Origin of the sequence: Pseudomonas sp. S30, assembly GCF_016518545.1 — a bacterium.
Classification (GTDB): Bacteria; Pseudomonadota; Gammaproteobacteria; order Pseudomonadales; family Pseudomonadaceae; genus Aquipseudomonas.
Genome location: NZ_JACVTO010000003.1, coordinates 1 through 57,671 on the forward strand (window position 1 = coordinate 1; position 57,671 = coordinate 57,671).

Annotated in this window: 45 protein-coding genes and 4 pseudogenes (1 of these 49 running past the window's edge); 34 read left to right on the top strand and 15 right to left on the bottom strand. The window is 65.3% G+C overall.

Annotated features, from left to right (window positions below):
* Positions 1-65: 65 nt before the first annotated feature.
* Together IAE34_RS04535 and IAE34_RS04540 are read right to left on the bottom strand one after the other, a co-directional pair.
* Positions 66-1,559, bottom strand: coding sequence for a CoA-acylating methylmalonate-semialdehyde dehydrogenase (locus IAE34_RS04535; protein ID WP_200137670.1), 1,494 nt, complete (start codon positions 1,557-1,559; stop codon positions 66-68).
* Between the two features lie 64 nt (positions 1,560-1,623).
* A complete protein-coding gene (locus IAE34_RS04540; protein ID WP_200137671.1) occupies positions 1,624-2,970 on the bottom strand; it encodes an aspartate aminotransferase family protein in 1,347 nt (448 codons plus the stop codon).
* Between the two features lie 116 nt (positions 2,971-3,086).
* Between IAE34_RS04540 and IAE34_RS04545 the strand changes: the two genes are divergently transcribed.
* From IAE34_RS04545 to IAE34_RS04570, 6 genes are all read left to right on the top strand, one after another.
* A complete protein-coding gene (locus IAE34_RS04545) occupies positions 3,087-4,007 on the top strand; it encodes a LysR family transcriptional regulator (protein WP_325100970.1) in 921 nt (306 codons plus the stop codon).
* 72 nt (positions 4,008-4,079) lie between these two features.
* Positions 4,080-4,742: a TetR/AcrR family transcriptional regulator gene (locus IAE34_RS04550; protein ID WP_200137673.1), complete on the top strand. Its 663-nt coding sequence runs from the start codon at positions 4,080-4,082 to the stop codon at positions 4,740-4,742.
* A gap of 9 nt (positions 4,743-4,751) precedes the next feature.
* A complete protein-coding gene (locus tag IAE34_RS04555) occupies positions 4,752-5,339 on the top strand; it encodes an IMPACT family protein (RefSeq protein WP_200137674.1) in 588 nt (195 codons plus the stop codon).
* Between the two features lie 361 nt (positions 5,340-5,700).
* Positions 5,701-6,387 (top strand): SDR family oxidoreductase, encoded by a 687-nt coding sequence (locus tag IAE34_RS04560; protein ID WP_200137675.1) that lies wholly within the window; start codon positions 5,701-5,703, stop codon positions 6,385-6,387.
* A 121-nt stretch (positions 6,388-6,508) separates the two neighbouring features.
* Positions 6,509-7,864 carry an 8-oxoguanine deaminase gene (locus tag IAE34_RS04565; protein WP_200137676.1) on the top strand — a complete coding sequence of 452 codons (1,356 nt, stop codon included), beginning with the start codon at positions 6,509-6,511 and terminating at the stop codon, positions 7,862-7,864.
* A gap of 91 nt (positions 7,865-7,955) precedes the next feature.
* Positions 7,956-8,903, top strand: a complete 948-nt coding sequence (locus tag IAE34_RS04570) for an adenosine deaminase (protein ID WP_200137677.1) — start codon at positions 7,956-7,958, stop codon at positions 8,901-8,903.
* Between the two features lie 22 nt (positions 8,904-8,925).
* Here IAE34_RS04570 and IAE34_RS04575 read toward each other — a convergent pair whose 3' ends face one another.
* Together IAE34_RS04575 and IAE34_RS04580 are read right to left on the bottom strand one after the other, a co-directional pair.
* Positions 8,926-9,639: an ArsR/SmtB family transcription factor gene (locus IAE34_RS04575; protein ID WP_200137678.1), complete on the bottom strand. Its 714-nt coding sequence runs from the start codon at positions 9,637-9,639 to the stop codon at positions 8,926-8,928.
* A gap of 430 nt (positions 9,640-10,069) precedes the next feature.
* Positions 10,070-11,251, bottom strand: a complete 1,182-nt coding sequence (locus IAE34_RS04580) for a multidrug effflux MFS transporter (RefSeq protein WP_200137679.1) — start codon at positions 11,249-11,251, stop codon at positions 10,070-10,072.
* A gap of 270 nt (positions 11,252-11,521) precedes the next feature.
* On the opposite strand from IAE34_RS04580, the gene IAE34_RS04585 reads away from it, so the two are divergent.
* Positions 11,522-13,177 (top strand): hypothetical protein, encoded by a 1,656-nt coding sequence (locus IAE34_RS04585; protein WP_200137680.1) that lies wholly within the window; start codon positions 11,522-11,524, stop codon positions 13,175-13,177.
* A gap of 37 nt (positions 13,178-13,214) precedes the next feature.
* Here IAE34_RS04585 and IAE34_RS04590 read toward each other — a convergent pair.
* A pseudogene (locus IAE34_RS04590) lies at positions 13,215-13,412 on the bottom strand (heavy-metal-associated domain-containing protein).
* A gap of 145 nt (positions 13,413-13,557) precedes the next feature.
* On the opposite strand from IAE34_RS04590, the gene IAE34_RS04595 reads away from it, so the two are divergent.
* The 5 genes and pseudogenes from IAE34_RS04595 to IAE34_RS24660 all read left to right on the top strand — a co-directional run bounded on the left by IAE34_RS04595 (position 13,558) and on the right by IAE34_RS24660 (position 18,914).
* Positions 13,558-13,944 carry a hypothetical protein gene (locus IAE34_RS04595; RefSeq protein WP_200137681.1) on the top strand — a complete coding sequence of 129 codons (387 nt, stop codon included), beginning with the start codon at positions 13,558-13,560 and terminating at the stop codon, positions 13,942-13,944.
* A 52-nt stretch (positions 13,945-13,996) separates the two neighbouring features.
* A complete protein-coding gene (locus IAE34_RS04600; protein ID WP_200137682.1) occupies positions 13,997-16,399 on the top strand; it encodes a heavy metal translocating P-type ATPase in 2,403 nt (800 codons plus the stop codon).
* A pseudogene (cueR, locus tag IAE34_RS04605) lies at positions 16,396-16,800 on the top strand (Cu(I)-responsive transcriptional regulator). The gene IAE34_RS04600 and the pseudogene cueR overlap by 4 nt, the downstream one beginning before the upstream one ends.
* 326 nt (positions 16,801-17,126) lie before the next feature.
* Positions 17,127-18,056: pseudogene (locus tag IAE34_RS24655) on the top strand (HAMP domain-containing protein); the annotation flags it as partial.
* A 129-nt stretch (positions 18,057-18,185) separates the two neighbouring features.
* Complete coding sequence (locus IAE34_RS24660; RefSeq protein ID WP_442793255.1) at positions 18,186-18,914, top strand: methyl-accepting chemotaxis protein; 729 nt, start codon at positions 18,186-18,188, stop codon at positions 18,912-18,914.
* 18 nt (positions 18,915-18,932) lie between these two features.
* Here IAE34_RS24660 and IAE34_RS04615 read toward each other — a convergent pair whose 3' ends face one another.
* Together IAE34_RS04615 and IAE34_RS04620 are read right to left on the bottom strand one after the other, a co-directional pair.
* Entirely contained in the window at positions 18,933-19,721 is a 789-nt protein-coding gene (locus tag IAE34_RS04615; RefSeq protein WP_200137684.1) for an AraC family transcriptional regulator, read from the bottom strand.
* A 39-nt stretch (positions 19,722-19,760) separates the two neighbouring features.
* Positions 19,761-21,038 carry an acetyl-CoA C-acetyltransferase gene (locus IAE34_RS04620; protein WP_200137685.1) on the bottom strand — a complete coding sequence of 426 codons (1,278 nt, stop codon included), beginning with the start codon at positions 21,036-21,038 and terminating at the stop codon, positions 19,761-19,763.
* A gap of 156 nt (positions 21,039-21,194) precedes the next feature.
* Between IAE34_RS04620 and IAE34_RS04625 the strand changes: the two genes are divergently transcribed.
* The 8 genes from IAE34_RS04625 to IAE34_RS04660 all read left to right on the top strand — a co-directional run bounded on the left by IAE34_RS04625 (position 21,195) and on the right by IAE34_RS04660 (position 27,299).
* Positions 21,195-22,547 carry a 3-oxoacyl-ACP reductase gene (locus tag IAE34_RS04625; protein ID WP_200137686.1) on the top strand — a complete coding sequence of 451 codons (1,353 nt, stop codon included), beginning with the start codon at positions 21,195-21,197 and terminating at the stop codon, positions 22,545-22,547.
* A 2-nt stretch (positions 22,548-22,549) separates the two neighbouring features.
* The gene (locus tag IAE34_RS04630; protein ID WP_200137687.1) at positions 22,550-23,407 is read left to right on the top strand and encodes a MaoC family dehydratase; all 858 of its coding nucleotides are present in this window, start codon (positions 22,550-22,552) and stop codon (positions 23,405-23,407) included.
* A 67-nt stretch (positions 23,408-23,474) separates the two neighbouring features.
* Positions 23,475-23,780, top strand: coding sequence for a nucleotide pyrophosphohydrolase (locus IAE34_RS04635; RefSeq protein WP_200137688.1), 306 nt, complete (start codon positions 23,475-23,477; stop codon positions 23,778-23,780).
* Entirely contained in the window at positions 23,777-24,526 is a 750-nt protein-coding gene (locus IAE34_RS04640) for a methyltransferase domain-containing protein (protein ID WP_200137689.1), read from the top strand. The genes IAE34_RS04635 and IAE34_RS04640 overlap by 4 nt, the downstream gene beginning before the upstream one ends.
* A 22-nt stretch (positions 24,527-24,548) precedes the next feature.
* Positions 24,549-25,169 carry a DUF4136 domain-containing protein gene (locus IAE34_RS04645; protein WP_200137690.1) on the top strand — a complete coding sequence of 207 codons (621 nt, stop codon included), beginning with the start codon at positions 24,549-24,551 and terminating at the stop codon, positions 25,167-25,169.
* A 19-nt stretch (positions 25,170-25,188) separates the two neighbouring features.
* The gene (locus tag IAE34_RS04650; protein ID WP_200137691.1) at positions 25,189-25,749 is read left to right on the top strand and encodes a DUF4136 domain-containing protein; all 561 of its coding nucleotides are present in this window, start codon (positions 25,189-25,191) and stop codon (positions 25,747-25,749) included.
* A gap of 190 nt (positions 25,750-25,939) precedes the next feature.
* Positions 25,940-26,410 (top strand): A24 family peptidase, encoded by a 471-nt coding sequence (locus IAE34_RS04655; protein ID WP_200137948.1) that lies wholly within the window; start codon positions 25,940-25,942, stop codon positions 26,408-26,410.
* A gap of 112 nt (positions 26,411-26,522) precedes the next feature.
* Entirely contained in the window at positions 26,523-27,299 is a 777-nt protein-coding gene (locus IAE34_RS04660) for a response regulator (RefSeq protein ID WP_200137692.1), read from the top strand.
* A gap of 177 nt (positions 27,300-27,476) precedes the next feature.
* Here IAE34_RS04660 and pbpC read toward each other — a convergent pair whose 3' ends face one another.
* Positions 27,477-29,837, bottom strand: a complete 2,361-nt coding sequence (pbpC, locus tag IAE34_RS04665) for a peptidoglycan glycosyltransferase PbpC (RefSeq protein WP_200137693.1) — start codon at positions 29,835-29,837, stop codon at positions 27,477-27,479.
* Between the two features lie 59 nt (positions 29,838-29,896).
* Here pbpC and IAE34_RS04670 point away from each other — a divergent pair, with 59 nt between their 5' ends.
* On the top strand, positions 29,897-30,190 hold the full coding sequence (locus tag IAE34_RS04670; RefSeq protein ID WP_200137694.1) for a hypothetical protein: 294 nt from the start codon (positions 29,897-29,899) through the stop codon (positions 30,188-30,190).
* 117 nt (positions 30,191-30,307) lie between these two features.
* On the opposite strand, the gene IAE34_RS04675 is transcribed toward IAE34_RS04670, so the two are convergent.
* Positions 30,308-35,209 (bottom strand): alpha-2-macroglobulin family protein, encoded by a 4,902-nt coding sequence (locus tag IAE34_RS04675; protein WP_200137695.1) that lies wholly within the window; start codon positions 35,207-35,209, stop codon positions 30,308-30,310.
* Between the two features lie 189 nt (positions 35,210-35,398).
* Between IAE34_RS04675 and IAE34_RS04680 the strand changes: the two genes are divergently transcribed.
* Positions 35,399-36,736, top strand: coding sequence for an MATE family efflux transporter (locus IAE34_RS04680; RefSeq protein ID WP_200137696.1), 1,338 nt, complete (start codon positions 35,399-35,401; stop codon positions 36,734-36,736).
* 160 nt (positions 36,737-36,896) lie between these two features.
* Positions 36,897-37,484 carry a DUF4189 domain-containing protein gene (locus IAE34_RS04685; protein WP_200137697.1) on the top strand — a complete coding sequence of 196 codons (588 nt, stop codon included), beginning with the start codon at positions 36,897-36,899 and terminating at the stop codon, positions 37,482-37,484.
* Here IAE34_RS04685 and IAE34_RS24665 read toward each other — a convergent pair.
* The 6 genes and pseudogenes from IAE34_RS24665 to IAE34_RS04710 form a co-directional block, all read right to left on the bottom strand.
* Positions 37,448-37,699 (bottom strand): annotated as a pseudogene (locus IAE34_RS24665) (hypothetical protein); the annotation flags it as partial. The gene IAE34_RS04685 and the pseudogene IAE34_RS24665 overlap by 37 nt on opposite strands.
* A gap of 94 nt (positions 37,700-37,793) precedes the next feature.
* A complete protein-coding gene (locus IAE34_RS04690; RefSeq protein ID WP_200137698.1) occupies positions 37,794-39,413 on the bottom strand; it encodes a methyl-accepting chemotaxis protein in 1,620 nt (539 codons plus the stop codon).
* 654 nt (positions 39,414-40,067) lie between these two features.
* Entirely contained in the window at positions 40,068-41,981 is a 1,914-nt protein-coding gene (gene speA / locus IAE34_RS04695; protein ID WP_200137699.1) for an arginine decarboxylase, read from the bottom strand.
* A 158-nt stretch (positions 41,982-42,139) separates the two neighbouring features.
* Positions 42,140-42,511, bottom strand: coding sequence for a translation initiation factor Sui1 (locus IAE34_RS04700; RefSeq protein ID WP_200137700.1), 372 nt, complete (start codon positions 42,509-42,511; stop codon positions 42,140-42,142).
* 239 nt (positions 42,512-42,750) lie between these two features.
* Complete coding sequence (locus tag IAE34_RS04705) at positions 42,751-43,284, bottom strand: NUDIX hydrolase (RefSeq protein WP_200137701.1); 534 nt, start codon at positions 43,282-43,284, stop codon at positions 42,751-42,753.
* Positions 43,281-44,348, bottom strand: a complete 1,068-nt coding sequence (locus IAE34_RS04710) for a DUF2333 family protein (protein WP_200137702.1) — start codon at positions 44,346-44,348, stop codon at positions 43,281-43,283. Before IAE34_RS04710 ends, IAE34_RS04705 begins: the two co-directional genes overlap by 4 nt.
* 249 nt (positions 44,349-44,597) lie before the next feature.
* Here IAE34_RS04710 and IAE34_RS04715 point away from each other — a divergent pair, with 249 nt between their 5' ends.
* The 11 genes from IAE34_RS04715 to purH form a co-directional block, all read left to right on the top strand.
* The gene (locus IAE34_RS04715; protein ID WP_200137703.1) at positions 44,598-46,253 is read left to right on the top strand and encodes a GGDEF domain-containing response regulator; all 1,656 of its coding nucleotides are present in this window, start codon (positions 44,598-44,600) and stop codon (positions 46,251-46,253) included.
* Positions 46,254-47,555: 1,302 nt separating this feature from the next.
* On the top strand, positions 47,556-48,335 hold the full coding sequence (locus IAE34_RS24670; protein ID WP_442793256.1) for a methyl-accepting chemotaxis protein: 780 nt from the start codon (positions 47,556-47,558) through the stop codon (positions 48,333-48,335).
* 186 nt (positions 48,336-48,521) lie between these two features.
* The gene (locus IAE34_RS04725) at positions 48,522-50,285 is read left to right on the top strand and encodes a protein-disulfide reductase DsbD (RefSeq protein WP_200137705.1); all 1,764 of its coding nucleotides are present in this window, start codon (positions 48,522-48,524) and stop codon (positions 50,283-50,285) included.
* Positions 50,286-50,462: 177 nt separating this feature from the next.
* On the top strand, positions 50,463-50,918 hold the full coding sequence (gene aroQ / locus IAE34_RS04730) for a type II 3-dehydroquinate dehydratase (RefSeq protein ID WP_200137706.1): 456 nt from the start codon (positions 50,463-50,465) through the stop codon (positions 50,916-50,918).
* Between the two features lie 106 nt (positions 50,919-51,024).
* Positions 51,025-51,489 carry an acetyl-CoA carboxylase biotin carboxyl carrier protein gene (gene accB, locus IAE34_RS04735; protein ID WP_200137707.1) on the top strand — a complete coding sequence of 155 codons (465 nt, stop codon included), beginning with the start codon at positions 51,025-51,027 and terminating at the stop codon, positions 51,487-51,489.
* A 17-nt stretch (positions 51,490-51,506) separates the two neighbouring features.
* Positions 51,507-52,862: an acetyl-CoA carboxylase biotin carboxylase subunit gene (gene accC, locus IAE34_RS04740; RefSeq protein WP_200137708.1), complete on the top strand. Its 1,356-nt coding sequence runs from the start codon at positions 51,507-51,509 to the stop codon at positions 52,860-52,862.
* A 299-nt stretch (positions 52,863-53,161) separates the two neighbouring features.
* Complete coding sequence (prmA, locus tag IAE34_RS04745; protein ID WP_200137709.1) at positions 53,162-54,040, top strand: 50S ribosomal protein L11 methyltransferase; 879 nt, start codon at positions 53,162-53,164, stop codon at positions 54,038-54,040.
* A 42-nt stretch (positions 54,041-54,082) separates the two neighbouring features.
* A complete protein-coding gene (locus IAE34_RS04750) occupies positions 54,083-55,417 on the top strand; it encodes a DUF3426 domain-containing protein (RefSeq protein WP_200137710.1) in 1,335 nt (444 codons plus the stop codon).
* Between the two features lie 187 nt (positions 55,418-55,604).
* Entirely contained in the window at positions 55,605-56,618 is a 1,014-nt protein-coding gene (dusB, locus tag IAE34_RS04755; protein ID WP_200137711.1) for a tRNA dihydrouridine synthase DusB, read from the top strand.
* Positions 56,615-56,935, top strand: coding sequence for a DNA-binding transcriptional regulator Fis (gene fis / locus IAE34_RS04760; RefSeq protein ID WP_029614158.1), 321 nt, complete (start codon positions 56,615-56,617; stop codon positions 56,933-56,935). Before dusB ends, fis begins: the two co-directional genes overlap by 4 nt.
* 80 nt (positions 56,936-57,015) lie before the next feature.
* On the top strand, positions 57,016-57,671 hold the beginning of the coding sequence (gene purH / locus IAE34_RS04765) for a bifunctional phosphoribosylaminoimidazolecarboxamide formyltransferase/IMP cyclohydrolase (RefSeq protein ID WP_200137712.1). Its footprint extends 952 nt past the window's final position; only the first 656 of its 1,608 coding nucleotides appear in the window; it begins with the start codon at positions 57,016-57,018; the stop codon falls past the right edge of the window.

Below are 57,671 nucleotides of genomic sequence, written 5' to 3' on the forward strand. Positions count from 1 at the left end.
AATCTTTCAGATCGCGGAAAACGCAGCGGGGAGGCCTGTCGGCCTCCCCGCTCTACGCCAGCCGATCAGAGGCTGGGGAAGGCGAACTGCGAGGCCTCGTGGCTCTTGCGCTGCGGCCAGCGCTGGGTGATGGCCTTGCGGCGGGTGTAGAAGCGCACACCGTCCGGCCCGTATGCATGCAGGTCACCGAACAGCGAACGCTTCCAGCCGCCGAAGCTGTGGTAGCTCACCGGCACCGGCAGCGGTACGTTGACGCCGACCATGCCGACCTCGATCTCGTCGCAGAACAAGCGCGCCGCCTCACCGTCGCGGGTGAAGATACAGGTGCCGTTGCCGTACTCGTGATCGTTGATCAGTTGCATGGCCTCTTCCAGGCTCTTAACCCGCACCACGCACAGCACCGGGCCGAAGATTTCCTCTTTATAGATGCGCATGTCGGGCGTCACGCGGTCGAACAAGGTACCGCCGACGAAGTAGCCGTCTTCGTTGCCCGAGACACGCAATCCGCGACCGTCGACCACCAACTGCGCGCCGGCCGCCAGGCCGTCGTCGATGTAGCCGACCACTTTGTCACGCGCAGCCGCGGTGACCAACGGCCCCATGTCCAGGCCGCAGGAGGTGCCGGCGCCGATCTTCAGGGCCTTGATCTGCGGCTCGAGCTTGGCGATGAGCGCGTCGGCGACCTGATCGCCCACGCAGACAGCCACCGAAATGGCCATGCAGCGCTCGCCACAGGATCCGTAGGCTGCGCCCATCAGCGCGCTGACGGCGTTGTCCAGTTCCGCGTCAGGCATCAGTACCGCATGGTTCTTCGCCCCGCCCAGCGCCTGCACGCGCTTGCCGCGCTTGGTGCCTTCGGCATAAATGTACTCGGCGATCGGCGTGGAGCCCACGAAGCTCAACGCCTTGACCTCCGGCGCTTCGATCAGTGCATCCACCGCTTCCTTGTCGCCATGCACCACGTTGAGGATACCTTTTGGCAGACCTGCCTCGTGCAGCAGTTGGGCGATGTACAAGGTCGAGCTGGGATCGCGCTCGGACGGTTTCAGGATGAATGCGTTACCGCAGACGATCGCCAGCGGATACATCCACAAGGGGACCATGGCCGGGAAGTTGAACGGCGTGATGCCGGCGACCACGCCCAGAGGCTGGAAGTCCGACCAGGCATCGATGTTCGGACCGACGTTACGGCTGTACTCACCCTTGAGCAGTTCGGGGGCTGCACAGGCGAATTCGACGTTCTCGATGCCGCGCTTGAGCTCGCCGGCCGCATCCTCGAGGGTCTTGCCATGCTCTTCGCTGATCAGCTGGGCGATGCGGGCTTCGTTCTGCTCCAGCAACTGCTTGAAGCGGAACATCACCTGGGCGCGCTTGGCCGGTGGCGTGTTGCGCCAGGCCGGGAAAGCTGCCTTGGCCGAATCGATGGCGTCCTGGATGGTGGCGCGGCTGGCCAGTTCGACCTTGCGGGTCGACTGGCCGATGGAAGGGTTGAACACCTCGGCGGTGCGACCGCCCTTGGAAACCAGCTCACCGTTGATCAGGTGTTGAACGACGCTCATGGAAGACTCCGAATGAAGAGGGAGAAAACAGGCGCACATGGCGCCTGTCGCACTATCGGGATGATCAGTCGATCTGCTGCAAGGTCTCGCCGACCGCATCGAACAACCGATCCAGCTCCTGCGGCTGGGTATTGAAGGTGGGGCCGAACTGCAGGGTGTCGCCGCCGAAGCGCACATAGAAGCCTGCCTTCCACAGCTTCATTGCGGTTTCGTAGGGACGCACGATGGCGTCGCCGTCACGCGCGGCGATCTGGATCGCGCCGGCCAGGCCGTAGTTGCGAATGTCGACCACGTTCTTGCTGCCCTTCAGGCCGTGCAGCAGGGTCTCGAAGTAGGGAGCGAGCTCGGCGGACGCCTGCACCAGGTTCTCCCGTTGCAGCAGGTCCAACGCCGCGATGCCGGCCGCGCATGCCACCGGGTGCGCCGAGTAGGTGTAACCATGAGGGAATTCCACGGCGTACTCGGGCGTGGGCTGGTTCATGAAGGTCTGGTAGATCTCGCTGCTGGCCACCACTGCGCCCATGGGGATGGCGCCGTTGGTGACCTGCTTGGCGATGCACATCAGGTCCGGTGTCACACCGAAGGCTTCGGCGCCGGTCATCGCGCCCATGCGCCCGAAACCGGTGATCACTTCGTCGAAGATCAGCAGGATGTTGTGCTGGCTGCAGATCTCGCGCAGACGCTTGAGGTAGCCCTTGGGCGGTGGCAGGACCCCGGCCGAGCCCGCGAGGGGTTCGACGATCACCGCCGCAATGTTGGACGCGTCATGCAGCTCGATCAGCTTGAGCATCTCCTCGGCCAGCGCCACCCCGCCCTGCTCGGGCAGGCCCTTGGAGAAGGCGTTGACCGGTAGCACGGTATGGGGCAGGTGATCGACGTCCAGCAGCTGGCCGAACATCTTGCGGTTGCCGTTGACGCCGCCCAGGCTGGTGCCGGCGATGTTCACGCCGTGGTAGCCACGGGCGCGGCCGATGATCTTGGTCTTGGAGGCCTGGCCCTTGAGGCGCCAGTAGGCACGGACCATCTTCAGCGCGGTGTCGGCACATTCGGAGCCGGAGTTGGTATAGAAGGTGTGGTTGAGGTCGCCTGGCGTCAACTCGGCGATTTTTTCTGCCAGCTGGAACGACAGCGGATGGCCGAACTGGAACGCCGGCGAGTAGTCCAGCACGCTCAACTGGCGGGCCACTGCGTCGGCGATTTCCTTGCGTGTATGGCCGGCGCCGCAGGTCCACAGGCCGGAGAGCGCGTCGAAGATCCTGCGACCCTTGTCGTCCACCAGGTGATTGCCGTCGGCTGCGACGATCAACCGCGGATCACGATGGAAATTGCGGTTGGCGGTGTAGGGCATCCAGTGGGCGTCCAGCTTGAGCTGGCTGGCCATACCGGTGGGCGCGGCTTCAGGCATGTTCATCGGCGGTTCCTCGGCAAACGACTAGGCAACGATGGGTGTTGTTGCACGCTAAGGTGGCATGGGGCTAAAGTCGGAAAAACCCAACATTTCTAACCTTCAGTCAGAGGCTGACTAAACTGATGAGCCGACGCCCGGATCCCCTCGCCCAAGTCAGCGATTTCGACATCCGCCTGCTGAAGATCTATCGCAGCGTGGTGGAGTGCGGTGGTTTTTCGGCGGCGGAAAGTGTCCTGGGTATCGGTCGCTCGGCCATCAGCCAGCAGATGAACGATCTTGAACAACGCCTCGGCCTGCGCCTGTGTCAGCGGGGGCGCGCAGGGTTCTCGCTCACCGAGGAAGGCCGCGAGGTCTATCACTCGGCGTTGCAGTTGCTCAGCGCCCTGGAGACCTTCCGCACCGAAGTCAACGGCCTGCACCAGCACCTGCGCGGCGAACTCAACATCGGCCTGACCGACAACCTGGTCACCTTGCCCCACATGCGCATCACCCACGCGCTGGCCGAACTCAAGGATCGCGGCCCGGACGTGCGGATCCAGATCCGCATGATCGCGCCGAGCCAGGTGGAGCAAGGCGTGCTGGACGGCAGCCTGCACGTGGGCGTGGTGCCGCAGACCAGCCCGCTCTCGGGCCTGGAGTATCAGCCGCTGTACAGCGAGCGATCCCTGCTCTACTGCGCGGTGGGTCATCCGCTGTTCTACGCCGAAGATGGGCAGATCGACGACGCCCGCCTCGATGCCCAGGAAGCCATCGCGCCGACGTTCCGCCTGCCGGCCGACGTCCAGGCCCATTACCAGGCACTGCACTGCACGGCCAGCGCCTCGGACCGCGAGGGTATGGCGTTCCTGATCCTGACCGGCCGCTACATCGGTTACCTGCCGGACCACTATGCCGCGTTCTGGGTGCAGCAGGGGCGACTGCGGGCCCTGAAACCGACTCGCCGCCACTACGATCTGAGCCTGAGCTGGGTCACTCGCAAGGGGCGACGGCCGAACCTGGTCCTGGAAAGTTTTTTACAAAGCCTGTCGACGACTCGCTAGTGCTTGTCACTTCAGCAGAGGCAGGTACTCTGTCCGACAGCCGTTGCCCACTGACACCGTACGGAAACGTCCATGACACTTGAAGTCCCCGCGCATCGCCTCTCCGCCTCGGGCAAGCCCGCCGGGCGCATTCGCCAGAAGAACGAACAGGCCATCATCCAGGCCGCAGAAGACGAGTTCGCCCGGCATGGTTTCAAGGGCACCAGCATGAACACCATCGCGGTAAAGGCCAACCTGCCCAAGGCCAACCTGCACTATTACTTCACCAACAAGCTCGGACTCTACATCGCAGTGCTGAGCAACATCATCGAGCTGTGGGACAGCACCTTCAATGCCTTGAGCGTGGAGGACGACCCTGCACAAGCGCTGAGCCAGTACCTGCGCACCAAGATGGAGTACTCGCGGCGCAACCCACAGGCCTCACGGATCTTCGCCATGGAAGTGATCAGCGGCGGTCATTGCCTCACCGACTACTTCAATGCGGACTACCGCGAATGGTTCCGGGGACGCGCGTCGGTGTTCCAGGCCTGGATCGAGGCCGGCAAGATGGACCCGGTGGACCCGGTGCACTTGATCTTCCTGCTCTGGAGCAGTACCCAGCACTACGCCGATTTCGCCACGCAGATCTGCCAGGTCACCGGCCGCAGCCGCCTGACCAAGCAGGACATGGAAGTGGCGGGCGACACCCTGATCCACGTCATTCTCAAGGGCTGCGGTATCACCGCGCCGGCCTGATCACGACCTATGCCCTACACCCTGCTCGAGCGCTGCGAATGGCGCGAAGAAATCCGCAAGAGCCGCTTTGTGACACTCGCCGGCCCCATCTCCAGCCCAGCCGAGGCCATGGAGTTCATCGAACGTCACGGTGATCCTGCGGCAACGCATAATTGCTGGGCCTGGAAGCTGGGCGCGCAGTACCGCAGCAGCGACGATGGAGAGCCGGGAGGTACGGCTGGCAGGCCGATCCTGGCGGCCATCGAGGCGCAGGATTGCGATCAGGTGGTGGTGCTGGTGATCCGTTGGTACGGTGGTATTCAACTAGGTACCGGAGGGCTGGCGCGCGCCTACGGTGGCGGTGCGAACAAATGCCTGCAACAGGCGCCCAAGCGCTTGCTGGTGGAGCGCAGCGAGTTCGTCTGCAGCTGCAGCTTCAGCGAGTTGGCGCTGCTCAAGTTGCGGCTGGCCGAAGCCGACGCACTGGTGCTGGACGAACAGTTCACCGCCCATGGGGTCGACCTGCGCCTGGCCCTGAGTGCCGAGCGGCTCCCGCTGTTGTCACAGCAACTGGCGGACCTCAGCCGTGGACGAATCCACCTGCGAAGCTCGTCTTAGCTACGCACAGATACTGTGGGCCTGCCTGTGGATAAACCTTGAGTAACAGGCTGTAGCCCAGGCGCCGCCAGGCGTCGCCGTAACTGTACAGTTTTTGATCACAACTCGATGACACGTCTAACTACCTGAAGAGGCGGCATTTATCCACACACCCTGGCTCAGGCGCAGACTGCAGTGCAAACAGATGCTTGCACACAATAACTGTGGAGCAGCTTGTGGATAACCCGTGTGCCAATACCGTCTGGGCCTTCGAGTACGGGGGTTTCAAGCAGGCGGCTATTTTTTGATCAGCCGCTGGCGGGCGCCCATGGATCACTGCATGGGTTATGCTCCAGAGCCCTCACTTTCCTGGAGCACTCACATGACCACCCGCAAGCATGCCCTCATCATCGGAGCTTCCCGCGGACTAGGCCTGGGCCTGGTGCAACGTCTGCGCGAGGATGGCTGGAACGTGGTTGCCACGGTGCGTGACGCCCGCACGCCTGGAGCCCTGGCTGAAGTCGAAGGTGTACGCGTCGAGTCACTGGACATGAATGACACGGCGTTGCTCGACGCGCTGAAACAGCGGCTGCAGGGCGAGACCTTCGACCTGGTATTCATCAACGCCGGGGTAATGGGACCACTGCCGCAGGATCTGGAAGCCGTGCGAAATGACGATATCGGCGCGCTGTTCATGACCAATGCCGTCGCGCCGATTCGGGTGGCCAGCCGTCTGCTCGGGCAACTGCGCCAAGGCAGCGGTGTGCTGGCCTTCATGAGTTCGGGGCTAGGCAGCGTGACCAGCCCGGACGGCAACGAGATCTGCTTGTACAAGGCCAGCAAGGCCGCCTTGAACTCGATGATCAACACGTTCGTGGTGCAGGTGCAGCGCCCGGACCTGAGCGTGATCGCCATGCACCCGGGTTGGGTGAAGACCGACATGGGCGGGGAAAACGCCGAAATCGACGTCTTCACCAGCACCCGCGGCATGCTCGACCAGATCGTCCAGCAGAGCGGCCGGGGTGGCTTGCACTTCATCAACTACAAAGGCGACACCTTGAGCTGGTGAATTGAAAGGCGCCGGGCGGGGCAGTAGACTCGGTACCTCGCCCCTGGCGGACCTGGATCAGCAGACAGGACAACACTGAGCTGGCTAACCCTGAACACGAATCTTCAGAGGAGCCGGCACCATGCCTGCCATCCGTACCTGGTTGAAATCCCCCCTGGCCATTTTCACCGCCAACGCCGCCGATGCCCGCGGTGGGCTGGTGGTGCAAGAGGGTCGCATCCGCGAAGTGCTTGCCTTGGGCGAACGACCCCGCCACCCCTGCGAGCAGATTTTCGACGCCCGTGACCACGTGCTACTGCCGGGGCTGGTCAACACCCATCACCATTTCTACCAGACCCTCACCCGTGCCTGGGCACCGGTGGTCAACCAGCCGTTGTTTCCGTGGCTCAAGACCCTTTACCCGGTATGGGCGCGCCTGACGCCTCGCAGCCTGGCGCTGGCCAGCGAAGTGGCACTGGCCGAGCTGCTGTTGTCCGGCTGCACCACGACCGCCGACCATCACTACCTGTTTCCGGACGGGCTGGATCATGCCATCGACATTCAGGTCGAGGCCGTACGCAAGCTGGGGATGCGCGCCATGCTCACGCGGGGCTCGATGAGCCTGGGTCAGACCGACGGTGGACTGCCCCCGCAGCAGACGGTGCAGCAGGGCGAAACCATCCTGGCCGACAGTCAGCGGCTTATCCACAGCTACCATGAGCGTGGCGAGGGCGCCCGCATCCAGATCGCCCTGGCACCCTGCTCGCCGTTTTCCGTCACGCCGCAGATCATGCGCGCCAGTGCCACGCTGGCCGAAACCCTGGACGTGCGTTTGCATACCCACCTGGCCGAAACCCTCGACGAAGAGGATTTCTGCCGGCAACGCTTCGGCCTGCGCACCGTAGATTACTTGGACAGCGTCGGCTGGCTCGGCCCGCGCACCTGGCTGGCCCACGGCATTCACTTCGACGCCCAGGAGATCGCCAGGTTGGGCGCTGCCGGTACGGGGATATGCCATTGCCCCACTTCGAACATGCGCCTGGCCTCGGGCATCTGTCCGACCGAGGAACTGGAGGCCGGCGGCGCCACCATCGGGCTGGGCGTGGACGGATCGGCTTCCAACGATGCGTCCAACCTGCTGCTCGAAGCACGTCAGGCGCTCTACTTGCAGCGCCTGCGCTACGGCGCCGAACGGATAACGCCCCAGCGCGTGCTTGGGTGGGCCACTCAAGGCTCGGCACGTCTGCTGGGCCGGGACGACATCGGTGAACTGGCCGTCGGCAAGCAGGCCGACCTGGCTTTGTTCAAGCTCGACGCATTGCGATTTTCCGGCAGTCACGACCCGCTGTCAGCCTTGCTGCTGTGCGCAGCGGACCGGGCTGATCGCGTGATGGTGGCGGGGCAATGGCGGGTGATCGACGGTCAGATCGAAGGGTTGGACGTCCAGCGACTGATCGCCGACCATCGCCAGGCAGCAGCGGCCTTGATCGCCGGCTGAGCCAACCGGGGGTCAACCGCCCCCCGGCCTGTCGAATGCCGCTCAGCCCTGTAGAATGTCGGCCAACCGTGATTGATTCGAGATATTTCATATGTACGACTGGCTCAACGCCCTGCCCAAGGCCGAATTGCACATGCACCTGGAAGGTTCCCTGGAGCCGGAGCTGCTGTTCGCCCTGGCCGAACGCAACAAGGTGGCCCTGCCGTGGAACGATGTCGAGGCGCTGCGCAGTGCCTATGCGTTCAACAATCTGCAGGAGTTCCTCGACCTTTATTACCAAGGGGCCGATGTACTGCGCAGCGAACAGGACTTCTACGACCTGACCTGGGCCTACCTGCAACGCTGCAAGGCGCAGAACGTGGTGCACACCGAGCCGTTCTTCGATCCACAGACCCACACCGATCGCGGCATTCCCTTCGAGGTGGTGCTCGGTGGCATCGGCCAGGCGCTCAAGGACGGACGTGAACAGCTGGGCATCAGCAGTGGCCTGATCCTGAGCTTCCTGCGTCACCTGAGCGAAGACGAAGCGCAGAAGACACTGGATCGCGCCCTGCCGTTTCGCGATGCGTTCATTGCCGTCGGGCTGGACAGCTCGGAGCAAGGTCACCCTCCAAGCAAATTCCAGCGCGTGTTCGACCGTGCCCGCAGCGAAGGGCTGGTGGCGGTTGCCCATGCGGGTGAAGAGGGCCCGCCCGAATACATCTGGGAAGCGCTGGACCTGCTGAAGATCAAGCGTATCGACCATGGTGTGCGTGCCATCGAAGACGAGCGGCTCATGCAGCGTATCATCGAGGAGCAGATTCCGCTGACCGTCTGCCCGCTGTCCAATACCAAGCTTTGCGTATTCGAACACATGGGCCAACACAACATACTGGACATGCTCGAGCGGGGCGTGAAGGTGACCGTCAATTCCGACGACCCGGCCTACTTCGGCGGATACGTGACGGAGAATTTCATGGCGCTGCACGAACACCTCGGCATGACCCAGGACCAGGCCCAGCGCCTGGCGCAGAACAGCCTGGATGCACGCCTGGTCTAGGCCTGCCACGCGGCCCTGCAGATCATCCGACCTGCAGGGCCGGCACATTGGCGATGCGGTTGATTTCCTGCACGCCCAAGGTCGAGATCTTCAGCGTTCGCGTCCCCTCCTGCTCGCGTATCCACCCCGATTGCAGGAACAGTCTGAGCAGCGCATGGCCCACTGCGCCGCCGAGATGGGCACTGGTATCGCTCCACTCACTGCAGTGGCAGATCTCGCAGCGTCCCCGTTGGCGCGGGGCCAGCGCCTCGATGTAGACGCCCAGTTGCCCGAGTTGCGCGCACCCTTCGGCGCTGACGCTGGGGTGCAGCTGGTTGCCCTCCAACCAGCCGGCGCAGACCATGCGTCGGTACAGGTCCGCCGCGATCTCGCCACCGAGATGATCGCCGCAGCGGCGCGCTCGGCGCAACGACAGCGGGACCTGCAAGGGTTTGACCGACGTGCGGCTTTCGCCACGACGGCCCAGCTCGACGCTGGCCAGAGCTTCGACGGCAGCCACCACTTCGGGAGTGGCCAGGCGGAAATAGCGCTTGCGCCCCCGGGCCTCCAGACGCAGCAGGCCTGCAGAGGACAGCAACGAAAGATGGGCGCAGGCCGATGAGGGGGTGACGCCGGTCATCGAGGCCAGTTCGTCGGCGTGCCGCGCCGAGCCGTCGATCAGGGCCCAGAGCATTGCGCTGCGCTTGGGCTCGGCCATCAGGCCGGCGATCTGGCTGATACTGCAAACTGCTTTCATGCTCCATTCACTCCAGGCAAAGTCGTGTCCTCGTCCATGGCCATCCATGGCAGCAGGCGTTGCCAGCGCGGCAGCTTCTGCGACGATGGAACCCTGACGGGTGCGGGACGCATCGCTGCAAGGGAAGCCGCTCTAACTGCATCGCCCGCCCGATCCCAGTATAAGCCGCCGAGCCCCCTGCACTAGGGGGCTCGAAGGGCTATAGGGAAGCTCGGGCAACGAGGGTGGCACTACCCTCAGCAATGTAGGAGATGTCTGGTCCATGCTCGTTTTTCGGCCACTCGTTCTGTTTCAAAGGACACAGACCGGCACGTTCAGCAGAATGCCAGGCAAGTCAGACGGTGACCGACATTCAGCTTCCTTGAATAGCGCATGACAATCAGAATACTCATCGAGTCATGACAGGGGCCAGGCAGGTGCCTGTCGCGCCTCAGGCCGCCATGCGCGTCTGTCGACGTCGGGTCGAAAGCGCAGCACCGACCACCAGTACGCCGCACAACGTGATCACCAGCGACATGGGTACGGCACTGCCGTCATGCAGTGCGCCGACCAGTGCCGCGGCACCGGCGGCCACGCTGAACTGCAGACTGCCCAGCAAGGCCGAGGCGCTTCCTGCCCTGGCGCCCTGCCCGTTCATCGCACAGGCCGAAGCATTGGGAATGATGCAACCCAGGCTGGCGATGCAGACGAACAGGGGGATCAGCAACGGCCAGAGCGCGGCGGGATGCAGGGTAGCCAATGCCAGCAGCAGCGCCCCGGCCAGCAGGTAGACCCAGACGGCCCTGACCAGCAACCACCCGGGCTGGCGCCTGGACAGCAGCCGTGCATTGAGCTGAGCCACCAGGATGAATCCGGCAGCATTGGTGCCGAACAGCCAGCCGTAGTGCTCGGCCGGCACGCCATAGAGCTTGATGAACACGAAGGGAGACCCGGCGATATAGGCGAACATGCCGGCGATGGCGATGCCGCCGGTCAGGGCATGGCCGATGAACACCGGATCGCGTGCCAGGCGCAGGTATTGGCGCAAGGCGCCCGCGAGCGGTTGCCGCGCAACATGCGCCGGCAGGCTCTCCGGCAGGCCGAGCGCCACGGCCAGCAACGCCGCGGCACTGAACAGGCTCAAGGACAGGAAAATCGATTGCCAGCCCGCGACGTTCACCAGCAGCCCACCGAGCATGGGCGCCAGAATCGGCGCCAGCCCCATGACCAGCATGAGCTGCGAGAACACTTTTGCCGACGCCACTGCATCGCATTTGTCGCTGACGATGGCCCGAGACAGGACCATACCTGCGCAGCCCCCCAGCGCCTGTACGAAACGGGCGAGGATCAGCACCTGCAGGTTGGGTGCATAGGCGCAGGCCAGGGAGGCCAGGGTGAACAGCGCGACGCCGAACAGCAAGGGCGTACGCCGCCCGAAGCGGTCCGCCGCCGGGCCATACGCCAACTGGCCAATCGAAAGGCCCAGGAAATAGACCGCCAGGGTGGTCTGGATCTGGCGTTCGTCGGTGGCGAAGGCATGAGCCATGGCCGGAAAAGCAGGCAGGTAAAAATCGATCGCCAGGGGCCCGAACGCACTCAGGGCGCCGAGGATCATCACCATTCGCAGGTTCATCTAACATCCGTAGCAGGCTAAGTAAACCGCCAGTCTACAGACCTCCTCGTCCCCTGCCATGGAAACCTGACAACACGTCACTCTATTTCGCATGCCTGATAAAAGTGCCAGGTTACAGTGAGGGTGGCCAGCCTTAGCATCTTGATCGAGAGCGATGAGTGGCACCGGCGCTACGCGGTCGATGCCCGCCGTCCATCGTGCAATCGAGACCGATCCCACGATCAGGAGCACGGCATGACATCTTCCAGAAATGGGCCAGGAAAACTAGGTTTGCCCGAACTCTACTTCACCGACCTAAACGACTCTGCGACCAATCCACGACTGGGTCTGGGCTATGACTTGCTCAAGGCGCCGGTGCGTCTTCACGCCTCCATGGTCACGCTGCCCAGGGTGAACGACGAGGCGGTGCTGTATTGGAACGATGTTCCCGTCGACAAGATCATCATCGATCCAGTACATGTCTCGAGCCTGAGGCTGGAGTTCACGGTCCCGGTGCGCTTCATCCGGCCACCCTCGGGCCGGGTTTACTACACCTACGAAGACACACTCAGCGGAGCGCCTGTGGAGCGCAGCCCCGAGCGCACCATCGCAGTGAACACCCTGGTGCCGGGCGGCAGCGGTCAGGGTCCGGACCCGCAGCCACCCTACAACAACGCTCTGGCACCCTGTATCGTCCAACCCAACCCGGTCACCCATCTGGGCTCACCTGTCACGGTGCAAGTCCCCCGCTGGATCAACAAGGAAATAGGTGACGAGTTGACGGTACGCTGGGGCAATCTCGAGGTCTCCCATCCAAAGGTCACCGATCCGGCGGCTGTCGAGTGGGTATCGATTCCTCAGCAGGTACTGCTCGAAGCAGGCACCCATCCCTCGGTGCCGGTGACATACTACATACGCGACCTGGTCGACAATTTCTCGCGACTGGCTCGGCCTGTTCAGGTCGCTGTGCAGTTGTCGCCATCGACGCTGCGGGCGAACGGCTCGCGGGTCGACCTCATCGACCTCAGGGGCCTGACCCAACTGGACGTCCAGGTGCCGGACTACGGCATGCAGCCGGGCGATCAGGTCACCGTGCTCTGGCAGGGAGCGACCCCGCGCCAGAAGACCGAACCTGTGATAGGCAACGGGCCGCTGACGATCCCGCTGGACCTGGCGTGGGCACGTGAAAGCAAGGATCGGCAGGTGACTGTCAGCTACAGCGTCGCTCGGGTGAACGGCACATTGACTTCCAGCGCGGTGGTGGCGCGGGTCAAGGAGTCCGAGGAGCAGGTGTCGCTGCCTGCTCCCACCGTCCAGGACCTGCAGAATGGCATGCTCGACCAGCGCTGGTTGCGCAAGAACCGCAACGGCGAGGCTACCGTGGTGGTGCCGGCCTACACGGGCATGCGCGTTGGCCACTCGGTGCGGGTGACCTGGTCCAACAACATCAACTGGAATACGCCTGTGCAGACGGTACGTGCCATTGGTCCGATGGAGTTCAAGATCCAGTACACCGAGATCATCGACACCATTGGCGGCACCGCGAATGTCAACTACACCGTCCTCACCGAACCCAACGGTCCGGTTCACGCATCGCCCTTCTATCGCTGCCGGGTGAAGGACAATCCCGCGCCCTTCCAATCGATGCCCCCACCGATCATGGCGCGTGCCAATCAGGTACGGATCGCCAAGACCGGCAATACGGCCTGGCGCGTGAAGGTACTCTGGGCGCATCCCGAGTCGGGTTGGGCACAGGAGTCTCCCCTGCTGCGCTATTCCAGCAATGGTCAAGCCGCGCTGGAGTGGACGGTACCGGCGGCGTGGATCGCAGCGAACCGTGGCCGCAGGGTCTATGTGAACTACTCCATGAGCCAGGACGCCAGCGGAGGAACGCCGGATACGGGTATCTGCTTCTCGCGCTACCTGCACTACGACGTCCCTGCCTGAACTGAGGGTGCGGCGGCCTTCGAGCGCCGCCGCGCATTCAGGCGACCTGTGCCTGATAGCCTTCCTCGCCCAGCGCCTCGACGATTCGCTGCGCCGACGCAGTGCCTTATACCTTCACCTGACGCCCGGCCAGGTCGACTTCGACCTGGGCACTGCCATCGAGCGCCTGAATCGCCTTGGTCACCGCCTTGACGCAATGGCCGCAGGTCATGCCTTGAACGTTGAACACTTGCATGGTGCTACCTCCTTCGGGGTTTGCCGCAGTTTCAACCTTCCCTCCGTGACAAGGTCAAGTGCTTCTCGCAACGACCGGGCTGGCATTCCGAGCCAAGCTCGGCCAAGCTGCGGCTTTGCGGATCGTCAGCAACAAGGAGACTCTCATGTTCAGGGTAACGGCGGGCGTTGTCGGGCTTTTGAGCGTGCTGGCCGCAGTGCCGCCCGCCAGCGCCGAGGGCAATGCGCAATACGGTGTGCTGATCATTTCCCGTGAGCGCCTGGAAGTGGCTACCAGTTGCGAAATCGGTGTCTATCTCAACGACCAGCTCTCAGGACGCGTGTTTCAGGAGCAGTCGACCTCGTTCAACCTGCCGCCTGGGCCGGTGGATGTGCGCTTGCGCCAACTGCCCGGGCAGATGCCGGGCTGCGCGTCGGGCGTGGAGGACCAGCGCAGCACTCGACTGCTCATGAAGGCCGGCGAGATCAGCAAGTACCGCATCACCTTGGGGCAGAACGGGCTGGGGCTCACGCGAGCGGACCTGGGGTATTGACCTTACCCAGGTGGTAAGGTTGATGCTCATGGCCTGATCAAGGAGAGACGCCATGCCCGCATCCATCACCTTCGACCTGCCGATCGACGGCATGACCTGCGCCAGCTGCGCCGGGCGTGTCGAGCGCGCGTTACGCAAAGTCAGCGGCGCCGAGCAGGTCAGTGTCAACCTGGCGACCGAGCAGGCGCGAGTCCAGGCGCCTGCCGCCAGCCTGACGCAACTGGTCGAGGCCGTGCGCCAGGCCGGTTACCGCGTGCCGACCCGCATGCTGGAACTGCAGATCACCGGCATGACCTGCGCCAGCTGCGCCGGCCGGGTCGAGCGCGCCCTGGGCAAACTGCCAGGGGTGGAACAGGTCAGCGTCAACCTCGCCAGCGAGCGTGCCCATGTCGAGGTGCTGGGCAGTGTCGCCGACGCATCGCTGATCGCCGCGGTGCAGCAGGCAGGCTATGGTGCCAGCCTGCCAGGCAGCGGCGATGAGCTGCGCCGGGATGCCCAGCGACGCCTGCGTCATGAGCGCCTGGCCGTGGTGATGGCGCTGCTGCTGGCCTTGCCGCTGGTGCTGCCCATGCTGGTCCAGCCCTTCGGTCTGCACTGGATGCTGCCGGCCTGGGCGCAATTCGTGCTGGCCACCCCTGTGCAGTTCATTCTCGGCGCGCGCTTCTATCGGGCGGCGTGGAAAGCCGTGCGGGCCGGCGCTGGCAACATGGACCTGCTGGTGGCGCTAGGCACCAGTGCAGGCTACGGCTTGAGCCTGTACGAGTGGGCGCAGGCGCCTGCCGGCATGCAGCCGCACCTGTACTTCGAAGCCTCGGCGGTGGTGATCGCCCTGGTGCTGCTGGGCAAGTACCTGGAGAGCCGAGCCAAACGCCAGACCGCCAGTGCCATCCGCGCGCTGGAAGCTCTGCGACCGGAGCGCGCGGTACGTGTGGTCGAGGGGCGCGAAGAGGATGTGGCGATCAGCCAGTTGCAACTGGGTGACACGGTGCTGGTCAAGCCGGGCGAACGCTTCCCGGTCGATGGCCAAGTGCTCGAAGGCAGCAGTCATGCCGACGAGGCGCTGATCAGCGGTGAAAGCCTGCCGGTGGCCAAGGCACCTGGCGACCCGGTCACCGGGGGCGCGATCAACGGTGAGGGACGATTGCTGGTGCGCACCCAGGCACTGGGTACCGAAACCGTACTGGCGCGCATCATTCGTCTGGTCGAGGATGCCCAGGCCGCCAAGGCACCTATCCAGAAGCTGGTCGACCGGGTCAGTCAGGTGTTCGTGCCGGCGGTACTGGTGCTGGCCGTGATCACGCTGGCCGGCTGGTGGCTGGCCGGTGCGCCTCTGGAAAATGCGTTGATCAATGCAGTCGCCGTGCTCGTCATCGCCTGCCCCTGCGCGTTGGGGCTGGCCACGCCAGCGGCGATCATGGCCGGCACCGGCGTGGCCGCACGCCACGGTATCCTGATCAAGGACGCCGAGGCCCTGGAACGTGCCCATGGGGTGAGCGGTGTGGTGTTCGACAAGACCGGCACCCTCACCTCCGGCAGCCCGCGCATCGTCCATCTCCAGGCGGCGGCAGGCGATGAACAGGCCCTGCTGCGCCTGGCCGGCGCCCTGCAGCGCGGCAGCGAGCACCCGCTGGCCAAGGCGGTACTCGACGCCGGCGCCGAGCAGGGGCTGGACATACCCCCGGTGAGCGACAGCCGGTCGCTCACCGGGCGCGGTATCCAGGGCGAGGTTCAGGGTCGGGTCATGGCGCTGGGCAACCGCCGCCTGCTCGACGAGAGCGGATTGCAGCCCGGTGCGCTGCAGGCCAGCGCCCAGGCCTGGGAAGCCGAGGGGCGGACGCTGTCCTGGCTGATCGAGCGCTCGCCACAGCCTCGGGTCCTGGGCCTGTTCGCCTTTGGCGACAGCCTCAAGCCGGGCGCCGAAAAGGCGATCGCCGCGCTGCACGCCCAGAGCATCGCCACCCACCTGCTGACCGGCGACAACCGTGGCAGCGCCCAGGTGGTGGCCCAGGCGCTGGGAATCGACGACGTGCATGCCGAGGTGCTGCCGGCCGACAAGGCTGCGACCGTCAACGCGTTGAAGCAGCAGGGCGCGATCGCCATGGTCGGCGACGGCATCAACGACGCGCCGGCCCTGGCCGCTGCCGACATCGGCATCGCCATGGGCGGCGGTACCGACGTGGCCATGCAGGCCGCCGGTATCACCCTGATGCGCGGCGACCCGCGGCTGGTGCCGGCAGCCCTGGAGATCAGCCGCAAAACCTACGCCAAGATCCGCCAGAACCTGTTCTGGGCGTTCATCTACAACCTGGTGGGCATTCCCCTGGCCGCGTTCGGCTATCTCAATCCGGTGCTGGCCGGTGCGGCCATGGCGTTGTCCAGCGTCAGCGTGGTCAGCAATGCGCTGTGGCTCAAGACCTGGAAACCCGCCGACAATGCCCCGCAGGAGACCCCATGAACATCGGTTAGGCCGCGCGACGCACCGGCCTCAGTGCCAAGATGATTCGCTATTACGAGTCCATCGGCCTGCTCAAGCCGGCGCTGCGCAGTGACAGTGGGTATCGCCTCTACCAGCAGGATGACCTGCATCACCTGAATTTCATCAAACGCTCACGAGACCTGGGCTTCTCGCTGGAGGAGGTGGGCCGGCTGCTGGCGCTGTGGCAGGACCGCCAGCGCGCCAGTGCCGACGTCAAGGCGCTGGCGACCCAGCACATCGATGAGTTGAATCGGCGGATCGAGGAAATGGTGGGCCTGCGTGACACCCTGAGCGAGTTGATCGCTCACTGCCAGGGTGACGATCGGCCGGATTGCCCGATTCTTCAGGGCCTGGCCAATGAGGGTGATTGCTGTGGATAAGCAGCGCAGCAGGGCTCGGCGGTAGGCCACATGAGCCAAAAACGACCGAAAGCGTCTTTAACGTAGATTTCATCTGCAATTCCTACGAGTCTTCCTTCAGAAATGTTCGCGTTCTGCCGATGCTCTTCATATCGGTTACCTGCCTTGACAAAAACAACCCAGGAGCGCGAATGAACATCAAGCAAAAACTTACCTGGGCCTTCGCGGTGATCGCCGGTTTGCCCATCGTCATCGTCGCCACCCTGGTGGTCATGAACCTGCGCGAAGATGCCCGCGAAGATTTCCTCGATGGCAGTACCCGCGAGATTCGCCAGATCGTCAACGCGATGAACATCTTCTTCCAGGCCATCGACGAAAACGTCGACTACCTGGCATCGCTCCCCGAACTCGCGGCCTCCGGCAGCGACCTGACCAAGTACATGGGCGCCTCGGCGCCTGCCGAGCGGGGTACTCAGGACGAGGCGATCATGGTGAGTCTCACGCGCCTGGCCCAGACCCACCCGGCCTATGCCTACGTCTCCTATGGCGTGGCCGACGGCGGCTACGTGAGCTGGCCGCCTGGCCAGAAGTACACCAGCTACGACCCACGCGTACGGCCCTGGTATCAACTGGCGATGGCCAACCCCGGCAAGACCGTGCGCAGCGACGCCTACTATTGGGCCACCGATGACCAGGTGCTGATCAGCACCGTGCGGGCCATCGGCAACCAGCTGGGCAATCCGGGTGGGGTGATCAACATCGATGTCTCGCTCAAGGCCCTCACCGAGATCGTCAAGAAGATCAAGCTGGGTGACAGCGGCTACCTGATGCTGGTGGAAAAGAACGGCAACGTGCTGGTGGATCCTCGCGACCCCGCCCACAATTTCAAGCAACTGGAAAGCTTCGGTGGCGGCTATGCCGACCTGGCCAAGGCTGGCAAGGGCCTGGTGAAGGTGAAGATCGGCGACGAGTCGTACATGGCCAACGTCTACACCGACGACCGGTTGGGCTGGACCTTCATCGGCCTGATCCAGGAAACCGAAGTGATGCAGGCCGCCACGCGGCTCACCTGGCTGATCGGCAGCATCGCGCTCGCGCTGGCAGCGCTGTTCGCCGTGGTCGGTGCCACTTTCGCCAAGCTGATCGTGCGTCCGATCAATGGCGTGACCCGCGGGCTGGAGGACATCGCCCAGGGCGAAGGCGACCTGACGCGCAACCTCGATGTACGCGGCAATGACGAAACCGCGCAACTGGCCAGCTGGTTCAACCAGTTCCTGGGGGCGATCCGCGGTCTGATCCAGCACATTGGCGGCGCGGCGGGGAAAATCCTCAGCACCTCGGCCAGTTCGACCCGGGTCTCCGGTGACATGGCCGAGGCGGCCGGTCGTCAACGCGAAGCCGTGGACATGGTCTCCACTGCCTTCCACGAGATGGTCGCCACCGCCAACGAGGTGGCCCGTTCCTGCAGCCAGGCTGCGCAGTCGGCCGACAGCGGCCAGCAACAGGCGCGCGAGGGGCAGCAGCAGATCGATGCCGCCGTGCAGAGCGTCGACCGCCTGAGCCACGAGATCGAACAGTCCGCCCAGTCGATGCAGCAACTGGAGCGCGACAGCACTTCGATCCAGTCGATCCTCGGCACCATCCGCTCGATCGCCGAGCAGACCAACCTGCTGGCGCTCAATGCCGCCATCGAGGCGGCGCGCGCCGGTGAACAAGGCCGCGGCTTTGCGGTGGTGGCCGACGAGGTCCGTGCGCTGGCCAAGCGCACCGCCGACTCGACCGCGGAAATCGACGGGCTGCTCGGCACCCTGGCCAACCGTACCGCGCAGGTGGCCGCGCAGATGCACGCGAGCCTGGAAGTGTCGCAGCAGTCGGTCAGCCGGATCGGCGAGGCGCGCGACAGCTTCGGCCATATCCGTGAGTCGGTGGACGTGATCCGCGACATGAATACGCAGATCGCCACGGCCGCCGAGGAGCAACACCAGGTGGCCGAGGACATCAACCGCCACATCAGCCAGATCCATGGCGATGCCCAGTTGGTGGCCGAACTGGCGCAGGCGGCGCGGCAGGATTCGCAAAGCCTGGAGGGCTTGTCCAACGAGCTGGACGCCTTGGTGCGGCGCTTCAGAACCTGAGTGGGGGCAGGCGCTTCGCTAAAGGCGCAATTCGCCGGGCGTGGCGCCGAACAGTTGCTTGAAGGCGGCGATGTAGGCCGACGTGGAGTCGTAGCCACAGCCCAGCGCGGCGTCGGTCACGCTCTGCCCGGCCTCCAGCAGCGCCAGCGACGACAGCAGGCGCATGCGCTGGCGCCAGTTGCGAAAGCTAAGGCCCGTCTCGCGCTGGAACAGGCGCATCAAGGTCTTCTCGGAAACGCCCAGCTGCAGGGACCACTGCTGCAGGGTCTGGCTCTGGTCAGGCGCCGCGATCAGCCGATTGCACAAGGCGAGCAGGCCCGGGTGGCGCGGCAGCGGCAACGAGAAGCCCACCTGGGGCAGTGCCTGCAACTGATCGAGCAGCACCGCCACCAGACGCGCTTCGGCCGTGTCGCCCTCAGGGTAGGTCGCGGGCATGTGGCAGAACTGCTTGATCAGCTCGCGAGCCAGGGGCGTCACCTCCAGGACTCGGCAGGCCTCGTCGGCCCAGGCGCAGGCATCGCGGCGCACGTAGAGGCTGCGCATCTCCGCCTGCATGGAAGTGACCACCTCGTGCTCCAGCCCTGCGGGAATCCACACCCCCCACTGCGGCGGCGCGAAATAGCTGCCGTCGCTGGTATAGACCCCCAGGACCCCGCTGATGGCGTAGGAAAACTGCGCCCAGTCATGCTGGTGGCGGGTAGTCCAGGAGCCGGCGCCGAGGCTTTCGGCGCGCGCGTACAGCGGCCGCGGCAACTGCTGCAGATCGGGAATGGCACGTGGCGGAGCGAGGCTGACGGAAGACGGCATGGCACGGGTCATCGAGACGAGTGCCGCAAGGTTATCACCTCAGCGCTCGATGATCGCCGTGATCCCCTGCCCGCCCGCTGCACAGATGGAAATCAGCGCCCGTCCCTTGCCGGCCGTGGCCAACAGCTTGGCGGTATTGGCCAGAATGCGCCCACCCGTGGCGGCGAACGGATGGCCGGCGGCCAGGGAGCTGCCCTTGACGTTGAGACGGTCGCGGTCGATCGCCCCCAGCGGCGCGTCGAGGCCCAGCACCTCGCGACAGTAGCCAGGGTCTTCCCAGGCTTTGAGCGTGCAGAGCACTTGCGCGGCGAAGGCTTCGTGGATCTCGTAGTAGTCGAAATCCTGCAAGGTCAGGCCATTGCGCGCCAGCAGGCGGGGTACTGCGTGAACCGGAGCCATGAGCATTCCCTCGCGGCCCTTGACGAAATCTACCGCCGCCGTTTCGCCATCGACCAGGTAGGCGAGTACCGGCAGGCCATGCTGCTCGGCCCAGGCCTCACTGCCGAGCAACACCAGGGCGGCGCCATCGGTCAGTGGCGTGGAGTTGCCGGCAGTCAAGGTGCCCTGGGCGCTCTTGTCGAACACTGGCTTGAGCCTGGCCAACTGCTCGGCGCTGAGCGCCGGGCGCAGCGTGTTATCGCGGGTCAGGCCCAGGAAATGGGTGAGCAGGTCGTCCTGCCACCCCTGTTCGTAGGCGGCGGCCAGATGGTGATGGCTGAGCAGTGCCAGCGCGTCCTGCTCGGCGCGTTCGATCTGCCAGGTGCGCGCCATGCGCTCGCAGTGCTCGCCCATGGACAGCCCGGTACGCGGCTCGCCATTGCGCGGAAACTCGGGCTTGAGGAACCCTGGACGCAACTTGAGCAGAGGCCTGAGGCGCTCGCCCAGGCTGCGCCCCCGGTTGGCCTGCAGCAGCACGCCACGCAGTCCTTCGTTGAGGGCGATCGGCGCGTCCGAGGTGGTGTCCACGCCACCGGCGATGCCGCTGTCGATCTGTCCCAGGGCGATCTTGTTGGCCACCAGCAAGGCCGCCTCCAGGCCAGTGCCGCAGGCCTGCTGGATGTCGTAGGCCGGGGTCTGCGGCGACAGCCGCGAGCCGAGCACGCATTCGCGCGTCAAGCTGAGGTCACGCGAATGCTTGAGCACCGCGCCAGCGACCACTTCGCCCAGGCGCAGCCCATGCAGACGGTAGCGCTCGACCAGCCCTTCGAGCGTGGCGGTGAGCATGGCCTGGTTGCTGGCCGTGGCGTAGGCGCCGTTGGAGCGGGCGAAGGGAATGCGATTACCGCCCAGGATGGCGACTCGACGAGGTGACTGCATGGGCGGGTTGCTCCTGAAACAATTGGATTCGATTTCACTCAAGCACCGCAGCGCGCGCCTTGGCCAGGTTATAGCCTAGGTGCTTTCGCAGGATTCGAACGCACCTAGGGCAAATAAGGTCCACACTTGACGCTTGCCTCCAGGGAGACCCACATCATGAGCGACCGTTACCTCGGCTTCGCCAACTCCAACCTCGGCCGCCGCCTGGTCGACGCCCTCGGCCTGCCGCGCCCGGCTGCGCTGGAACGCTGGCAGGCCGGACGCCTGCGCCCGGTGGAGGGCGCCCTGCTGATCGGCGGCGGCCCGTTGGCCAACCGGGTGGAGCGGGTATCCGCGGCGCTCACCGACGAGCGCTACAGTTGCCTCGGCGAGGGCCTGGAGTCGCCAGCCTGGGTCGCGGGGCTCGGTCCGAAACTCAAGGCGGTGGTGTTCGATGCCAGTGCCCTTTCGGACAGTCGATCCCTCGGGCAGTTGCGCGAGTTCTTCCAACCCGTGCTGCGCAGCCTGGCTCCTTGCGCCCATGTGGTGATTCTCGGCCGGCCGCCCGAGCAGCTCGACGACCCACAGGCCAGGGTGGCCCAGCGTGCCCTCGAAGGCTTCAGCCGCTCCCTGGCCAAGGAGCTGCGCAATGGCGCGACCGCACAGTTGCTATATGTGGCACCCGACGCAGAGGATCAGCTCGAAGGCGCCCTGCGTTTCTTTCTGTCGCCCAAGAGCGCCTTCGTTTCAGGCCAGGTCCTGCGCCTGCATGCGTGCGCCAGTTCGGTACAGGACTGGACCCGCCCGCTGGCAGGCAAACGCGCCCTGGTGACCGGTGCCGCACGCGGCATCGGCGCCGCCATTGCCGAGACGCTGGCCCGCGACGGCGCCGAGGTGATCCTGCTGGACGTGCCGGCGGCGCGCCAGGACCTCGACGCGCTGGCCGGTCGTATCGGCGCACAGGCCCTGACGCTGGACATCTGCGCCAGCGACGCAGCGCAGCAGTTGCTCCAGGCGCTGCCCAACGGGCTGGACGTGCTGGTGCACAATGCCGGCATCACCCGCGACAAGACCCTGGCGAACATGACTCCCGACTACTGGGACGCGGTCATGGCCGTCAACCTGCAGGCGCCCCAGCTGCTGACCCAGGCGCTGCTCGACGCAGGGCACTTGCATCAGCATGCACGCGTCGTACTGCTGGCCTCGGTGAGCGGCATCGCGGGCAATCGCGGACAGTCCAACTATGCGGCGAGCAAGGCCGGGCTGATCGGCCTGGCCGAGGCCTGGGCGCCACGCTTGTCCGAGCAAGGCATCAGCATCAACGCCGTGGCCCCGGGCTTCATCGAAACGCACATGACCGCCGCAATGCCCATGGGCTTGCGCGAGGCTGGACGGCGCCTGAGTTCGCTGGGCCAGGGCGGCCGTGCGCAAGACGTGGCCGAGGCCGTGGCCTGGCTGTCCCAGCCTGGTAGCGGCGCGGTGAGCGGGCAGGTTTTGCGTGTGTGTGGACAGGCACTGATGGGGGCGTGAACATGAACCGAAGCTGGCTCGATCTGCATGCCCCGCAAGGGCGCAGCGGCCTGTATCTCAAGGCGCTGGGCAAACGCGCGATCAGCGGCAGGCAACTGCCCGACCGCGGCCTGCGCTGCTTCCTGCGCGTGGACCCGAAGAACCTGGCGCAGTACCGAAATCTCTGCCGCTTCAGCGACGAGGGCCGCCTGCCGCCCACTTATCCACATGTCATGGCGTTCAACCTCCAGTTGCAGTTGCTGACCGCAGCGGACTTTCCGTTTCCCCTGCTCGGGCTGGTGCACCTGCATAACGAGATCGAAGTGCGTCGCCCTCTGGGCGCTATCGAAGGGCTGCGCTTTGCGGTGTACGCCGACAACCTGCAGGCCCACGCCAAGGGCGGCACCTTCGATCTGATCACCGAAGCGCAAGACGGCCTGGGCCTGCTCTGGCGCGAGACCAGTCGGATGCTGGTCAAGGGACTGAAGCTCGACGTCCCCCAGGCAGCGTCTGCGGCGTTCCCTACCCGCCAAGACTTGCCGGAGGTCACCCGCTGGTACGCGGACGCCGATATCGGTCGGCGCTACGCGAGGATCTGCGGCGACTACAACCCTATTCACCTGAGTGCAGCCAGTGCGCGGCTGTTCGGCTTTCCCAAGGCGATCGCCCATGGCCTGTGGAGCAAGGCGATGGCCCTGGCCAAGCTGCGCGGGCACCTGCCGGTCGCCGGCTACGCCTTCGCGGTCGACTTCCACAAACCGGTGCGCCTGCCGTCGCAGGTACTGTTGGCCGCCAGTGCCGCGGGGCCGCAGGGGCAACTGATACTCCGTGCACAGGGGGCCGACCTGCTGCACATGACCGGCCACTGGAGAGCCCTCTAGCACGCTCGCAATTCACTTGCTTTGCTCTCTGGCCCGTCCGAAGCTATGGGCCAGAAGGAGAGCCTCGATGAATCTGCAAGAACTCACGGCGCGTCTGCACCGTATCCGCGACGACAACGACTGGCGCGGCTTCCACAGCCCGAAGAACCTGGCCATGGCCGCCAGCGTGGAGATGGCCGAGCTGGTGGAAATCTTCCAGTGGCTGACCGAAGCGCAGTCGCGCCAGCTGTCACCGGAACAACTCGAACATGTCGGCCAGGAGGTCGGCGATGTGGTGCTGTACCTGCTGCTGCTGTGCAGCGAGCTCGGGCTGGACATGGACGCGGTGGTCCGCGCCAAGCTGGCCCACAGCGAAAGGCGCTTCGCCCGATGAACGATCGGCATTTCGATGAGCTGGCCAGCCGCTTCGCGGAGAAGATCTATGGCGGCGCCAAGGGCGCGATCCGCCTCGCCGTGCTGCAGGCCGACCTGGCCGAAGCCCTGCCCCAGCGACCGCTGCGCATCCTCGACGTCGGCGCAGGCCTGGGCCACATGGGGTTGTGGCTGGCCCAGCGCGGCCATCAGCTGACCCTGGCCGAGCCTGCCGCGCCCATGCTCGACGGCGCCCGGCAACGCTTCGCCGAGGCCGGACAGACAGCGACCTTCGTGCAGGCGCCCTGGCAGGATCTGTGCGGCCAGCTCGACGCGCCGTTCGACGTGGTGGTGTGTCACGCCGTGCTGGAGTGGCTGGCCGAACCCCATAGCATTCTGCCCACGCTACACCGCTTGACCGCTGCCGATGGCTGGTTGTCCCTGGCGTTCTACAATCGTGACGCGCTGGTGTACCGCAACTTGCTCAAGGGGCACTTGCGCAAACTGCGCAGCGACCGGCTGGCAGGCGAAAAGCACAGCCTGACGCCACAGATGCCCCTGGACCCGCGCGAATTGCGCGCGCAACTCCAACCGCAGTGGCAGGTCGAAGCAGAGAGTGGCGTCAGGGTTTTCCACGACTACATGCCCCGGGAATTCCAGGCCAAGGCGGCATTGCACGATCTGCTGGAAATGGAGCTCGCCCACCGCCGGCACCCGACCTTCGCCGGGCTCGGCCGCTACCTGCACTGGATCTGTCGTCCACGTTGATGCCGCTCGGGAGGAGGAGCACATGCCATACCGTCCGTTGTGCCTGGTCTGGCTCTGCGTAGCCCTGGTGGGCTGCCAGAGTCGCAATCCCTACGTCGCCAGTTCGCTGCCGCTACCGCCGGCACCGCCCCAAGCGGCGCGCACCTTCGACGCCAGCGCCTATCCCACCCCGGCACGCGACTATGGCCGCTATCGCAGCTGGAGCTGGCGCAACGGCCAGCTGCCCGGCGGTTTCGCCAATGCCGATCCGGCGCAACTGGCCGATGCCATCAGCGGTGTACTGGACCAGCACGGCCTGCGCCCGGCCCATGGCACCACCGGCGACCTGCTGGTGAGCGCCGACCTGCGCCTGGAGAAGCGGCTGCGGCAGGCACGCGACTACGACTATGACCCCTACCCCTACGGTGCAATCGGCTATGGCGGCTATCGCAACGGCTACGGCGGCTACGGCAGCGTACCGATCGTGCGTACCTACCAGGTGGACGTGATGGTGGTGCGCATCGATCTGTTCGATGCTCGCAGTGGCCAGGCCGTGTGGAGCGCCAGCGCGGAAAGCGGCAGCGATCGCGGCTCGCCGCGCGAACGTGAAGACGCACTGCGCGAGGCTGCAAGCAAGGCCCTCAGCGGTTACCCGCCGCGTTAATCCCCCAGGAGCATCGATCATGATCCGTCGCCTCGTGGTGTTGTCATTGGCACTGTTGCTGACCGCTTGCGCCAGCAACCAGGTTACCCAGGATTTCGATGCCGGCCGCGACTTCGCCGGCTATCGCAGTTGGAGCTGGCAGGAGCCGGCGCTGCAGTACCGACCGGAGGATCCGCGGATCAAGAGCGACCTCACCGAGCAGCGCGTGCGTCAGGCAGTCGCCGCCCAGCTCGACCAGCGTGGCCTGAGACCTGTCGCGGGAGGCGCCCCTGCAGACCTCAAGGTTCGCGTGTACCTGATCGTCGAAGATCGCCAGCAACAGGTCACCATCCCTTACGGCGGGGCCTGGGGTGGCGCCTGGGGCCCGTACTGGGGTGGGCCGATGTACAACGAGACGCGCAGCGTGGACTACAAGGTAGGGACCCTGCAGATCGATCTGCTCGATGGCCGTGACGGCAAGCTGGTGTGGCGTGCAAGCGCCGAACATGCCATTGACGACTACCCAGCGACCCCGCAGGCGCGTACCACGGCGATCCAGAAAACCGTGGCGCAGCTACTGTCCCACTACCCGCCTCGCTGAGCGCTGACCAGTCTATCCGGCAAGATGCCACTATTCTGACTACACTGGACTGAAACCGTCATGAGGGCGACGTGACCTGTTGAGCTCGTCCTCGGGCAAGCAGAATGGACAGCGCGTACGCCCGCCGTCCAACGATGAATCTCCTGTAATGGCAGGATTCGTTTCACAAAGATGGATGGCCATTTGCCCGATGCACAGCATTGTTCTCTTGATGTGGCTAGCGTTGTGCACCGAACAAGAGGTTCGCGAACGACAGATTTCCAACCGCCTCACACTTGGCGCGGCGGTTTGCGCACTGATCTGGCTGTTCGCCACAGGTCATAGCTGGATGGGCGCTGATCCGGTTGATGCCGGCTGGGCGCTGGCGATCGTCATGTTGCTGACCCTGCCGGGCTACTGGTCGGGCCGGTTCGGCGCCACCGACGTCAAGCTGCTCGGCGCGCTGGCCCTGACCACCGGCTACGTGCACATGCTGGGCACCTTCATCGGCGCCGGTGTGGTGCTGCTGATCTGGCTGATATGCCGCCGTCGCCTGTGGCGCTCGTCCAACCCGAAACTCAGGAGGGTGCTGCGAGGCCTGACCGAACAGGTGGGTGACCATCAGCCCCTGGCCCCATTCGTGCTGGGCGGCGCGCTCCTGACCTTTGCATGGATCCAATAAATGACCCTGCGGTCCAAGTCACAGTGACAGGGATACGCTGAATATGCAGGATCTGCACGTGTATCGGCCGGTTTGGCCACGGAGCATTACCCGTACCGACAGGGAGTTGAGCGTGAACAAAGGTGCAAGTGAAACAAAGGTGCTGATCGTGGACGATCAGCCAATGATCGTCGAACAGCTCTGCGACTATTTCGAAGGCGAAGGCTACGGCTGCGTTCCGGCTCATTGCGCGGCCGAGGCCATCGAGTGCTACCAGGCCGATGAATCCATCGGGTTGGTGGTCTGCGACCTGCGCATGCCCGGCCAGGATGGCATCGAGCTGATGCGCGCCTTGAAAGCACTGAGCGGCGAGCAGCGGATGTTCGAGGCGATCATGCTGACTGGACATGCCGACAAGCAGGATGTGATTCGCGCGCTGCGCGAGGGCTTCTCCGACTATTATCAGAAGCCCATGAACCCGGCCGAATTACTCGAGGGGCTGCGGCGCCGCGAGCAGGCCCTGCAGGAACGTCGCAACGGCGTCCAGCAACTGGGCACGCTTAACCAGCGCCTGCAGGAATTGGCCGAATCCATCGACACCCTGTATCAGGATCTTGAGAAAGCCCGTGGCCAGGGCGTTCACCGCCGTGCCGACGATGTCGAGGAACCGATGAGCGAGCTGCCACCCTCGTTCGAGAAGCTCTCGCCGCGCCAGCTCGAAGTGGCCAGACTGGTGAGCCAGGGCAAGACCAACTACCAGATCGCCTGCGAGCTGGGCATCACCGAGAACACGGTGAAGCTCTACGTTTCCCAGGTCCTGCGCCTCACTCGGTTGCACAATCGAACTCAGCTCGCCCTGGCCCTGGCGCCTAGTAACTCGCCCGTGAACCAGCGCTTCACCGCGCATTGACGGCTGGCCAATGGATGAGGCAACGGGGCGATGCAGGTTCGGTATCGATCCGATCCAGCGCCTGCGCGACCACACCGCGCGTCAGCATCTGCCGGTGATCGTCATGTCTGGAGACCCTAAACACCCTGTTTCCCAGGGCTTGCGCATACGCCGGCCGGCGCTGACGATGAAGGGGCGCTACTGGCCCACCTCGAACTCCACGCGCGCGGTCTCGCCGCTTTCATCCAGGGCACTGAGCTGCATGCGGCCGATCTGCTCGAAGCGCAGTGTCAGGTTGTCCTGTCCTTGGGTCTCGCCCAGAGGGTGGCCATTGAGAAACCACCAGCGTCGCCCGGCCCCGCCGAGCGCCGACACCTGGACCTGCAAGGGCTCGTGGCTGGTTAGCGGCTGACGCAGGTGATCGCCGCCGCGCACGCCGACGATCGTCAGCGGTGGGGCACTCGGGGGCGCCTGCGGCGGGCAGGTCGGATCGACTGCCGGCAGGCGCGCGCTGCGCCGCTCGGCCCGAGGCAGCCAGGGTTCCAGCGGCGCAGGCCATAGCGCGATGTCCTGCGCGCGAGCGCCGGGACAACGAGCGTCGACGCGCAGCCCTTGCCCGTTAAGCCACACCGTCTCACGCAGGCCCAGGCCCAGCGGCTGATCGGCGGCCAGCAAGGTGGGCGGCGTGGTGCCCTCCAGGGTCCAGGCGAAGCGTTGACGTCGACACTGCGGGTCCTGTCGCTTCATCGGCTGGCCCAGCGGCCAGCAGATCGCGGCCACGCCGACGCTGGCCGGCACCTGCTCCACCGGGATGGCGACGCCCTGCTGACGGTCGCGGTTGCTCAGCAGGTCGTGCACTTGCAGCATCAGGGGTGCGGCCGAGGCCAGGCCGAACTGCCCCGGTACGGGCGTACCGTCGGGCCGACCGATCCATACACCGATCAGGTAGCGCGGACCGACGCCCACTGACCAGGCATCGCGGAAACCGTAGCTGGTGCCGGTTTTCCACGCCAATTGCGGGCGCGGCACCAGTTCGGCCCGAGGGTCGCGATCGGGGCGCGCCTGACCGCTGAGAATGCGCCGCACGATCCACGCCGCGCCGGGCGATAGCAGGCGCTGTTCGATCAGCGGGTCCTGCGGCTGCAAGCGGATGCGCGCGCTCCTGCCCTGGCGCGCCAGCGCGGCGTAGCCGCCGACCAGGTCCTCCAGGCGGCTGCCGGCTCCGCCGAGAATCAGCGACAGGTTCGGCTCTGCCAGCGGCGGCAATGCCAGCGGCACGCCCCCTATGCGCAACTGCGCGGCGAAACGCTTGGGTCCATAGGCTTCGAGCAACTGCACTGCCGGCAAATTGAGCGACAACGCCAGCGCCGAGCTGGCCGAAACCGGTCCGCTGAAGCCTGAGGAGAAGTTGCCGGGGCGATAGTCCCCATAGCGACGAGGCACGTCCTGCAACAACGATTCGGAGTGGATCAGGCCATCGTCCATGGCCAGGCCATAGAGGAACGGCTTGAGGGTCGAGCCGGGCGAGCGCAAGGCATGCACCATATCGACGTGGCCGAAGCGGCGCTCGTCGCCCAGATCGACCGAACCCAGGTAGGCGCGCACCGCCATGCTCTGGGTTTCGACCACCAGGATCGCTGCCGAGGTGCGTTCGGGCAGACGGGCGCGCCAGCCCAGCAGCAGGTCTTCCAGGCGCCGCTGCAAGGACGCATCGAGCGTGGTGCGGATCGCCGGCGGGCTGTCGGCGGTGTTCAGGCGACGAGCCAGCAGGGGCGCCAGCGTCGGCTCCTGCCGCGGCGCCAGTAACAGCGGCTCCTCACGGGCTTCGCGGATGCGCTGGGCAGGCCACACCTGGTAGTCGGCCAGGCGCTGCAACACCTTGTCCCGGGCCTGCTGGGCACGTTCGGGATGACGGTCGGGACGCAGGCGGCTGGGCGCCTGGGGCAGCACTGCCAACAAGGCGGCCTCGGCCGGCGTCAGGGCTTTCGGCGACTTGCCCAAATAAGCCCAGCTGGCGGCGGCGACACCCTGCAAAGTGCCACCGAACGGCGCACGGTCGAGGTAGATCTGCAGAATCTGAGGCTTGGACAGGTGCCATTCCAGCTGCGCCGTGCGCCACAGTTGGCGCAGTTTGCCGGCCAGCGTACGGTCATGGGGATCGAGCAGGCGCGCTACCTGCATCGACAGCGTACTGCCGCCGGACACCACCCGCCCGCCACGCAGGTTGAGCCAGGCGGCGCGCACCAGGGCCAGGGGATTGACCCCCGGATGGTCGTAGAACCAGCGGTCTTCGTAGGTGAGCAGTGCCTCCAGGTACAGCGGCGAGACCTCCTCGGGGCTGACCGGATAACGCCACACGCCATCGGCATCGGCGAAGCGCCACAGCGGCGTGCCATCTTCGGCCAGCACCACCCGCGCCAGGTCATCGCCCGGCATGGGCAAGGGCCACAGCCGATCGGCCAGCGCCAGCAGGGCCACCACCACCAGCCCCGAGATCAGCGACCCGAGCAGCCAGCGACCCGCGCGGGTGCGCGGACGGGCTATGCTTGCGCGCAGCATCGGGAACCCGCGCGCCGGGACAATGGCCAAAGGCTTGGAACGATCATCAGGAAGCGACTATGCATGTAGAAGGTTTTTTCGAGTGGCTGGGGCAGGCGCTGGGTGCGGTGATCAAGTTCATCGTCGATCTCATGAGCGGTCTTTTCAACCTGCTGGCCAACGCCGGCAGCAATTTCATCGACGGTTTGTCGCGGACCCTGGGCATGGATACGTCGCTGGTCAGCATCCTGGCGCTCATCGTCGGGCTGATGCTGCTGTATTCGGCGATCCGGGCCTTCATGCGAGCGTCGATCATCGCAGGGATCATCTGGCTGGTGCTGGGATTGTGGGTGCTGAGCTGGATCATCCACTGAGCCCTGGCTGAGGGGACGTGACCTGGCATGAGAGCGGGGTCGACCGTACCCGCGATGACGATGGCGAACAGGCCAGCGCATCGCGGGTGAACCCGTCCTCACGAGGACGAACGGGGCTCAGCGGCCGCGCACCACCATGTCTCCCTGACTTTCCCCGACCGCCTGGAGGTTCGGGCGGTACATCGACTCCACCTGGGGCGGTGGAACTCGGTAGCTGCCGGGGGTGACCGCACGCGCCAGGTACAGCAAGTGGGTCGTGCCGTAGCCGTCGAGTTTCAGCGCGGCGACATAGCGGTCATCACGGTACTCCTGGTGCACCACGTTGGCGTTCTGCATCGACTCGCGCCATTGCTTGACCGCACTGCTGGCGTTGTCGAGGCTGGCAGCGCTCTGCGCCAGGTTCTGGTTTTCCAGTTCCAGACCTGCCGGCAGCAGGTCGACCACCAGTGCATCCGGCACGGCCTCCTGCGCCTTGAGCGCCAAGTGCACCAACACCAGGTCGCCACTGCGCAGGCTGCGCAGATCCAGAGGCTGGCCATTCATGCCCAGGTATTCGCGGCGAATCTCCAGGCCGTTGCTGCGCGGTGCCGGCGCCTGACGTGGGTAACCGGAGAGCGTCAGTTGCTGGTAGAGGGTTTCGCTGCTCTGGTTCTGCACGGTCAGGGGCGAGGCCAGCAGCGGGCCGTCGAGCAGCATGCCCGAATCGCTGTTGTCGAATTGGCGGACCTCTCCGGCGCTGTCCAGCCGCGCCTGCCACGGGCCTTCCGGCTTGCCCAGCAGGCCGCGACCGGCGAGGAACAAGGCGTTGCGCTCCTGAGTCGAGAGCCAGCGGTTAGCGGCCAGTTCGTCGGACAACGCGAACAGCCGCTGGTCGACCTGACCGCTGGCCAGCTGGTTCTCCTGCAACAGCGCCAGGATCAGGGCCTGGTCGCGCACCGGGCTGCCGTAGTCGGCCAACCAGCCCTTGCCGCGCCCGATCGCCAGACCGGCCTTGAGGGCATCCTGCGAACGGGGCTTGTCGCCCATCTTGTCCAGCGCCACCGCCAGTTGTACCAATGGCAGGCCCGAGCGGGCGTCACTGCGCCGCTCGAACAGGCTGCGCAGAGCGCCGAGCGGCGCCTGCTGGCTACGCGCCAGAACCAGACCGGCATAGGCCTGCACGGCGAAACGCGTGTGCGCCGGGTCCTGGCTATAGTCGACCTCGATCAGGTTGCTCTCCTGCAAGTAGCGCAGCAGGCGCTCGTTGGCCTTCTTCAGAGCCTCGGCCGGTACGCCGAAGCCCTGTTCGCGGGCGCGCAGCAGGAAGTCGGTGACATAAGCGGTCAGCCAGTATTCTTCCTCGCTGTCCGAACTCCACAGGCCGAAGCTGCCGTTGTAGCGCTGCATGCCGAGCAGATGCTCGATGCCCATTTCGATCTTGCGCTTGCGCACATCGGCCGGCTCGCCCTTGATTCCCAGGCGCTTAAGGCTGTCGGCATCGGCGTAGAGCGAGGGGTAGAGGCCGCTGGTGGTCTGTTCCAGGCAGCCATACGGATAGGCCTCCAGCGCGCGGATCTGCTCGGCCAGGTTCAGCGGCGGACGGCTGGACAAGGCCAGCGTCGCCTCCAGGCCAGCCGGCTCGAATTCGGCCAGTTCGTTGTCGGGCAGAGTCCAGGGTTGATCCTTCAGGGCTACGCGGTAGTGCTTGAGCATCGCCGGATAGGCCGGGCGCACGCCCAGGGTCCACTCACGCTGGAAGCCGTCGAGGTTCTCCCCCGGCAGCTGCAGACCGCTCACCCGCACCTGCACCTTGCCCTGGCCCAGACCACCCCGGGCCTGCACTGGAATCATCAGGGTGGTGCGCTGGCCTTCGCTCAGGCTGACATGCTGCTGGGCGGGCCCTGCGAGGTCCAGCTGACCTTCGGTGCTCAGCTGCACGTCGAGTTGCTGGGCACGGCCGGACAGGTTGGCCAGGTCCAGCGCCAACCGGGTCTGGTCGCCGCCGGCGAGGAAGCGCGGCGCCGACAGCTCGGCGATCAGCGGTGCGGCGACCACCGTCTTGCCTTCGGCCATGCCGAAGTGCTCGTCGGTCCAGGCCTGGGCCATCAACCGCAACTCGCCGTTGAAGTTGGGGATGTCCACCGTGGCCACGCCTTCGCCCTTGTCGTCGAGGGTCACCGGCAAACTCTGCTGGGCGACGATGGTCACCGTGGTGTTGGGGCGCTTGCCGCCCTTGGCCATGGCCGCGTCACCGCCGAAGGCCAGGCTGGCCAGGCGGCCCTGACCGGCTTCGATCAACTGGCCATAGATATCCAGCTGGTCGGCGCCGTAGGCCTTGCGGCCGAACAGGCTGGCGAAGGGATCGGGGGTCTTGAAGTCGGTGATGTTGAGGATACCGACGTCCACTGCCGACAGCAGTACATGGACCTGCTTGGGCACGCTGCCATCGGCGTTGAGTGCCTTGATCTTCACGCTCAGCGGCTGCTTGGGCCGCATCTTCTCCGGCGCCTGCAGGCTGACCGCCAGCTTGCGCTCGGCGCGGTCCAGCGGCAGGTGCAGCACGCCCACGGCACGCTTGGGCGTGGCATTGGCCTTGCGCTCGCCAGGACGGATCACCAGGGCACTCACGTACAGGTCATGGCGCGCCCACTGCTTGTCCAGTTCGACCTCGAAGGTCTTGCCCTCGGCCGGCACATCGATCTCCTGCCACCACAGCGGACCGTCACTGGATTCGATCATCAGGTAGCCGCTGCCGGCGGCCGGCGGGGTCACGGTGATCTTCGCGGTGGCTCCGTCGGCATAGGAGGGCTTGTCCAGCGCCAGCTTGACCTGGTCGGGGCGCACTGCGCCGCCCTCGGCGTTGTCCTGCGCGCGGTAGCCGGCCCAGAAGCGCTCGCTGGAGACGAGCCCGGTTTCAGGATCCTCCACCTCGACGCGGTACGGCCCCCACTCCACCGGGAAGCTCAGCTTGGCGGTGGCGCCAGCGGCGATGTTGACGGTTTCCTCGCTCTGGGTGAGGAATTTCTCGTTGTAGTTGTAGCTCCAGCCATCGCTCTGCGAGTAGTTCCAGTAATAATCGCGACGCTCGCGGATCAGGCGGACCTTGAGGTTGTCCACCGCCAACTTCTTGCCCTCACGGTCGGCGACCAGCACTTCGAATTGCACCGGGGCGTCGCTGTCGGTTTCGTCACCGTCGAACAGACCGCGCAGGCCCGGCAGGCGCTCGGCTGGCCAGATCGGCTGCTCCAGGCGGCGGGTGATGGGACGACCGCCCGACTCCTGGAGGCTGGCCTGGACGGTCAACTCCAGCGGCGAGCGAGCTTCGGCCCAGCGGCTGTCGAGGGTCAGGGTGGCCTTGCCGGCCTGGTCGAGGGTGACCTCGTCCAGCTCCAGGTCCTGGCTCAGCTCCTGCTCGGTGACCGAGCCGAACTGGTAGCCGGGCAGCGCCGGGACCGCTTCGCGCAGAGGGCGCAGGTAGGCCTGACCGCTCAGGCGGTTGCCGGCTGCGGGTGCGCCGTAGAGGTAGCGGCCACTGACCTGGATGCGCGCGGCGTCTTCAGGGCTCAGCGGCGTGGCGCTGCCCTTGAGCTCCAGGGCCAGGCGCTCGGGGAGGAAGTCCTCGACGAGGAATTCGTAGACCTGCTTGCGGCCGCCCCCGAGGTCGAGCAGCAGTTGCCAACGACCGGTCGGCGCTTCGCTGGCCAACTGCAGTTGATACTGGAACAGGCCGTTCTGGTCGGCTTCCCATACGAACTTGCGGCTGACCTGCTCGTCCGGACGACGCACCTCGACGCTGATCGGCTGGGCCTTGACCGGCTTGCCGTCCTGGTCGCGCAGCAGGCCGTTGAGCAGCACGGTTTCACCCGGACGATACAGGTCGCGCGGGCCGAAGATGAAGAATTGCAGGGGATTGGCCTGCGGGCCGGTGATATCGAACTCGGCCAGGTCCAGGGCCGCGCCGTTCAGGCGCAGCAGCGTGGTGTTAACCCCCTGGGTGGCGATCAGGGTGTCGGCCTTGGCGGTGATGGGCAGCTCGGCGTGACCCTTGCCGTCGGTCTTGGCCTGGGCCAGCACCTTGCCTTTCTCGTCGTGCAGCTCCAGGGTCACGTCGCTCAGCGCCTTGCCGCCCTCCAGGGCCTGGGCGAACACGTCCAGGCGATCGCGGTAGCGGTGCGCGGACACGCCGATATCGCTCAGGGTGAACAGTGTCGCAGGCTGCGAATAGTCGTAGGTGCCCGAGGCGCGCATCACCGCCAGGTACACCCCCGGCTCCTGCAACGGCTTGACCCCGGCGATGGGCAGCAGCACGGTCTCGCGGGTGTTGCGCGCGGGGTTGAGGTCGAAGCGGCCGCTGTAGACCAGCTCGGCCATCTTCAGGGTGTCCTTGGACTCGTAGGCGTACATGCTGCTGTTGCGGCCCCAGCTGGCCAGGAAGCTGGAAAGCTGTTCGGGCTTGACCCGGAAGAAATCCACATCGACCTTGTCGACGTTCAGGGCGATGATCGGCAGGCCTTCGGCCAGGCGGGTGGGCAGCAGCGAACCCCGGCTGGCGAAGCCGACGGTCGCCTGCATGTCGCGGGTTTCCAGGCGACTGACCGACTCGCTGGCCAGCGCCTTGCCGTTGACCGCCAGCAGGCCCTTGTCGACGGTCAGCACCAGCTTGCGCTGCGGATCCAGATGGCGCATGCGCAGCTCCATCTGGTTGTCGGAGAGTTCCCAGGCGCCGTCGAGCTTGCCCTTGACCGTGTCGACCAGGTGTACCTTGGCGGCGAAGTCCTGGTTGGCGTCCAGCGGCACCGAGAAGCTGATGGACAGCGCGCTGGCGCCCTCGATCTGCACTTCGGAGACGTCCAGCACGTTCAGCTCGCGATCGGCGTAGCGCTTGGCCAGCACCGCCGGATCTTCACGCTTGGCCGTGCGGGCTTCGGCAGGCGCGCTGGCGGCAGCCTTCTCGGCCGGCGGCGGGGCGTCCTTGGACGAGGAATCACAGGCGCTGAGCAAGGCCAGCACACAGGCCAGCAACATTCCTTTGTTGAACATGGAAAGGGACTCTTCGGCAACGGGGTGATGAGGGCAGCAACTATAGCGCAACGGCGCGCATCGCAGTTGATGGCGATCGACAAGTCAGACCCTGTTCGCGTGCAATGGTTGCTGGCGAGGTAGAATCCCACCCTCGCACGCCGCGCGGCGCATCGAGCCGCCTGCACCGCCCCCGATCCGGTACCTTCCATGACCGCACTGTTCACCGACTGGCAGCATCGCCTCACCCACCGCAAGGTCTGGGCACTGGCCGCGCCGATGATCCTGTCCAACGTGTCGGTGCCGCTGGTGGCGCTGGTCGACAGCACGGTCGTCGGCCATCTGCCGCACGCTCACCAGTTGGGTGCGGTGGCTGTCGGCGCCACGCTGTTCACCTTCATGGTCGGGCTGTTGGGCTTTCTGCGCATGGGCTCCACGGGCTTCGCCGCCCAGGCGGCCGGGCGTGCCGACGGCGCCGCGTTGCGCCAGGTACTGGTGCAGGGCCTGCTGCTGGCACTGGGCTTCGCCGTGCTGATCGGCGCGCTCGCCCTGCCCTTGAGCCAGTTGGCCTTGCAGGCGATGCAGCCCAGCCAGGCGCTGCATGCCGCGACCGAAACCTTCTTCCACACCCGCCTGCTGGGCCTGCCAGCGGCCCTGGCCAGCTACGCCCTGGTCGGCTGGTTCCTGGGCACCCAGAACGCCCGCGCGCCGCTGGCGATCCTGCTCACCACCAACCTGCTGAACATCGCCCTGAACCTGTGGTTCGTGCTGGGCCTGGACTGGGGCGTGCTCGGTTCGGCGCGGGCTTCGGTGATCGCCGAATGGTCCGCAGCGCTGCTGGGCCTGGCCATGACCCGCCCGGCACTGCGCGCCTGTCCGGGACGCGTCGACTGGTCTGCACTCAAGCGCTGGGGCGCCTGGCGACCGCTGCTGTCGGTCAACCGCGACATCTTCCTGCGCAGCCTGGCGCTGCAACTGGTGTTCCTGCTCGTCACGGTGCAGGGCGCGCGTCTGGGCGAGGCGACGGTGGCGGCCAACGCGCTGCTGCTCAATGGCCTGCTGCTGACCGCCTATGCGCTGGACGGGTTGGCCCATGCCGTGGAGGCGCTGTGCGGGCACGCCATCGGCGCGCGGGATCGGGACACCTTGCGCCGCGCTCTGGTGGTGGCGGGCGGCTGGTCGCTGATCGTCAGCCTGGTGTTCGCCGGACTGTTCCTGGTCGGCGGGCACCTGTTCATCGATCTGCAGACCGACATCGACAGCGTGCGGGCCGCAGCCTACCCCTACCTGCCTTACCTGGCGCTTTTGCCGCTGGTGGCGGTGTGGAGCTATCTGCTCGACGGGTTGTTCATCGGCGCGACCCGCGCGCGGGAAATGCGCAACGCGATGCTGCTGTCGGTGGCCCTTGCACTGCCGGTGGCGTTGGCCCTGCGCGGGTTGGGCAACCACGGACTGTGGCTGGCCTTCCTGGGGTTCATGGGATTGCGGGCGGTGACGTTGGGATGGGTGGGGTGGAAGTTGCGTCTACGTTCGCAGTGGGTCCGTTGAGCTTCAGATCGTACAAGGTCTTCATGATCCGGCGGTGGAATCAGCGTTTGAGGGCCAGGGCTTGAGGTACTGTTGAGCGTCTTCCTGTTGCGAGTTGATGCGTGTCGGCATGCAACATGCCTGGCGTTTTCCGTAAATTTGTCAGTCGTTGATAAGCCTTGTGATCTTGCTCAATCCAGCGCGCTTGGCAACGGGTTTGCCGGGCGTTTTCCTTAGTCGTTTACCGGATTACTCAATCAAAATGAAAACCATCCCAACCAGTCCGATAGGCATTTGTTTCGTTGCAGGTTTGCTCTTTGCCTCCAACGCTTTTGCGCAATGCGCTACCGGCGTAGACACAGGAGGCGGAAATTGCATTCCTCCTGATGCGGCAGGCATGCCTGGCTACAACGAGGGAGGCAACTATCCGCAGCCCCCCAAGGCTGTTTGGGTAGATACATGGGGTGCTATTTCAATCGACAGTGATTCGGGAAAAGCCGGAACTGTGACTGATTTCGATAGTAAATCAGCCGCTGCCGAGACTGCGATGCACGACTGTAGAGCGAGAGGTGGCAAGCGTTGCCAGTTGGTGCTGACCTACAACAATCAGTGTGCAGCGGTTGGCTGGGCATCGGATGGCTACGGCGTCGCCAGTGGGGCTGATGTCGCCGTGGCCGAGAAAAGTGCGCTGAGTGAATGTCGCAAGGCTGCCAGAAGCGAATGCCGAGTTGTCTATAGCGCCTGCAGTCTCGCCAGAAGGGTCAAGTAACAGGCATGAGTTGATGCCCGTTCAACGGGGGCTGCACTCGGCCTGCCGTTGTATTCGTCGCAGCCTTCGGCCTTGAAGACCAGTCCGGCTATGTCGTCGGCCTAGGCTCTTGGACGCTCGCTTAGTGGATCGCACAGTTCGTTCTTCCATCCATACACCTCGCCTTCCCACACCAGCCCGACACCGCCAGGGTATTGCTGATGACCTGTCTGCCAACCGCTGGGCCAACCGCATGAAGCTGCGGGTACATGATCCGGCTAGCTCCGTCATTAGCGTGGGGGCGAAAGCTCCCTGCTCACAAATTCAGTCCTAATTGCTCAACCGCGAGATCACGTCGTTCAATCCCACCGACAACACATGCAGATCCTGGCTCGCAGTCTGGGTGCGCTGGACGTTGCCCTGGTTGGTGGTGGCAATGGCGGTGATTTCGGTCAGGTTGCGGGAGATGTCTTCGGCCACGGACGTTTGCTCTTCCGCGGCCGTAGCGATCTGGCGGTTCATTTCGCGGATGGCTTCCACGGCGCTGGTAATGCGTTCCAGCGACGAGCCTGCCAGCGCCACCTGATCGACGCTTTCCTGACTGCGGGCCTGTCCGCTTTCAATCGCCTGTGCAGCATCGACGGCGCCGGTCTGCACCGAACTGATGATCTGGTTGATTTCCGCCGTCGAGGCCGCCGTGCGCTGGGCCAGTGTGCGCACTTCATCCGCGACCACCGCAAAACCGCGCCCGGCATCGCCGGCACGGGCCGCTTCGATGGCCGCATTGAGGGCCAGCAGGTTGGTCTGCTCGGCGATGCCACGAATCACTTCCAGCACTTTGCCGATCCGACCGCTGTCGGCCTCCAGACGCCGAATGACGTTGGCGGTGTTGCTGATCTCGGTGCGCATCTGGGTGATCGCGGCAATGGTCGCGTCCATAACCTCGCTGCCTTCCTTGGAACTACGATCTGCTTCGTCAGCGGCCTGTGCAGCCTGAGCCGCATGGCGGGCAACTTCTTGGGCAGTGGCGGACATTTCGGTCATCGCCGTCGCCACCTGATCGGTGCGCTCGAATTGTTCGTGGGTGCCCTGGGCCATCAGCGCGGCAATCGCCTTCAGCTCGCCGCCGGCGCTGTCCAAGTCCTTGGTGCTGCGCTTGAGGCGGGTGAAAGTCTCGGCGAGGAAATCCCGCAGTGTGTTGGCGGCAACCGCCAGATGCCCAAGCTCATCATGACGGGTGATGCTGACGCGGTCGCTGAACTTGCCCTGGCTCAATTGCGCTACATATTCGATCAGCATGCGAATCGGGCCGACGATGTTCCGGTTGACCATCCACAGGGTGAGCACGCCGACCAGCAACGCCGAGGCGAGCATGACTAGCGTGCCGACGAGAATGGTCCGGTCGGCGGTACTGCTGAGAATTTTCGACCGCTCATCACTCTGCTTGCGTAGGTCGGTCACCAGACCGCTCATCTGCTCGCTGGTAGCACGGTCAACGCCCTTCACGGCGGTGTCACCGGCGACCGGCTCATTGCCGGAAGCGATGTAAGCATCACGGCCTTTTCGATAAGCGACTCCCAGTGTGCGGTGCTCGGTGCGAAGCGCGTCGACTCGAGCCTTGGTCGTGGGGTCCAGGCCGTCCATTGCACTCAGGCTACTAAGGGTATCCTGCACCTGACGTTCCTGGTCTTCGAACTGCGCCCAGAACTTGTCGCGATCTGCCGGCTGCTTGCCACGCAGCAGCACGTTCTTCCACTCCTGGACCTGAATCTTGAATTGCAGGTTGGCCTGATCGACCAGTTGCGAGGCATGCAACGGGCCGTCGAGCAGACCGCGATAGGCGTGCACGTTGCTGGATAGAAACTGGAAACACGCCAAGGCAATGAGCACGACCAGCACGAGGCTGCCGCTGACCAGCGTGAGAATCTGCAATCTCAGGGATTTCGACATACGAGGACCTCAAAAGGGAGGACAACTTGCTCCGAGTACCACTCGGAGTTTTGTGTGGCTTGCCACATCCCTGTGCCTTGGCTTCAGATCGAACCGAAACCAGGGCCTACTAAATCTAATTCGGCGTCTAGCGGTGATTCTAAAATGCTATCTTACTGCGACCGACAGGCGGCAATTGCAATCAACAAAACAGCAGTAAGCCCAGCCGCTTTGAAATTTCACAAACGCGAGAACATTGCATTTACTGAAACTCCGATCAAGTCAGCACCGGCAGCCTGACCGCTGCTGAAATAGCGCTCCGTTCATCCACGCCAACACGTCTTGCCCATGAGTCAGATGAGCTTCTCCGCGTTCGAATAGGCCGGTAAGCGCAAACACTACATGAACATACTTTTAGCCAAACAAAGTAACTTTCACACTTGCGATTCAAAGCAGATCTACAAGCGCTTTTGATAGCCCTGTTCCTCGCGGCGCCAAGACAGATATCTGACAGATAGAGTCACGCACTCAAGAACTGGCCAGGTGTTCTACAGCTCGATCTCAACGTATATGCCTCGACCAGAATCTCTTGGCCTTGTCACCAACTGAGCTCAGCGCAACGGTCACTCACAGTTGCGATCAAAAAGCCCGCGATGAACGCGGGCTGTCTGCGGGTCAGGAGGACAGGTAGGAGGACCGAGTCAGCCCCAGGCGCAACGCGTCGAGGAACTGGGTCCGTTCGCGGGCGCTGATGCTGGCGCTGGCGACCTTGTCGCGGTAGTGAGTCATCAACTCCTCCGGCGACAAGTGCACGTAGCGCAGCATGTCTTCGATGGTGTCGTGGGTCTCGATACCGGCGTGGTACACGCTGCCGTCGGCGTTCTGGTAGATGTTCACCGAATCGGTGTCACCGAACAGGTTGTGCATGTCGCCGAGAATTTCCTGGTAGGCGCCGACCAGGAACACGCCCAGCAGGTAGTCCTCGCCTTCGTTCACCGCATGCACCGGCATGCTGGTCTCGATGCTCTGCTCGTCGACGTACTGCTTGATCTTGCCGTCGGAGTCGCAGGTCAGGTCCTGCAGCACCGCGCGACGAATCGGCTCCTCGTCCAGGCGGTGCAGCGGAATGATCGGCAGCACCTGGCCGATGGCCCAGGTGTCGGGCAGGCTCTGGAACACCGAGAAGTTGCAGATGTACTTGTCGGCCAGCTTGTCGTTGAGCTCGTCGAGCACCTGGCGATGGGAGCGCTGACGCGCCTTGAGCGAGTTGTGCAGGCGACGGCACACGGCGAAGTAGCACTGCTCGGCCAGGGCTTTCTCGGCCAGGGTGATCTTGCCGTCGGCATATTGCGCAGCCACATCGCCCATGTAATGGGTGGCGCGCCAGTAGGTCTCGGTGACCATCTCGATGTCGGTCGGCCCGAGCAGGTCCACCAGCCACTGCACGGTCTGCGGCAGGGCGTCCTTGTTCTCGATGGTCGGCACGTCATCGTTGTGGCTTTCCACGTCGGTGACCTGGATCACCAGCATGGCGTGGTGCGCGGTCAGCGAGCGGCCGCTTTCGGAGAAGATGTGCGGGTGCGGCAGGCCCTGCGCGTCGCAGAACTCCTTGAGCATGCCCACCACCACGCCGGCGTAGTCTTCCATGTCGTAGTTGATCGAGCTGGCGTTGCGCGAATGGGTGCCGTCGTAGTCCACGCCCAGGCCGCCGCCGACGTCGATATGATCGACCGGCAGGCCGAGCCCGCGCAGCTCGCCGTAATAACGAATGGCTTCCTTGAAACCATGCTGGTAGTCGGCCAGGTTGGCGATCTGTGAGCCCATGTGGAAGTGCAGCAGGCGAATGCCCTGGTCCAGCCCGGCGTCACGGAAGCGCGTCACCACCGACAGCAGCTGCGCCGCCGAAAGCCCGAACTTGGACTTCTCGCCCCCGGTGTCGGCCCATTTGCTCGAGGCCAGCGACGACAGGCGCACGCGCAGGCCCACCTGGGGCTTGACCTTGAGTTCGGCGGCTTCCTCGATCACCAGGGCGACCTCGGATTCCTTCTCGATGACGATGAACACGTTGTGGCCGAGCTTCTGCCCCATCAGCGCCAGGCGGATGAACTCGCGGTCCTTGTAGCCGTTGCAGACGATGGTGCCGCCCTTTGGGGCCAATGCCAGCACGGCCAGCAGCTCGGGCTTGGAGCCCGCTTCCAGGCCAATGGAGACGTTCTGGGTGGCGATGATGTTCTCCACCACCGCCTCCTGCTGGTTGACCTTGATCGGATACAGGGCGGTGTAGCGGCTCTGGTATTCCAGGCGCGCGATGTTGGCGTCGAACGCGCCGGTCAGCTGGCGAACACGGTCTTGCAGGATGTCCGGGAAGCGCACCAGCAGCGGCAGCGACAGGCCGCTCTGGCGCAGTTGCTCGACCTGCTCGTAGAGGTCGATGGGCGAGCTGTGCGGGCCGTTCGGACGCACTTCGACGCGCCCGGAATCATTGATGGCGAAGTAACCTGCGCCCCAGTTGCGGATCCCGTAAACACGGCGGCTGTCGGCCGCGGTCCATTGGCTGCCATCGTCTTTGCGTGTGCGTCGTACGGACATTCAAGTCCCCTGTCGATAAGTTCTGGATACTGCCCTCGCCCATCGGGCGCGCGCAGTATGAAAGCTGAAGATGACGATTCGTCCGTCTGCGCAGGTAGACCCTGATCACAGGGACGAGTTTAGGCGCTGTGTGAAAAGCCGCGGCGAAGGCTACTGGCTCAACCGCCTGACTTCTTCGCCTTGAAGCCCTGTTTCACCAGTTCGCCGATCAGCAGGTCGACGTGATCGCCCTGGATCTCGATGACGCCGTCTTTCAAGGCGCCGCCGGTGCCGCAGCGGCGCTTGAGGGTGCTGGCCAGCTCCTTGAGCTGATCCGGCGGCAGCGGCACGCCGCTGATGGTGGTGACGGTCTTGCCGCCGCGACCCTTGCTTTCACGTCGCACACGGGCGATGCCGTCGCCTTCGGCGACCACCGGCTGCTTGCAGGCGCATTGGCCCACCGGCTGACTGCAATCGGGGCAATGCCGACCGGCGTCGGTGGAAAACACCAGGCCACCGAGGGCGGAGAAGGAAGAAGCTTTCTTGGCCACTTTTGTTCCTCTGGCTGAGGACAAAAACTGGTCGGCGCCCAGGAGGCTGGACCGACCGCGAAGCCCCACTCTGGCAGGGGCGGCGCTACTGCCGCAAGCATCGCGACAACCCCGCAGGGGCGCGCAGTGTAACGGTAAACCCATCGCTTGCTAAGTATCGGATTGCGCCATTTTGCGCAGGTATTGCGACGCGGCGGCGCCAGGCTCGCGCACTTGCCCGCGCCACGTCCATCGGGCCTTCACAGGTTCGCCTTGTAGCGCTGCAGCGCCGCCAGCGAATCCGGGCAGTAGTCCTTCACCTGGCTCTGGGCCTCGGCCTGGGCCAGGGTCATGAACCGTGCCTCCATCACCTCTTCAGGCTGCAAGCGCAGCGGCGCGTCCGAGACTGCCGAAAACACCGCGCACCACAGGCGGTTGCCCGGTTGATCGAAGTAGAACCGTTCGTGAAAACGCAAGGGCGCATCCGCGATGCCCAGTTCTTCTTCGAGCTCGCGGGCCGCCGACTCGGCATAGCTTTCATGGGCGCCGACCATGCCGCCGGCGGCCACGTCCCAGAAACCGGGGTACAGCGCCTTGCTCAGGGTTCGCCGGTGCACGCACAGCTCGCCCCGGCCATTGAACAGCAGAATGAAGGTGCAGCGCCCGATGAGCCCGCGCTCACGCAACTCGGCCCGCGGCAGAGCACCGAGGTAGCGATCCTCGGCATCTACCCAAGCCACGAGTTCGGCGTCGGAGGCCGCGCGGTGCGCAGCCTCTTCGGGGCTGGGGATCATCCCTGCGAGAGCAACTGGCGCAGGTCGATGACCGCCGCGTTGGCGCGCGAGATGTAGTTGGCCATGACCAGCGAGTGGTTGGCCCACATGCCGAAGCCGCTGCCATTGAGCACCATGGGGCTCCACAGCGGCTCCTGGGACGCTTCCAGTTCACGGATGATCTGGCGCACGCTGACGGTGGCGTTCTTCTTGGCCAGCACGTCGGCGAAGTCCACCTCGATGGCGCGCAGCAGGTGCGACAACGCCCAGGCCTGGCCACGGGCCTCGTAGAAGACGTTGTCGATCTGCAGCCACGGCGTCTCGACGATTTCCTCGTCGACCTGCGGCGCCTGGCCAGCCTGCACGGTTTCGGTCTTCAGGTTGCTATTGAGCTTGACTCGGCCGACGCTGGCCGACAGGCGCTGGGACAGCGAGCCCAGGCGCGTGGCGACGTCACCCAGCCAGTTGTTGAGGTTGTCGGCGCGAGTATAGAAGATCGCGCCCTTGTCGCCGGCAGCCAGGCGCGCCTGGTAGCGGCCAAGGGACTTGATGCCCTCTGCGAACTCCGACTCGCTGGAAGGCAGGATCCAGCTCTTGTAATCGAAGTTGAAGCGCGGCTCGGCCTTGGCCAGGTCGGCGTCTTCGGTGGACTGCGACTGGGAGCGGGCGAAGTCCTTGCGCAGGGCGCGCGACAGGTCGCGGACCTGGACCAGCACGCCATATTCCCAGCTCGGCATGTTGTCCATCCACAGCCCCGGTGGGAAGCGGTCGTTGGCGATATAGCCCCCTGGCTTGTCCAGCAGGGTGGCGGCCACGGTCTTGAGGGTTTCGGTGGTGGTATAGCCGATCACCATCTGCTGGCCATTGCTCTGGGCAGCCGCCTGGGCGTTCTGCTGCACCGGGAACAGCGCCGGTTCCTGGCTCCAGTACCAGCCCAGGCCGATGCAGACCAGAAGATAGAGGCCGACCAGGGTCAACAGGGCGCGGCCCCAGAGACCGCCGAAATAGCTACGGGTGGCGGCGCCACGACCGTCGGCGCGCTCGCGCCGCTCGGCCTTGGCCTCGCGGTTTTTCCAGTCCAGCATGGCGTTGTCCTTAATCAATCATGAAGGTTCAGGGGCTTGGACCGCAGCCCTTGGCCAGGGTGCCACGGCAGGCCCGCACCCTGGCACTATAAAGCAGACGCAAGCATGCGCATAAGCGACTCTGCGGTCGCGAATTGAATGTTCGGGCGCCTCGCTTTGCTGACTCGCGGCACGCACGGGCTGTGTAAGAGGTGATAGCATGGCGCCATCATCGAGCCTGCACCCCAACTTCCTACAAGCAGCCAGGACATGACACAGCCCGCCGAGCACAGCCACGAGCGCTTGCGTCAGCATTTCGCCCAGCGCGTCATTCACCAGGCCCGACAGATGCTGGGGATCTGGCAGCGCCTGCAGGGCGGCGAATGGAACAGCGCCGGACTCGCCGAACTGGGCGATGCCAACCTGTGCCTGCAACGCTATGCCGAACGCTTCGAGCAGCCTGAGCATACCGCTCTGGCCCAGGCCATAGGCACGCTCCTGGCCACCCTCGAGGTCGGCAGTGCACGCCTGGATTCGCCAGCGATCGGCGAGCTCGAGCGCCTGATGCAGCGCCTGTCGCGCACAGGCCTGCGCCAGGGCGACCAGCTTGGCAGCGTGCACCTGCCCGCCGTGGGCAAGCCGGTCTACATCCTTCTGCAGGACATCGACCGCGCCGAACGCCTGGTCCAGCAACTCGCCTTCTTCGGCCTGAGCACTGCGGCGCTGGACAGCAGCGCAGCCCTGCGTGCGGCGCTCAGCGAATGCCTGCCCGCAGCGATCGTCATGGACGTGGACTTCAGCGCACGCGGCGCCGGCCTGGCCCTGGCGGCCGAGGTCCAGCAGGGGCTGAGCACGGCGATACCGCTGCTGTTCTTCAGCCGTCACGACGCCGACACGCCCACCCGCCTGGCCGCCGTGCGAGCCGGCGGACGGGAGTTCCTGACCGGCACGCTGGAAGCGTCGAGCCTGCTGGAAAAGCTCGAGTTGCTGACCAGCGCTGCCCAGTACGAGCCGTACCGAGTCCTGGTGATCGACGATTCACGGGCACAGGCCCTGCACACCGAGCGCCTGCTCAATGGCGCCGGGATCGTCACCCGCAGCCTCACCGACCCGATGCAGGCCATGGCCGAGCTGGCCGACTTCCAGCCCGACCTGATCATCCTCGACATGTACATGCCCGACTGCAGCGGCGCCGAGCTCGCCAAGGTGATCCGCCACAACGACCGTTATGTCAGCGTGCCGATCATCTACCTGTCTGCCGAGGACGACCTGGACAAACAGCTCGACGCCATGAGCGAGGGCGGCGATGACTTCCTCACCAAGCCGATCCGCGCCCGCCACCTGCTGACCACCGTGCGCAACCGGGCGGCGCGTGCCCGCCACCTCAAGGCACGCATGGTCCGCGACAGCCTGACCGGGCTGTACAACCATACCCACATCCTGCAACTGCTCGAAGATTGCAGCTTCCGCGCGAGGCGTGAACAGCGGCCGTTGAGTTTCGCGATGCTGGACATCGATCACTTCAAGAAGATCAACGACCACCACGGCCACCCCATGGGCGACCGGGTGATCAAGAGCCTGGCGCTGTTTCTCAAGCAGCGCCTGCGCAAGACCGACTACATCGGCCGCTATGGCGGCGAAGAGTTCGCCATCGTCATGCCCGACACCGGCCTGGACGCCGCCCACCAGGTGCTGGACAGCATCCGCCAGCGCTTCGCCGAGATCCACTACCCTGCCCAGCCTCGGGACCTGCAGTGCACCTTCAGCGCCGGCGTGGTGCAGTTCGACGAGGCGTTCGACGCGCTGAGCCTGGCCAGTGCTGCGGACGAAGCGCTGTACCGCGCCAAGCATGCCGGGCGCAATTGCGTGATGAGGGTCCAGGCCCAGGCTGCGGCAGATCCAGGGCAGCAAGGCGAGGCTGGGTAGCGCATCAGTAGCGGCACTGTGCCACTTTTTTTTGGCGCCAAGCCGGCGTCGTCATCACCGCGTCACAAAACCGCAATACGTTCAGGCACCTACCTCACCGTTGCCTGGAAGTCTGCGGCTATGCGCCTGAAGTGGCTGACCAATTTCAATACCCTGTTGCTGGTGACCGTCTGCTTCGCGCTCGGCGCGACCTTGTGGTGGTCGCAGCGCGCCCTGGAGCGCCCCTACCAGATGATGGAGCGCTACCTGAGCCTGTCCCAGCAGTTCCAGAACCAGGCGGCGGGCAACATCCAGGCCTACCTGTCCAGCGGCGATGCCCTGCGCCACGCGGCCGCCATGGAGGCCACTGGCCGGCTGCACGAGGCGCTCGGCCAATGGCCGCAGGCGCTGGCCGACCAACTGCGCCCGAGCCTGGACGGCCTGCAGGCGTTCACCGCCAACGAACTGCTGGCGGCCGGCAAGCTGGCCGGGGACCCGCAGGCGCTGTTGCTGCAAGCCGAACGGGAACTGGCGGCCAACTTCGAGCAACTGGCGAGCTATGCCCGGGACAGCGGCAGTACCGACGCACCGCGCTACCTCGCCCCGCTGCTGGAGGCGTCGCTGCACCTGGGGCGCATGGCCTCGGCACGCGACAAGCTGATCAGCAGCGGCCGCGCGGAGCTTGCCGACGAGGTGGAGCGAGAACTTCAGCAGATCCGTACCCAGGCCCAGCAGATCGACGCCCTGCCGCTGCTGGGGGTGACCCGTGCCGCCGAATCCAGCGCCGACGACTTCGCCGCGATGATGGGCCTGCAAAGCCAGGGCGACGAGCACAAGGAAGACGTGGCCGTGGGCCTCAAGCGCGAGCTGCAGAGCCTGCTGGGCCGCTATCCGGCCGAGCTGCAACGCACCCGTCAGCAGATCGAGCGTCGTGCCGCGCTGGCGGCCAGTACCCGCGAACGACTCGACGCGGTGCAGCAGGCCATCGCCGCCCTGGAACCCCAGGTGCGCGGCCAGCACAGCAGGATCGCCGCCGAGGTGCGCTTCACCCAGGGCGGCATGATCGGCCTGATCCTGCTCATCGCGCTGCTGATCGACACCCTCCAGCGCCGCCTGACCCGCACGCTCACCAGCCTGGCACCAGCGCTGTCGCGCTGGGCCGAAGGGGATTTCGGCCAGGCCGTGGAACTGGGCCGCACCAATGTCGAGTTGCGCGAGATCCAGGAGTCGCTCAACCGCCTGCGCCAGTACCTGGTGACGCTGGTCGGGACCTTGCGCCACAACGCCGAGCAGGTCGCCGGCAGCAGCCATGCCCTGGCCGGCATGAGTACCGCGCTGCACGACGGCGCCGAGCGCCAGGCCGGCGACACCGCGCAGATCCGCGATGCCCTGGGTGAACTGGAGGCGACCATCCAGCAAGTGGCCGGCGACGCCAGCTCGGCGGCCGATGCCAGCCGCGATGCCGGACGCGCCGTGGAACACGGCCAGGCGGTGATCGGCCAGAGCCTGTCGGGCCTGCGCGCGCTGGTCGACGAGGTGCAGGGCAACGCGCAACTGATCGAGCAACTGGCGGCGGAATCGGCGACCATCGGCGGCGTGCTGACGGTGATCCGCGCGATCGCCGAACAGACCAACCTGCTGGCCCTCAACGCCGCCATCGAAGCCGCGCGGGCCGGCGAAATGGGACGTGGCTTCGCCGTGGTGGCCGACGAGGTGCGCTCGCTGGCCCAGCGCACCACGGGCGCCACCGGGGAAATCCAGGTGCTGATCGATCGCTTGCAACTGGCCGCGCGCGAGTCGGTCGACGGCATGCGCACCCAGCTGGAGCATGCCGAAGCCACCGCCAGCCAGGCGCAGATGGCCGACGGCGCGCTGGACGAGATCGTCAGCGCGATCCGCACCATTGCCGACACGGCGGTGCGCATCGCCGATGTCACCGCTCAGCAGAGCGGCGCGGTGAGCGAGATCCGCGATCACAGCGAGCGCATTCACCGGCTCGGTGAAGACAACCTGCAGCGTATCGGCGAAGGGCGCCAGCAAGGCGAGCAGTTGCTGCAACTGGGGGGCGAGCTGAATCAGGCGGTTGGCGCGTTCAGGGTGTGAAGCGCTGAGCCAGCCAGGACGCCGCAGCCGCTTTTGAGCACGTCCACAAGCGGCAGGGCGCCGAGTGAGAAGGCAGGCGCGGCAGTTCGCCACGCCTGCAGAAGCCGCGCCGGACAGCCCCTGGTCATCCCCGGAGCCGATCAACTCCGCTATCATGCCCGGCACGTTCCACCTCGCGAGTCCGCCATGCGCCGCCTGTTTTTCCTGCTGTTCCTGTTGCTGGCAAGCCCCGTGTTCGCCTCGGGCCTGCTCGACGATCGCCCAAGCGCCACCCTCGGCGCCGCCTCGCTGTCCAACCAGGGCGATTTCCTCCCGGTCGATCAGGCCTTCAAGCCCGAGCTGCTGCGCGCCGACGCCAAGTCCATCACGGTGCGCCTGATCGCCACCGAGGGCTATTACCTGTATCGCCACCGCTTGCAGTTCCACAGCGACCCGGCCGACATCGCCCTGGGCGAGCCGCGCATTCCCCAAGGCGAGGCCAAGCACGACGAGTTCTTCGGCGACGTCGAGGTCTACCATGGCATCGTCGACATCGAATTGCCGCGCACCGATACCCGCGCCTTCACCCTGCTGGTGGGCTACCAGGGCTGCGCCGACAAAGGCCTGTGCTACCCGCCCCAGAGCGCCCGGCTGAGCATTCCGGGAGACGGGCCGGCGAGCGCCGCGGCAGCCGGCCAGAAGGTGGGCTGGCAGAGCCTGGCCCTGTTCTTCCTGGCGGGCCTGGGGCTGACGTTCACGCCCTGTGTGCTGCCGATGCTGCCGATCCTCTCCGGCGTGGTGCTGCGCGGCCAGGCCGGCGGTTGGCGAGGGCTGGCGCTGTCGCTGGCGTACGTGCTGCCGATGGCGGCCAGCTTCGCCGCCCTCGGTGCGCTGATGGGGTTGTTCGGCGCCGGCCTGAACCTGCAGGCGCGCCTGCAATCGGCGTGGGTACTGGTGCCCTTCGCGCTGTTCTTCGGGGTATTCGCCCTGGCCATGTTCGGCCTGTTCGCACTCAAGTTGCCGCACGCCCTGAGCGAGCGCCTGGACCGTGTGGCGCGCGGCACGCGTGGCGGCTCGCTGCTGGGCGCCGCGGTGCTCGGGGTGCTGTCCAGCCTGCTGGTCTCGCCGTGCGTTTCGGCCCCGCTGGCCGGTGCGTTGCTCTACATCAGCGCCAGCGGCGATGCCCTGGGCGGTGCCTTGAAGCTGTTCGCCCTGGGGCTGGGCATGGGTGCCCCACTGCTGCTGGTGGCCACCGGGGGCGCGGCCTGGCTGCCCAGGAGCGGACCGTGGCTGAACACGGTGAAGAACATCATCGGGGTGCTGTTGCTGGGTGTGGCCATCGGCCTGCTCAGCCGCGTGCTGCCAGGGCCTGCGACGCTGGTGCTGGTCGGCCTACTGGCCGGCGGCGTGGGGCTGTTCCTCGGCGCCCTGGAGTTCGTGGTTAAGCCACCTCGCCAGCGCCTGGCACAACTGCTGGGCCTGCTGTGCCTGTTCTACGCCCTGGCATGCTGGTACGGCGCACTGACCGGTGCCGACGACCCCCTGCGCCCGTTGCCCGATCACCCGACCAGTGCCTCGGCAGAAACGCCGCGCAGCGCTGCCTGGCAGACGCTCACGAGCCCTGCGGCGCTCGACGCCGCCCTCGCCCAGGCCAAGGCGTCCGGCCAGCCAGTGGTCCTGGACTGGTACGCCGACTGGTGCATCAGTTGCAAGGTGATCGAGAAGCAGGTGTTGAGCGCCGCTGCGATAGAAGATGCCCTGGCCGGCTTCAAGCTGATTCGCCTGGATATCACCGACAGCACCACCGAACAGCGTGAGCTGCTCGATCGCTACGGGCTGTTCGGACCTCCGGCGCTGCTGTTCTTCGCTGGCGACGGCCGCGAGTTGACCACTGATCGGGCGGTGGGCGAAGTGAACGTCGAGCAATTGACGACGATTCTGACACGCGTGCGCAGCACGCTCGGGCTATAAGGTCCCAACCTGTGGGAACTTTTCCGCAAGAGTGACCAAAGCAGGGTTCATGGTCACATACTTTGCCCGAACCTCGGTCAACGTGCGGGCTATTGCAGGGAACTGGACACTGCTGCCCACTTGCGGCATAGTCGCCGCGCTATGTCGAATTGCCCTACAAGACCAAGGAAATCGTAGATGGCCACCCTACTGGTGCTGCACGGCCCCAACCTCAACCTGCTCGGTACTCGCGAGCCAGGCGTCTATGGCGCCGTCACTCTCGCCCAGATCAACCAGGACCTGGAGCAGCGCGCCCGAGCGGCTGGCCATCACTTGCAGTTCCTGCAGAGCAATGCCGAGTACGAATTGATCGACCGGATCCACGCCGCGCGCCAGGAAGGCGTGGACTTCATCCTGATCAACCCGGCTGCCTTCACCCACACCAGCGTCGCATTACGTGACGCATTGCTCGCGGTGAGCATCCCATTCATCGAAGTGCACCTTTCCAACGTGCACAAGCGTGAACCGTTCCGTCATCACTCCTACTTCTCCGATGTGGCTGTAGGTGTGATCTGCGGCCTGGGCGCCAGCGGCTACCGCCTGGCCCTGGAGTCTGCCCTGGAACACCTGGCTGCCAACGCACAGCCCCGATGATGCAAGGGCCAGGTCCAGTCACCTGGCCTACGACGCATGACGAATGAACCTATTCGACACGTTTTCAAACTCGAATCCCCGACCGAATCTTGGGAGTTGCCGCTTAATGGATATCCGTAAAGTCAAAAAGCTGATCGAACTGCTGGAAGAGTCCGGCATCGACGAACTGGAGATCAAGGAAGGCGAAGAGTCCGTTCGCATCAGCCGTAACAGCAAGGCGCCTGCCGGCGCTCAGTACTACGCAGCCCCGGCGCCTTTCGCTGCGCCAGTCGCCGCGCCGGCCCCTGCCGCGGCCGCCGTCACGCCAGTTGCCGAAGCTGCCGCCCCAGCGCTCAAAGGCACTGCAGTACGCTCGCCGATGGTCGGCACCTTCTATCGCAAGCCGTCGCCGACCTCGCCGAACTTCGCCGAAGTGGGGCAGACCGTGAAGAAAGGCGACACCCTGTGCATCGTCGAAGCGATGAAGATGATGAACGCCATCGAAGCTGAAGTCAGCGGCGTGATCGATGCCATCCTGGTCCAAGACGGTCAGCCGGTCGAGTTCGACCAGCCGCTGTTCACCATCGTTTGAATCGCGGAGAGCCAACGATGTCTGGGAAGCTCGAAAAAGTCCTGATCGCCAACCGCGGGGAAATCGCCCTGCGGATCCTGCGTGCCTGCAAAGAGCTGGGCATCAAGACCGTCGCGGTCCACTCCACCGCCGACCGTGAACTGATGCACCTGGGTCTGGCAGACGAATCGGTCTGCATCGGTCCTGCATCGTCGAAAGACTCGTACCTGCACATCCCGGCGATCATCGCTGCGGCCGAAGTGACTGGCGCCACCGCCATCCACCCAGGCTACGGTTTCCTCGCCGAGAACGCCGACTTCGCCGAGCAGGTGGAAAAATCCGGTTTCGCCTTCATCGGCCCGAAAGCCGACACCATTCGCCTGATGGGCGACAAGGTGTCGGCCAAGGACGCGATGATCAAGTCCGGCGTACCGACCGTGCCGGGCTCCGACGGCCCGCTGCCCGAAGACGAACAGACCGCACTGGCCATCGCCCGCGAAGTGGGCTATCCGGTGATCATCAAGGCCGCTGGCGGCGGCGGCGGTCGCGGCATGCGCGTGGTGCACAAGGAAGAGGACCTGATCGCCTCGGCCAAGATGACCCGCAACGAAGCCGGTGCTGCCTTCGGCAACCCGATGGTCTACCTGGAGAAGTTCCTCACCAACCCACGTCACGTGGAAGTGCAGGTACTGTCCGATGGCCAGGGCCACGCCGTGCACCTGGGCGACCGTGACTGCTCGCTGCAGCGCCGTCACCAGAAGGTCCTCGAAGAAGCGCCGGCACCGGGCATCGACGAGAAGGCCCGCCAGGAAGTGTTCAAGCGCTGCGTGGATGCGTGCATCGAGATCGGCTACCGGGGAGCGGGCACGTTCGAGTTCCTGTACGAGGACGGCCGCTTCTACTTCATCGAGATGAACACCCGCGTCCAGGTCGAGCACCCGGTCTCGGAAATGGTCACCGGCATCGACATCGTCAAGGAGATGCTGAGCATCGCCGCCGGCAACCCGTTGTCGTTCAGCCAGGAAGACGTGGTGATCCGTGGCCATTCGCTAGAATGCCGGATCAACGCCGAGGACCCGAAGAAGTTCATCCCGAGCCCAGGCACCGTCAAGCACTTCCATGCCCCGGGCGGCAATGGCGTGCGGGTCGATTCGCACCTGTACAGCGGTTACTCGGTGCCACCGAACTACGACTCGCTGATCGGCAAGCTGATCACCTACGGCAAGGACCGCGACGAGGCGATGGCGCGCATGCGCAACGCCCTGGACGAGATCGTCGTCGATGGCATCAAGACCAACGTACCGCTGCACCGCGAGCTGGTACGCGACGAAATGTTCTGCAAAGGTGGCGTGAACATCCACTACCTCGAGCACAAACTGGCCAGCCAGGAGTGATCCGGTAGCACCGATGCGGTGGCGGGCCTGCACCATCACCGTGTCGATGTTCGCCTCGTCGTGCCGGGACTGCCCTGCAGCCCCGGCGCCACTGGCCTGATCCACCTCGGCCAGCCGCCGATCCGGCAACGCCGCCGCACCCTGTGCCAGCCCCCTGCCCCTCTCACGGCCCGTACGCTCGAGCGCCCCTCGCCCATGCCCTCGCTCTACAAAGCTCACGCACTCGCGTAAACTCGCACGCTTTCGTGCAGCCCTGCGCTGCGCCTGTCGATTCAGCACATTAAGCGAAGGTGCCCGCCATGCCCTGGCTGCAAGTACGCCTGGCCATCAGCCCGGAACAAGCCGAAACCTACGAAGACGCCCTGCTCGAAGTGGGCGCCGTATCGGTCACGTTCATGGACGCCGAAGACCAGCCGATCTTCGAACCCGATCTGAACACCACGCCGCTGTGGTCGCACACGCACCTGCTGGCACTGTTCGAAGCCGATGCCGAGCCCGAGCAGGTGTTCGCTCACCTGCGCCTGATCACCGGCCAGGCCTTGCCCGAACACCAGGCCGAGATTATCGAGGACCAGGATTGGGAGCGCAGCTGGATGGACAACTTCCAGCCCATGCGCTTCGGCCAGCGCCTGTGGATCGTGCCGAGCTGGCACCAAGCGCCGCAGCCCGAAGCGGTCAACCTGCTGCTCGATCCGGGCCTGGCGTTCGGTACCGGCACCCACCCCACCACCGCGCTGTGCCTGGAGTGGCTCGACGGCCAGGCCCTGGAGGGCGTCCAAGTGCTCGATTTCGGCTGCGGCTCGGGCATCCTGGCCATTGCCGCCCTGCTGCTGGGCGCCCGCGAGGCGGTCGGCACCGACATCGACGTGCAGGCCCTGGAGGCCTCGCGCGACAACGCCGGGCGCAACGGCATCGCCGAGCAGCGGCTGGCGCTGTACCTGCCCGAACAGCTGCCACCAATGCAGGCGGACGTGCTGGTCGCCAACATCCTGGCCGGCCCCCTGGTCTCGCTGGCCGCGCAGCTGTCCGGCCTGGTACGTCCGGGCGGCCTGCTGGCGCTGTCGGGTATTCTGGCCGAGCAAGGGGAGGAAGTGGCCAATGCCTACGCCGCCGACTTCGACCTGGATCCGATCGCCGAACGCGACGGCTGGGTCCGCATCAGCGGTCGTCGCCGCTGACTCCACCCTGCATCTCATTTGCGCACACACCCGGATCGCCGCATGACCGACAGTTTCGTCACCCAGTGCCCGCATTGCCAGACCCGCTTTCGCATCAACCATCAACAGTTGAGCGTGGCCCGTGGCGTGGTGCGGTGCGGGCAATGCCTGCAGGTGTTCAATGCCGCCCGCCAGTTGCTCGAACAGAGCCAGGCCGCAGCAGTGCCGCCGATGGCCGAGCCTCCCGAGTCGTCGCCCTTGACCGCCGCGACGGACCAGCCGCCCGTGGTGCCGACTGCGCCCGCCGCCGAGCATGACTGGGCGGCCGACTTCGACGCCCTGGACCTGGACCAGGCCCTGGCGAGCCTGGAGCGCCGCGACCCGCAAGGCGAGCGGCCCAGGCCCCATGGCGACGACTCGCTGCAGGCTCGGCGCGACGATCCCAGGGGCGAGCTGCACGGCGACGAGGCCTTCGGCACGGCCAACGACGAGCGCACCATGCCGCAGGCCGAGCCGACGACCGCGCCCGTACTGTTGGAAACCGCCCCATCGGAGCTGGATACGACGCCTGACGAGCGCCTGGAGCCTTCCCTGGGCACGCACCTGGCGCTGGACGACGACCTGGACCCGGTAGTGCGGCGCAACGGCCTGCAGGCCGACGACGAGCAGAGCGACGCCTGGCATCCGGCGAACGATCCCGCCGTCGTCGGCTCCGGGATGTCGGCGCTGGACGATGACGATGCCGCAGTGCGGCTGTCGGCGCGCGATGACGATCCCGTCGAGCCACTCGATGGCAGGGATGGCGAAGGTCGACTCGAACCGATGCTGGCCGCCAGGCCGCCACGGGTGCGCAAGGAACCCTTGGTCGACGTGGTCGACGATCCGCTGCAGCTTGAGTGGCACAAGCCCGCACCCAACTGGCGCAAGCGCCTGCTGTGGGGCGCCCTGGCGCTGCTGGCCGCAGGCCTGCTGGCCTTCCAGTACCTGTATTATCACTTCGACGAAATGGTCCGCCACGACCGTTACCGTCCGTTGTTCCAACAGCTGTGTCCGACCCTCGGCTGCCAGGTGCCGACGCGCGTCGATGTCGCCCGCATCAAGAGCAGCAACCTGGTGGTGCGCAGCCATCCGGACTTCAAGGGCGCGCTGATCGTCGATGCCATCATCTACAACCGTGCCCCCTTCAGCCAGCCGTTTCCGCTGCTGGAGCTGCGCTTCGCCGATCTCAACGGCCAACTGATCGCCAGTCGTCGGTTCAAGCCCAGCGAATACCTGTCGGGCGAGCTTGCCGGACGTGGCGAAATGCCCAGCCAGACCCCGATCCATATCGCCCTGGACATCCTCGATCCCGGCCCGAAGGCCGTGAACTACAGCCTCAGCTTCCGCTCCCCGGAATAGCCCGCGACAGACGGCAGGCCCGAGCCCCCGGCACAGGGGCGCGGGGCTCGCCGCCTGGGGCATGCGGCGCAGGCGCGCAGTTGCTCACTTTTTATCCAGCGCTATCTTTATCCGGTCACCGAGAGCGGGTATCATGCGATCCCTTTTTCGAACTCCACTTGATCCGGCCCCACAACAGGGAACACCTATGTCGGCGGTACGCATCGGCCCATACACACTGCACAACAACCTGATTCTCGCGCCCATGGCCGGCGTCACGGACCAGCCTTTTCGCCTGCTGTGCAAGCGCCTGGGCGCGGGCATGGTGGTATCGGAGATGGTCAGCAGCGACATGAAGCTGTGGAACAGCCGCAAGTCGCGCCTGCGCCGCATCCACGAAGGCGATCCCGAGCCACGCTCGGTGCAGATCGCCGGCGGGGATGCGCAGATGCTCGCTGCGGCGGCACGGGCCAACGTGGAATCCGGCGCGCAGATCATCGACATCAACATGGGCTGCCCGGCGAAAAAAGTCTGCAACAAGGCTGCCGGTTCTGCTTTATTGAGAGATGAAGCGTTGGTAGCCGAGATTCTTCATGCGGTGGTCGACGCGGTCGACGTGCCGGTGACGCTGAAGATCCGCACCGGCTGGGATCGCTCGAACAAGAATGGCCTCACGGTGGCGAAGATCGCCGAACAGGCGGGCATCCAGGCGCTGGCGGTGCATGGCCGTACCCGCGCCGACCTGTACACCGGACACGCCGAGTACGACACCATCGCCGCGATCAAGCAGGCGGTGTCGATTCCGGTGTTCGCCAACGGCGACATCACCTCGCCCGAAAAGGCCTGCGCCGTGCTGGCTGCCACCGGCGCCGACGGCCTGCTGATCGGCCGCGCCGCCCAGGGCCGGCCTTGGATCTTCCGCGAGGTCGAGCATTACCTGCGCACCGGCGAGCATCTTCCCGCTCCCGGGCTGGATGAAGTGGAACGCATTCTGCTAGAGCATTTGGCCGCATTGCACGCCTTCTATGGCGATGTGATGGGCGTTCGTATCGCCCGCAAGCACGTGGGGTGGTACCTGGCAACACGCAAGGGCGGCAGGGAGTTTCGCGCCCGGTTCAATGGCTTGGAGGATACCCAAGCGCAATGCGCCAACGTTCGAGCGTTCTTCGCCGAACGTCGACACAGCCTTGAGACAGAGGACGGACCAGGGGTGGCCGCATGACGATGATGACCGAGACATTAGTGAGTGGAACAACGCCCGTGAGCGACAACGCCAATCTCAAGCAGCACCTGAACACGCCGAGCGAAGAGGGTCAGACCCTGCGCGACAGCGTCGAGAAGGCGCTGCACAACTACTTCGCCCACCTGGAAGGCGCCACCGTCACGGACGTGTACAACCTGGTGCTCTCGGAGGTCGAGGCGCCGCTGCTCGAGAGCGTGATGAACCACGTCAAGGGCAACCAGACCAAGGCCAGCGAGATGCTCGGACTCAACCGAGGTACCCTGCGCAAGAAGCTCAAGCAGTACGATCTGTTGTAAGCCAGAATCCCAACCAGAAAAGGCGGCTCCGTCGAAAGAGGCGCCTTTTTTGCTGACTCCACCGCGTTATGGAATCCGAAATGACCGACCAGACTACCCGCCTGCCGATCCGCCGCGCCCTGATCAGCGTGTCCGACAAGACCGGTATCCTCGAGTTCGCCCGTGAGCTGCAACAGCTCGGTGTCGAGATCCTGTCCACCGGCGGCACCTACAAGCTGCTCAAGGACAATGGCGTGGACGCGGTGGAAGTGGCCGACTACACCGGCTTCGCCGAAATGATGGACGGCCGGGTCAAGACCCTGCACCCGAAGATCCACGGTGGCATCCTCGGCCGTCGCGGCACCGACGACGCCATCATGAACGAGCACGGCATCAAGCCGATCGACCTGGTGGCGGTCAACCTCTATCCGTTCGAGGCGACCATCGCCAAGCCGGGCTGCGACCTGCCGACCGCCATCGAGAACATCGACATCGGCGGCCCGACCATGGTGCGTTCCGCGGCCAAGAACCACAAGGACGTCGCCATCGTGGTCAATGCCGGCGACTACGCCCAGGTGCTCGAAGGCCTCAAGGCCGGCGGCCTGACTTACGCCCAGCGCTTCGACCTGATGCTCAAGGCGTTCGAGCACACCGCTGCCTACGACGGCATGATCGCCAACTACATGGGCAGCATCGACCAGTCCCAGGCGCAGCTGTCCACCGAGGGCCGCAGCCAGTTCCCGCGCACCTTCAACAC

Bases quoted from the DNA above. Each gene is read 5' to 3' on its own strand.
- IAE34_RS04640 (WP_200137689.1), top strand. From the start codon at position 23,777: ATGAACGATCGGCATTTCGATGAGCTGGCCAGCCGCTTCGCGGAGAAG.
- IAE34_RS04615 (WP_200137684.1), bottom strand. From the start codon at position 19,721: ATGCCGTCTTCCGTCAGCCTCGCTCCGCCACGTGCCATTCCCGATCTG.
- IAE34_RS04670 (WP_200137694.1), top strand. From the start codon at position 29,897: ATGCATGTAGAAGGTTTTTTCGAGTGGCTGGGGCAGGCGCTGGGTGCG.
- IAE34_RS24670 (WP_442793256.1), top strand. From the start codon at position 47,556: ATGAGTACCGCGCTGCACGACGGCGCCGAGCGCCAGGCCGGCGACACC.
- IAE34_RS04555 (WP_200137674.1), top strand. From the start codon at position 4,752: ATGCCCTACACCCTGCTCGAGCGCTGCGAATGGCGCGAAGAAATCCGC.
- dusB (WP_200137711.1), top strand. From the start codon at position 55,605: ATGTCGGCGGTACGCATCGGCCCATACACACTGCACAACAACCTGATT.
- IAE34_RS04595 (WP_200137681.1), top strand. From the start codon at position 13,558: ATGTTCAGGGTAACGGCGGGCGTTGTCGGGCTTTTGAGCGTGCTGGCC.
- IAE34_RS04645 (WP_200137690.1), top strand. From the start codon at position 24,549: ATGCCATACCGTCCGTTGTGCCTGGTCTGGCTCTGCGTAGCCCTGGTG.
- IAE34_RS04655 (WP_200137948.1), top strand. From the start codon at position 25,940: ATGCACAGCATTGTTCTCTTGATGTGGCTAGCGTTGTGCACCGAACAA.
- IAE34_RS04550 (WP_200137673.1), top strand. From the start codon at position 4,080: ATGACACTTGAAGTCCCCGCGCATCGCCTCTCCGCCTCGGGCAAGCCC.
- IAE34_RS04635 (WP_200137688.1), top strand. From the start codon at position 23,475: ATGAATCTGCAAGAACTCACGGCGCGTCTGCACCGTATCCGCGACGAC.
- IAE34_RS04575 (WP_200137678.1), bottom strand. From the start codon at position 9,639: ATGAAAGCAGTTTGCAGTATCAGCCAGATCGCCGGCCTGATGGCCGAG.
- IAE34_RS04625 (WP_200137686.1), top strand. From the start codon at position 21,195: ATGAGCGACCGTTACCTCGGCTTCGCCAACTCCAACCTCGGCCGCCGC.
- IAE34_RS04535 (WP_200137670.1), bottom strand. From the start codon at position 1,559: ATGAGCGTCGTTCAACACCTGATCAACGGTGAGCTGGTTTCCAAGGGC.
- IAE34_RS04650 (WP_200137691.1), top strand. From the start codon at position 25,189: ATGATCCGTCGCCTCGTGGTGTTGTCATTGGCACTGTTGCTGACCGCT.
- IAE34_RS04675 (WP_200137695.1), bottom strand. From the start codon at position 35,209: ATGTTCAACAAAGGAATGTTGCTGGCCTGTGTGCTGGCCTTGCTCAGC.
- IAE34_RS04560 (WP_200137675.1), top strand. From the start codon at position 5,701: ATGACCACCCGCAAGCATGCCCTCATCATCGGAGCTTCCCGCGGACTA.
- IAE34_RS04620 (WP_200137685.1), bottom strand. From the start codon at position 21,038: ATGCAGTCACCTCGTCGAGTCGCCATCCTGGGCGGTAATCGCATTCCC.
- IAE34_RS04570 (WP_200137677.1), top strand. From the start codon at position 7,956: ATGTACGACTGGCTCAACGCCCTGCCCAAGGCCGAATTGCACATGCAC.
- IAE34_RS04690 (WP_200137698.1), bottom strand. From the start codon at position 39,413: ATGTCGAAATCCCTGAGATTGCAGATTCTCACGCTGGTCAGCGGCAGC.
- IAE34_RS04725 (WP_200137705.1), top strand. From the start codon at position 48,522: ATGCGCCGCCTGTTTTTCCTGCTGTTCCTGTTGCTGGCAAGCCCCGTG.
- aroQ (WP_200137706.1), top strand. From the start codon at position 50,463: ATGGCCACCCTACTGGTGCTGCACGGCCCCAACCTCAACCTGCTCGGT.
- pbpC (WP_200137693.1), bottom strand. From the start codon at position 29,837: ATGCTGCGCGCAAGCATAGCCCGTCCGCGCACCCGCGCGGGTCGCTGG.
- IAE34_RS04580 (WP_200137679.1), bottom strand. From the start codon at position 11,251: ATGAACCTGCGAATGGTGATGATCCTCGGCGCCCTGAGTGCGTTCGGG.
- fis (WP_029614158.1), top strand. From the start codon at position 56,615: ATGACGATGATGACCGAGACATTAGTGAGTGGAACAACGCCCGTGAGC.
- IAE34_RS04715 (WP_200137703.1), top strand. From the start codon at position 44,598: ATGACACAGCCCGCCGAGCACAGCCACGAGCGCTTGCGTCAGCATTTC.
- IAE34_RS24660 (WP_442793255.1), top strand. From the start codon at position 18,186: ATGGTCTCCACTGCCTTCCACGAGATGGTCGCCACCGCCAACGAGGTG.
- IAE34_RS04750 (WP_200137710.1), top strand. From the start codon at position 54,083: ATGACCGACAGTTTCGTCACCCAGTGCCCGCATTGCCAGACCCGCTTT.
- IAE34_RS04565 (WP_200137676.1), top strand. From the start codon at position 6,509: ATGCCTGCCATCCGTACCTGGTTGAAATCCCCCCTGGCCATTTTCACC.
- IAE34_RS04680 (WP_200137696.1), top strand. From the start codon at position 35,399: ATGACCGCACTGTTCACCGACTGGCAGCATCGCCTCACCCACCGCAAG.
- IAE34_RS04705 (WP_200137701.1), bottom strand. From the start codon at position 43,284: ATGATCCCCAGCCCCGAAGAGGCTGCGCACCGCGCGGCCTCCGACGCC.
- accB (WP_200137707.1), top strand. From the start codon at position 51,025: ATGGATATCCGTAAAGTCAAAAAGCTGATCGAACTGCTGGAAGAGTCC.
- IAE34_RS04630 (WP_200137687.1), top strand. From the start codon at position 22,550: ATGAACCGAAGCTGGCTCGATCTGCATGCCCCGCAAGGGCGCAGCGGC.
- speA (WP_200137699.1), bottom strand. From the start codon at position 41,981: ATGTCCGTACGACGCACACGCAAAGACGATGGCAGCCAATGGACCGCG.
- accC (WP_200137708.1), top strand. From the start codon at position 51,507: ATGTCTGGGAAGCTCGAAAAAGTCCTGATCGCCAACCGCGGGGAAATC.
- IAE34_RS04600 (WP_200137682.1), top strand. From the start codon at position 13,997: ATGCCCGCATCCATCACCTTCGACCTGCCGATCGACGGCATGACCTGC.
- IAE34_RS04710 (WP_200137702.1), bottom strand. From the start codon at position 44,348: ATGCTGGACTGGAAAAACCGCGAGGCCAAGGCCGAGCGGCGCGAGCGC.
- prmA (WP_200137709.1), top strand. From the start codon at position 53,162: ATGCCCTGGCTGCAAGTACGCCTGGCCATCAGCCCGGAACAAGCCGAA.
- IAE34_RS04540 (WP_200137671.1), bottom strand. From the start codon at position 2,970: ATGAACATGCCTGAAGCCGCGCCCACCGGTATGGCCAGCCAGCTCAAG.